This window comes from Algicola sagamiensis DSM 14643 (genome assembly GCF_000374485.1).
In the GTDB taxonomy this organism is placed as follows: Bacteria; Pseudomonadota; Gammaproteobacteria; order Enterobacterales; family Alteromonadaceae; genus Algicola; species Algicola sagamiensis.
Map to the genome: position 1 here is coordinate 1 of NZ_KB894496.1, position 57,671 is coordinate 57,671.

General features: G+C 43.1%; 42 protein-coding genes. 26 read left to right on the forward strand and 16 right to left on the reverse strand.

Features of this window, described 5'->3' with window-relative positions:
* Positions 1-276, forward strand: a 276-nt coding sequence (locus tag C505_RS22030) for a transposase (protein WP_018692541.1), incomplete at its 5' end; no start/stop codon positions are given.
* 348 nt (positions 277-624) lie between these two features.
* Here C505_RS22030 and astB read toward each other — a convergent pair.
* On the reverse strand, positions 625-1,962 hold the full coding sequence (astB, locus tag C505_RS0110335) for an N-succinylarginine dihydrolase (protein ID WP_018692542.1): 1,338 nt from the start codon (positions 1,960-1,962) through the stop codon (positions 625-627).
* A gap of 258 nt (positions 1,963-2,220) precedes the next feature.
* Here astB and topA point away from each other — a divergent pair, with 258 nt between their 5' ends.
* The gene (gene topA, locus C505_RS0110340; RefSeq protein WP_018692543.1) at positions 2,221-4,854 is read left to right on the forward strand and encodes a type I DNA topoisomerase; all 2,634 of its coding nucleotides are present in this window, start codon (positions 2,221-2,223) and stop codon (positions 4,852-4,854) included.
* A gap of 110 nt (positions 4,855-4,964) precedes the next feature.
* On the opposite strand, the gene C505_RS0110345 is transcribed toward topA, so the two are convergent.
* Positions 4,965-5,735, reverse strand: a complete 771-nt coding sequence (locus tag C505_RS0110345) for a hypothetical protein (RefSeq protein ID WP_018692544.1) — start codon at positions 5,733-5,735, stop codon at positions 4,965-4,967.
* Positions 5,736-5,802: 67 nt separating this feature from the next.
* Positions 5,803-6,477, reverse strand: coding sequence for a sensor histidine kinase (locus tag C505_RS0110350; RefSeq protein ID WP_040439769.1), 675 nt, complete (start codon positions 6,475-6,477; stop codon positions 5,803-5,805).
* Positions 6,478-6,709: 232 nt separating this feature from the next.
* Here C505_RS0110350 and cysB point away from each other — a divergent pair, with 232 nt between their 5' ends.
* Complete coding sequence (gene cysB / locus C505_RS0110355; RefSeq protein WP_018692546.1) at positions 6,710-7,687, forward strand: HTH-type transcriptional regulator CysB; 978 nt, start codon at positions 6,710-6,712, stop codon at positions 7,685-7,687.
* A 70-nt stretch (positions 7,688-7,757) separates the two neighbouring features.
* Here cysB and C505_RS0110360 read toward each other — a convergent pair whose 3' ends face one another.
* From C505_RS0110360 to pabB, 3 genes are all read right to left on the reverse strand, one after another.
* Entirely contained in the window at positions 7,758-9,134 is a 1,377-nt protein-coding gene (locus C505_RS0110360) for an L-serine ammonia-lyase (protein ID WP_026317882.1), read from the reverse strand.
* Between the two features lie 94 nt (positions 9,135-9,228).
* On the reverse strand, positions 9,229-9,831 hold the full coding sequence (locus tag C505_RS22035) for a CoA pyrophosphatase (RefSeq protein ID WP_018692548.1): 603 nt from the start codon (positions 9,829-9,831) through the stop codon (positions 9,229-9,231).
* Between the two features lie 28 nt (positions 9,832-9,859).
* Positions 9,860-11,311 (reverse strand): aminodeoxychorismate synthase component I, encoded by a 1,452-nt coding sequence (pabB, locus tag C505_RS0110370; RefSeq protein ID WP_018692549.1) that lies wholly within the window; start codon positions 11,309-11,311, stop codon positions 9,860-9,862.
* 130 nt (positions 11,312-11,441) lie between these two features.
* On the opposite strand from pabB, the gene C505_RS0110375 reads away from it, so the two are divergent.
* Together C505_RS0110375 and C505_RS0110380 are read left to right on the forward strand one after the other, a co-directional pair.
* Positions 11,442-12,968 carry a fumarate hydratase gene (locus tag C505_RS0110375; protein WP_026317884.1) on the forward strand — a complete coding sequence of 509 codons (1,527 nt, stop codon included), beginning with the start codon at positions 11,442-11,444 and terminating at the stop codon, positions 12,966-12,968.
* Positions 12,969-13,037: 69 nt separating this feature from the next.
* Positions 13,038-15,110: a S9 family peptidase gene (locus C505_RS0110380; RefSeq protein ID WP_018692552.1), complete on the forward strand. Its 2,073-nt coding sequence runs from the start codon at positions 13,038-13,040 to the stop codon at positions 15,108-15,110.
* Between the two features lie 71 nt (positions 15,111-15,181).
* On the opposite strand, the gene C505_RS0110385 is transcribed toward C505_RS0110380, so the two are convergent.
* Positions 15,182-17,212, reverse strand: coding sequence for a S8 family peptidase (locus C505_RS0110385; RefSeq protein WP_018692553.1), 2,031 nt, complete (start codon positions 17,210-17,212; stop codon positions 15,182-15,184).
* A gap of 571 nt (positions 17,213-17,783) precedes the next feature.
* On the opposite strand from C505_RS0110385, the gene maoP reads away from it, so the two are divergent.
* Complete coding sequence (gene maoP, locus C505_RS22040) at positions 17,784-18,146, forward strand: DUF413 domain-containing protein (protein ID WP_018692554.1); 363 nt, start codon at positions 17,784-17,786, stop codon at positions 18,144-18,146.
* A 78-nt stretch (positions 18,147-18,224) separates the two neighbouring features.
* Here maoP and C505_RS22045 read toward each other — a convergent pair whose 3' ends face one another.
* A complete protein-coding gene (locus C505_RS22045) occupies positions 18,225-20,474 on the reverse strand; it encodes a putative bifunctional diguanylate cyclase/phosphodiesterase (RefSeq protein WP_018692555.1) in 2,250 nt (749 codons plus the stop codon).
* A gap of 79 nt (positions 20,475-20,553) precedes the next feature.
* Positions 20,554-23,292: an insulinase family protein gene (locus tag C505_RS0110400; protein ID WP_040439777.1), complete on the reverse strand. Its 2,739-nt coding sequence runs from the start codon at positions 23,290-23,292 to the stop codon at positions 20,554-20,556.
* 173 nt (positions 23,293-23,465) lie between these two features.
* Here C505_RS0110400 and sixA point away from each other — a divergent pair, with 173 nt between their 5' ends.
* A complete protein-coding gene (gene sixA / locus C505_RS0110405; RefSeq protein ID WP_018692557.1) occupies positions 23,466-23,945 on the forward strand; it encodes a phosphohistidine phosphatase SixA in 480 nt (159 codons plus the stop codon).
* 115 nt (positions 23,946-24,060) lie between these two features.
* Here the strand turns inward: sixA and C505_RS0110410 are convergent, their stop codons facing one another.
* Positions 24,061-26,286, reverse strand: a complete 2,226-nt coding sequence (locus tag C505_RS0110410) for a hypothetical protein (protein WP_018692558.1) — start codon at positions 26,284-26,286, stop codon at positions 24,061-24,063.
* A 734-nt stretch (positions 26,287-27,020) separates the two neighbouring features.
* On the opposite strand from C505_RS0110410, the gene C505_RS0110415 reads away from it, so the two are divergent.
* Together C505_RS0110415 and C505_RS0110420 are read left to right on the forward strand one after the other, a co-directional pair.
* On the forward strand, positions 27,021-29,255 hold the full coding sequence (locus C505_RS0110415) for a glycosyl transferase family protein (protein ID WP_018692559.1): 2,235 nt from the start codon (positions 27,021-27,023) through the stop codon (positions 29,253-29,255).
* Between the two features lie 17 nt (positions 29,256-29,272).
* Positions 29,273-30,133, forward strand: a complete 861-nt coding sequence (locus tag C505_RS0110420) for a DUF4434 domain-containing protein (RefSeq protein ID WP_018692560.1) — start codon at positions 29,273-29,275, stop codon at positions 30,131-30,133.
* Here the strand turns inward: C505_RS0110420 and C505_RS0110425 are convergent.
* Positions 30,102-30,758 (reverse strand): type 2 periplasmic-binding domain-containing protein, encoded by a 657-nt coding sequence (locus C505_RS0110425; RefSeq protein WP_018692561.1) that lies wholly within the window; start codon positions 30,756-30,758, stop codon positions 30,102-30,104. The two genes, C505_RS0110420 and C505_RS0110425, sit on opposite strands and share 32 nt — an antisense overlap.
* A gap of 91 nt (positions 30,759-30,849) precedes the next feature.
* Here C505_RS0110425 and C505_RS0110430 point away from each other — a divergent pair, with 91 nt between their 5' ends.
* From C505_RS0110430 to C505_RS0110450, 5 genes are all read left to right on the forward strand, one after another.
* Positions 30,850-32,088 carry a hypothetical protein gene (locus C505_RS0110430; protein ID WP_018692562.1) on the forward strand — a complete coding sequence of 413 codons (1,239 nt, stop codon included), beginning with the start codon at positions 30,850-30,852 and terminating at the stop codon, positions 32,086-32,088.
* Positions 32,089-32,390: 302 nt separating this feature from the next.
* Positions 32,391-32,966 (forward strand): DUF2059 domain-containing protein, encoded by a 576-nt coding sequence (locus C505_RS0110435; protein ID WP_211215070.1) that lies wholly within the window; start codon positions 32,391-32,393, stop codon positions 32,964-32,966.
* A 159-nt stretch (positions 32,967-33,125) separates the two neighbouring features.
* Positions 33,126-33,911, forward strand: a complete 786-nt coding sequence (locus tag C505_RS23630) for a M23 family metallopeptidase (protein WP_169337032.1) — start codon at positions 33,126-33,128, stop codon at positions 33,909-33,911.
* 85 nt (positions 33,912-33,996) lie between these two features.
* Positions 33,997-34,623, forward strand: coding sequence for an HvfX family Cu-binding RiPP maturation protein (locus C505_RS0110445; RefSeq protein ID WP_018692565.1), 627 nt, complete (start codon positions 33,997-33,999; stop codon positions 34,621-34,623).
* A 66-nt stretch (positions 34,624-34,689) separates the two neighbouring features.
* Positions 34,690-35,265 carry an NAD(P)H nitroreductase gene (locus tag C505_RS0110450; RefSeq protein ID WP_018692566.1) on the forward strand — a complete coding sequence of 192 codons (576 nt, stop codon included), beginning with the start codon at positions 34,690-34,692 and terminating at the stop codon, positions 35,263-35,265.
* A 16-nt stretch (positions 35,266-35,281) separates the two neighbouring features.
* Here the strand turns inward: C505_RS0110450 and C505_RS0110455 are convergent, their stop codons facing one another.
* A complete protein-coding gene (locus C505_RS0110455; protein ID WP_083938321.1) occupies positions 35,282-36,001 on the reverse strand; it encodes a substrate-binding periplasmic protein in 720 nt (239 codons plus the stop codon).
* 196 nt (positions 36,002-36,197) lie between these two features.
* Between C505_RS0110455 and C505_RS0110460 the strand changes: the two genes are divergently transcribed.
* Positions 36,198-37,127, forward strand: coding sequence for a LysR family transcriptional regulator (locus tag C505_RS0110460; protein WP_018692568.1), 930 nt, complete (start codon positions 36,198-36,200; stop codon positions 37,125-37,127).
* 10 nt (positions 37,128-37,137) lie between these two features.
* Here C505_RS0110460 and C505_RS0110465 read toward each other — a convergent pair whose 3' ends face one another.
* Entirely contained in the window at positions 37,138-38,850 is a 1,713-nt protein-coding gene (locus C505_RS0110465; RefSeq protein WP_018692569.1) for a hypothetical protein, read from the reverse strand.
* A 90-nt stretch (positions 38,851-38,940) separates the two neighbouring features.
* The gene (locus tag C505_RS0110470) at positions 38,941-39,135 is read right to left on the reverse strand and encodes a hypothetical protein (RefSeq protein ID WP_018692570.1); all 195 of its coding nucleotides are present in this window, start codon (positions 39,133-39,135) and stop codon (positions 38,941-38,943) included.
* 338 nt (positions 39,136-39,473) lie between these two features.
* Between C505_RS0110470 and C505_RS0110475 the strand changes: the two genes are divergently transcribed.
* Both C505_RS0110475 and arsJ read left to right on the forward strand, forming a co-directional pair.
* Positions 39,474-40,514, forward strand: a complete 1,041-nt coding sequence (locus tag C505_RS0110475; protein ID WP_018692571.1) for a flagellin — start codon at positions 39,474-39,476, stop codon at positions 40,512-40,514.
* 663 nt (positions 40,515-41,177) lie between these two features.
* Complete coding sequence (arsJ, locus tag C505_RS0110490) at positions 41,178-42,416, forward strand: organoarsenical effux MFS transporter ArsJ (protein WP_018692574.1); 1,239 nt, start codon at positions 41,178-41,180, stop codon at positions 42,414-42,416.
* A gap of 64 nt (positions 42,417-42,480) precedes the next feature.
* Here the strand turns inward: arsJ and C505_RS22055 are convergent, their stop codons facing one another.
* On the reverse strand, positions 42,481-42,993 hold the full coding sequence (locus tag C505_RS22055; RefSeq protein ID WP_040439780.1) for an aminoacyl-tRNA deacylase: 513 nt from the start codon (positions 42,991-42,993) through the stop codon (positions 42,481-42,483).
* 292 nt (positions 42,994-43,285) lie between these two features.
* Here C505_RS22055 and C505_RS22060 point away from each other — a divergent pair, with 292 nt between their 5' ends.
* A complete protein-coding gene (locus C505_RS22060) occupies positions 43,286-45,385 on the forward strand; it encodes a hypothetical protein (protein ID WP_018692576.1) in 2,100 nt (699 codons plus the stop codon).
* 50 nt (positions 45,386-45,435) lie between these two features.
* On the opposite strand, the gene C505_RS0110505 is transcribed toward C505_RS22060, so the two are convergent.
* Positions 45,436-46,236 (reverse strand): substrate-binding periplasmic protein, encoded by an 801-nt coding sequence (locus tag C505_RS0110505; RefSeq protein ID WP_018692577.1) that lies wholly within the window; start codon positions 46,234-46,236, stop codon positions 45,436-45,438.
* Positions 46,237-46,780: 544 nt separating this feature from the next.
* Between C505_RS0110505 and C505_RS22065 the strand changes: the two genes are divergently transcribed.
* From C505_RS22065 to C505_RS0110550, 8 genes are all read left to right on the forward strand, one after another.
* Positions 46,781-48,346: a pyridoxal phosphate-dependent decarboxylase family protein gene (locus tag C505_RS22065; RefSeq protein WP_018692579.1), complete on the forward strand. Its 1,566-nt coding sequence runs from the start codon at positions 46,781-46,783 to the stop codon at positions 48,344-48,346.
* Position 48,347: 1 nt separating this feature from the next.
* Positions 48,348-49,664, forward strand: a complete 1,317-nt coding sequence (locus tag C505_RS0110520; protein WP_018692580.1) for a lysine N(6)-hydroxylase/L-ornithine N(5)-oxygenase family protein — start codon at positions 48,348-48,350, stop codon at positions 49,662-49,664.
* On the forward strand, positions 49,661-50,848 hold the full coding sequence (locus C505_RS0110525; protein WP_018692581.1) for an MFS transporter: 1,188 nt from the start codon (positions 49,661-49,663) through the stop codon (positions 50,846-50,848). Before C505_RS0110520 ends, C505_RS0110525 begins: the two co-directional genes overlap by 4 nt.
* A complete protein-coding gene (locus C505_RS0110530; protein WP_018692582.1) occupies positions 50,841-53,252 on the forward strand; it encodes a GNAT family N-acetyltransferase in 2,412 nt (803 codons plus the stop codon). The genes C505_RS0110525 and C505_RS0110530 overlap by 8 nt, the downstream gene beginning before the upstream one ends.
* 49 nt (positions 53,253-53,301) lie before the next feature.
* A complete protein-coding gene (locus C505_RS0110535; RefSeq protein ID WP_157368964.1) occupies positions 53,302-54,429 on the forward strand; it encodes a heparan-alpha-glucosaminide N-acetyltransferase domain-containing protein in 1,128 nt (375 codons plus the stop codon).
* Positions 54,430-54,554: 125 nt separating this feature from the next.
* Positions 54,555-55,922, forward strand: a complete 1,368-nt coding sequence (locus C505_RS22070; RefSeq protein ID WP_018692584.1) for an MATE family efflux transporter — start codon at positions 54,555-54,557, stop codon at positions 55,920-55,922.
* Between the two features lie 150 nt (positions 55,923-56,072).
* Positions 56,073-56,531, forward strand: coding sequence for a hypothetical protein (locus tag C505_RS0110545; protein WP_040439750.1), 459 nt, complete (start codon positions 56,073-56,075; stop codon positions 56,529-56,531).
* 230 nt (positions 56,532-56,761) lie between these two features.
* On the forward strand, positions 56,762-57,580 hold the full coding sequence (locus C505_RS0110550; RefSeq protein WP_018692586.1) for an endonuclease/exonuclease/phosphatase family protein: 819 nt from the start codon (positions 56,762-56,764) through the stop codon (positions 57,578-57,580).
* Positions 57,581-57,671 lie beyond the last annotated feature (91 nt).

Genomic DNA, 57,671 nt, shown 5'->3' on the forward strand with positions numbered 1-57,671 from the left:
TTGGCCTTTTACGACTTTCCAGCGGAGCACTGGCAACATATTCGAACGACAAATCCAATCGAGTCCGTGTTTGCGACGGTTCGTTTAAGAACCACGAAAAGTAAGCATGGTGGCAGTCGAAAAACGACACTGGCGATGGCTTATAAGCTGCTGGTAACCGCACAAAATAAATGGCGTCGATTGAGAGGCTACCGCCTTCTAGCGGATGTCATTGCAGGGATCGAATTCAAGGATGGAGAAAAAGTAACGTCGGATGATCAACAGGGTGCTGCATGATCATGTCATACACCAGATTTGACTATAGCTCATTGTAAACATCTCACAGGCCAATCAAATTGATTATTCACAAGACCTAGAATATTGTGATTTTACCGAATGGGCATATGTTGATATTGAAATTGACGAAGTGGTTGGAAAACAAAAACGCATCAATATTAGCTTGGCGATCTTCTCGTGTCCCATATTGATACTGTCGTCAAAAATAGTCATCGATACAAGGATAGGAGTGACATTATTGCCAAAGCAGCGCTCAATGAGCTAACGATTTAGGGGCTGTTGATCAGACATAAATCAGATGGAGCCATGGCTCCATCTGGTAGGCCAAAGTTTACTTCTGGCTAAGCTTTACTTCTGGAAAGTATAAACAGAGCCTAGATTCATGATCTGTGTCAACTCATCAAGTGCCTGGCGACTTTCTGTGACAAGCTGTGGATCACGCAAGTCGTCTTCTGTCAGGACATCGCGATAGTGTTTGTCGACCCATTGATTGAGGTCAGCAAACAACGCATCAGACATCAACGCTCTTTGATTCACTGCATTGTACTCAGCTTCGTTCATTGCAACGCGTAAACGGAGACATGCAGGCCCACCACCATTTTGCATGCTTTGTTTGACATCAAAGTAGTGCACTTGCTTGATCGGCGTATCCAAAGTGACAAGACGGTCCAGATAACTGGAAACTGCATCACTTTCTTTACACTCCATTGGTGCGATAATCGCCATTTCACCACTTGGTTTTGTGATGATTTGTGTATTGAACAGGTAAGTTTTTACCGCTTCTTCCACAGAAACATCATCCGTCGACACCTTGATGAAGTGAAGCGGGCTATCACCAAACTTTTGTTGGATCTCAGCCAGAACTGCATCTGTATTCAAGAATGCTTGCTCATGATAGAACAGCGCATTCTGGTTACCGACAGAAATGACGTCATTGTGGAATACACCCTGATCAATCACATCTGGATTTTGTTGGATGTAGACAACTTTATTTGGATTTAGACCATGTAAGCGTGCTACAGCCTCACATGCTTCATAAGTATGGCGTGCCGGATATTTTTGTGGTTCAGGCATTCCTTTTTTAAATGCGTAGCGTCCATAAACGAACAATTCGACCCCTTGCTCACCATAACCTGCACAAAGACGGGTATGATTGGCTGCCCCTTCATCACCAAAATGCTCATTATCAGGGAGGTGTTGGTGATGCGCGAAGTGTTTCTCGTCAGCAAAGATTGCTTTGAGGATATTTCCGGTAATTTCAGGCTCAAGTGAGCGGTGAAACTTATTGGTTAAGTTTGCTGGTGTAAAGTGGATTTTCCCGTCTAGTGTGTCACCACTTGGTGAAACGGTCGCTGCATTAGCTGTCCACATACTGGAAGCAGAGCAACACGCACGTAGAATTTCTGGTGCTTGCTTTGCTGCTTTTTCTAAAACGTCTTTATCCGAACCCGTAAATCCGAGCCGACGAAGTGCATACAAATCTGGTCGTTCTTGCGGTGCAAGGACCCCTTGAACCATGCCCAGATCGTGAAGCGCTTTCATTTTTTGTAGGCCTTGCTTCGCCGCTTGTTTTGGACTTGAGGCGTTGCTTGCGTTCGATTGCGATGCAACATTCCCGGTAGAAAGTCCTGCGTAGTTGTGTGTTGGTCCAACCAGACCATCAAAATTTGCTTCAAATTGCTTCATTAAACTGCCTCTTAAAACAGGTCTTGAAAATTTTCTGTCTTGATCAGGTCGAAATTAAGACAAGCGGCACACATTATACTAATAATTCTTGCGAGGATGAAATTTGTCGTTAGAATTCGTTTGGCGATCTTGTATCACATCGTATTTAAAGATATACCTAGAGAAGGGTCACAGACCTAAATGAGGGGTTGATATTCAAATCAACCTCCCTTATATCACGTGTAGCAGTATTTTAAGATTCAAAAAATTTGAGGAATTATGGGCAAGTCTTTAGTCATTGTTGAATCACCTGCGAAGGCTAAAACAATCAATAAATACTTGGGGAAAGATTTTGTTGTTAAATCGAGTGTCGGACATGTCAGAGACTTGCCAACATCGTCATCTCAGACCAAGACAGGAAAACGTGCGCCATCAGTTCGTGGCCTTTCTGATGAAGAAAAAGCACGTGTTAAAAAAGAACGCGAGTTTAATGCGTTGATTGCACGAATGGGCATCAACCCGGTGGACTCCTGGCAAGCACAATATGAAGTGTTGCCTGGCAAAGAAAAGGTTGTGAAAGAGCTCCAAGCCCTTGCAAAAGATGCTGATGAAATCTTTCTCGCAACCGATTTGGACCGTGAAGGAGAAGCTATTGCCTGGCATTTAAAAGAGCTTATTGGCGGCGACGACGAAAAATATAAACGTGTCGTCTTCAATGAAATTACGAAAAGTGCAATTCAACAAGCATTCTCAATGCCGGGGGATATTAATCAATCCCGTGTGAATGCGCAGCAAGCTCGACGCTTCCTTGACCGTGTTGTCGGCTTTATGGTTTCTCCACTTTTGTGGAAGAAAATCGCGCGAGGTCTGTCAGCAGGTCGTGTTCAATCTGTCGCTGTACGATTGATTGTCGAGCGTGAGCGAGAAATCAAAGCGTTTGTACCAGAAGAATTCTGGGATATTCATGCAGAGCTGACGACGCAGGCTGATGCACAATTGCGTATGGAAGTGACGAAGCATCATGGCAAAACGGTCAAACTGGTGAATGAACAACAGGCGCTTGCTGCGGTTCAACAACTGCAATTCCTGCCATATCAGGTAACGCAGGTTGAAGAAAAACCGACATCTAGCAGACCTTCAGCACCGTTTATCACGTCGACATTGCAGCAAGCTGCAAGTACAAGGCTTGGATTTGGTGTCAAGAAAACCATGATGATGGCGCAGAAGCTGTATGAAGCTGGTTATATCACTTATATGAGAACCGACTCGACCGCTTTGAGTGCCGATGCGATTCAAGGTTGTCGCGACTATGTCACAGATAAGTATGGTGCGAAGTATTTACCAGAGAAGCCAAATTCTTACTCAAGTAAGGGGAATGCGCAGGAAGCACACGAAGCGATTCGTCCTTCTGATGTCACTGTCATGAGTGGTGACCTAAAAGGTCAGGATGCAGATGCGAAGCGTTTATACGAGTTGATTTGGCGACAGTTTGTTGCTTGTCAGATGGTGCCTGCAAAGTACGATGCAACCACAGTGACAGTCACTGCGGGTGAATACGAACTCAAAGCAAAGGGTCGTGTCCTTCGTTTTGATGGTTGGACGAAAGTGCAACCGCCAGCAGGGAAAAAAGGGGAACAAGATTCTGTTCTGCCTCCTCTGGCAGTCAATGATACATTGAATCTGCAAATGTTGGATCCAAAGCAGCATTTTACGAAGCCACCAGCTCGATTTAATGAAGCATCACTCGTAAAAGAGCTGGAAAAACGAGCGATCGGTCGTCCTTCAACATATGCGAGCATTATTTCCACGATCCAGGATCGCGGATATGTCCGTACAGAAGGTCGTCGTTTCTTTGCAGAGAAAATGGGCGAAATTGTCAATGATCGCTTGATTGAAAACTTCTCAGATTTGATGAACTTCGATTTCACCGCAAATATGGAAACCCAGCTGGATGAAATTGCGGAAGGCAAGCTTGATTGGAAAGATGTCCTTGATCATTTCTACGATGATTTTTCTATCAAGTTGGATCAAGCCGCACAAGATCCTGAAGAAGGCGGGATGCGAACGAATAAGTCCATTCCAACAGACATTGACTGTCCAACCTGTAACCGAAAAATGGGGATCCGAACAGCATCGACAGGTGTTTTCCTCGGTTGTGAAGGCTATTCACTCCCACCGAAGGAGCGCTGTACGACAACGATGAATCTCATTCCAGGAGAAGAAGCAGTTGCGGTGGATGATGAGGAAGAAGCGCAGGCATTAATGAGCCGTCGTCGCTGTCAAAAGTGTGGTACGTCCATGGATAACTACCTGATTGACGAGACGCGCAAGCTCCACGTTTGCGGGAATAATCCACTTTGCGATGGTACGGAAATAGAAAAAGGTCAGTTCAAGATCAAAGGCTATGATGGCCCGGTGATTGAGTGTGACCGTTGTCAATCTGAGATGCAGCTGAAGTCTGGCCGTTTTGGGAAATACTTCGATTGTACAAACAGCGAATGTAAGAATACGCGTAAATTGCTCAAAAATGGTGAACCTGCGCCACCGAAAGAAGATCCTGTGTCATTACCAGAGTTGCCGTGTGAAAAATCAGACGCGCATTTTGTATTACGTGATGGTGCGTCTGGGATTTTTCTTGCTGCGCATACATTCCCCAAATCGAGAGAGACACGTGCACCACAGGTTGCAGAACTTTCACGGTTTAGAGATCGTATCTCACCGAAGTTCTATTATCTTGCAGATGCACCAGCAGAAGATCCGTATGGTAACCCTGCAATCGTCCGTTATTCGCGTAAGTCGAAAGAGCAATACGTAATGAGTGAAGTTGAAGGAAAGCCAACAGGATGGACTGCACACTTCAAAGATGGAAAATGGGAAGAGCAGGAAAAAGTGAAACGTAAAAAGTCTGCTTAGTGCGTTTTCATGTTTCGAAATAAAAAAGCCAGGTTGAACCTGGCTTTTTTATTGTAAATCTTGACGGCTATCCGCGTTAATTTGGGAGTTGTTTCAATAGAAACCTATGGTCACCACTTTTTCTTCGGTGCAAATAATTCGTCGAGTTCGTCCTTTTCTGATTCTTCCTTCTTCTCTCTGGCAGCCTTATTCGCATTTTTCAGGTCATCCGCTATTCGGCTAAGAATTTCCTCACACTCTGCTTTACGGGAGGAAATATAATCATCGGAGTAGGTTTGACTTTCTAAGGTGGTCAAAGCTTTTTCCAGATATTGGCGGGCAGAACCAACCATGCCAGAAGATAAAGCGGCCTTCCCACGCTTCATTTGGCTATCGACATTGATTCGAAGTTGGATGCGCTCTAGACGTTTTTCTTCGTTCATAAATACTTGCGTATCCAGCTTTCCTTTGCTGTGTTCTGAGCGGAGGATGGTTCTTAGCTTTTTGATACCTTGTAACATCGCTATGATCTGCTTGTCATTATCAGGCATCGCTATCGCATCAGACTTCGATTCTTGGGCGGCGTTTGGATCTGGATTTTCAAGAACCTGCTTTGCATCTTGGAGACGATTTGCTAACTCTTTGCTTTCAGGGTTGAGCTCGCTCATCGATTTGATGGCATCAAAAATCCGTTTGTGCAGGATCATGACCAAATTACTGGACATTGGGATATTGGCGGTGTTCATGAGGATGTCTTCTGTTTCCTCAATGACTGCTTTGTGCTTCGCAGTTTCCTGCCGTCGCTCAGCATCCACTTTTGATTTATGTTGCTGAGCGGCGTTGACGCCAATTGCGACAATAATCAATGCGATAATTAATACGATGACAATGGTGATGATCATCTGGCTTCCTACAACGTGACTGTGTTAGTTCAAAAAAGATCTAAACATACTACATAATTTCTTATTCTTAGGGTAGTACTACTGTGAAGACACCGCCACCTAAATCGCTGTTATTACTTAATACTATTTTCCCACGATGTTCATGATTTTCATGGGACTCCGCAATCAAGCGAGCAAAGAATATTCCTAGCCCGGTGCGACCCGTGGAAAAATCAAGGGTTTCCATAGGTTTTTCGTAGGATGCCATCATGTCTTCTGGGTAACCACGCCCGTCATCTTCGACTGATATATGAAGCTCGTTCTCAAAGATATGACAGGAGATTTGTATCTTATCTTTGCAATAGCGTAAGGCATTGATGACAGCATCATTGATGAGGTGACTGACAAGATCATAATCAAAATACCAAGAAATATCTGGATCAATATCAAAATTGACATGGATATTATGATGCTCAATATAAAGCTGATTTTTAAAAACGGACTCTTCGATTAAGTCATCAAGAAAATGCTCTTCAATCGTAAATGGCAGTTGATCGATATCTGCCCGATATAAGCCGAGTAATTGAAGAAGATTACTGTTTAAACGGGATGCTTCATAATGGAGTTTTGCGAGTTCCTGGCCTTGGACCGAATCTTTTTCCTCCAACATCTGGCTTAGGTTGTCTACCGATTGGATCAACATAAAGAGTGAGTTTTTCATATCATGAATGGAGGAGGCTAAAACAGCCGGAAAATTAATCATCTTACGATATCCTTGTGAAAGCAGCGCAGCATGATTCGATATACTTTTATTGAGTATAGGCATTTATTATTTAAATCGGGGTGCGTGACTCATACAGGTATTTTCTGTTTCTCAGTTTTGCGCCATAAAATTGAAATAAAATCGACAAATGGAGTTCTCATTAAAAATGAATTGGAATAGACTGGAGGATATGTATATATTTTTAGAATAATCAGAGAAGAGCTAACACCAGATGAAGCTGCAGCAATTGAAATACATTGTCGAGGTCCTGAATCATAACCTAAATGTCTCCGCCACGGCCGATAGCCTTTATACCTCTCAACCCGGGATCAGCAAACAGGTTCGGATGCTTGAGGATGAACTTGGTGTCCAGATATTTGGACGCAGTGGAAAACACCTGACCCATGTGACCCCAGCAGGTAAAGATATTATTGAAATTGCACAGCAAATTCTTTCCAAAGCCGAAAACATCAAAGCTGTCGCGAATGAGCACACTTTGCCAGATCAGGGAAAACTCAATATTGCGACCACGCATACACAAGCAAGATATGCACTCCCTGATGTGATCAAGGGCTTTATGCAGCGCTATCCGAAAGTTTCTCTGCATATGCATCAAGGGACGCCACAGCAAATCAGTGATGCAGCAGTTCGTGGCGATGCAGATTTTGTGATTGCAACAGAAGCACTGCATTTATATAACGACCTTGTGTTATTGCCCTGCTACCACTGGAATCGCAGCATCATTGTGAATAAAAGCCACCCATTGGCGAATATCAAACACAAAATCACGATCGAGGAAGTTGCAAGGCACCCAATTGTGACTTATGTCTTTGGTTTTACTGGACGATCTGAGCTTGACCGCGCATTCAATGAGCATGGACTTGAGCCACAAATCGTATTTACAGCAACAGATGCGGATGTGATTAAAACATATGTTCGACTGGGTGTTGGTATTGGTGTTGTCGCATCGATGGCGGTTAATCCAGAGCTAGACGATGACTTAGTGCTCATTGATGCATCGCATTTATTTGAAGCAAGTACGACCATGATCGGCTTTCGTAAAGGGAACTTTCTTCGTACATATATGTATGACTTTATTGAGCGTTTTGCATCTCACTTAACACGAGATGTCGTTGAAAGAGCGAGTATGATGCGAAGCCAGGAAGAAATTGATAAATTGTTCAGCACGACGACATTACCAGTGCGGTAGATTGAAGATTGAGAAGGCGAGGAAGAGGAATGCTGTTTGTGCATTCCTCAATGTTGTGAGGACAAGTTGTTTAACACTCGATAATATTGACCGCAAGTCCGCCACGTGCAGTTTCTTTGTATTTAGTCTTCATGTCATTTCCAGTATCCCACATCGTCTTAATGACCTTATCCAGGGAAACCTTTTGCTCACCAGTACCACGAAGTGCGAGACGTGAAGCGTTGATTGCCTTGACTGCGCCCATTGCATTTCGTTCGATACAAGGGACCTGAACCAAACCGCCAACCGGATCACAAGTGAGTCCAAGGTTATGTTCCATTCCAATCTCTGCGGCATTTTCCACTTGAATGGGTGTGCCCCCCATGATTTCTGTCAGCGCGCCTGCTGCCATAGAGCATGCGACACCGACTTCACCCTGACAGCCCACTTCGGCGCCAGATATGGAGGCATTTTTCTTGTATAGGATACCGATCGCAGCGGCGGTCAGCATAAAGCGAGTGACAGTATCTTCGTCGACTGGACGAACAAACTTATCGAAATATTTTAAGACAGCAGGAATGATCCCAGCAGCACCATTGGTTGGCGCGGTGACGACACGCCCACCTGCTGCATTTTCTTCATTTACAGCTAAGGCGAATAAATCGACCCAATCCATCGCGTATAATGGGTCTTTACCTTTCTCGCTTTCCAGCTTTCGGTAAAGGCAAGGTGCGCGGCGCATGACTTTCAGGCCACCGGGTAAAATCCCTTCTGTTTTGATCCCCGTTGCAATGCACTGATCCATGACTTTCCAGATATGCATTAACTGCGCGCGAACATCCTTTTCGTCACGGAGACAGCGTTCATTCGCCATCATCACCGCAGGAATACTCAAGCCAGACTCTTTGGTTCTTTGAAGCAGCTCGTTGCCTGTTTCAAAAGGATAGGGTTGTTCAATCTGATTATGTAGCTCTACCGCCGCTTCTTTTTCCTGTTCAAATTGATCTGCGCGAACAATAAAACCACCCCCAATCGAAAAATATGTCTGAGAGAATATCACTTCTTCATCAGCATAGGCTTCGATGGTCATCGCATTACTATGTTGAGGGAGTGTTTTACGACGATGGAACACAATAGCGTTTTGTCTAGGAAATGCGACAGCGTGTTTATCTAAAAGTGAAATTTCTTCTTTTTTGTCAATTGTTGTTAGAACTTCAGGAACGATAGAAGTATCAATAGTTTCTGGTTCATATCCAGCAAGACCGAGGATCACGGCTTTACCTGTCCCATGGCCGATACCAGTCTGGCCAAGAGAGCCAAATAGTTCTACGCGAACACGTGTTGTTTTTGAGAGCAGATCAGCGTCTTCCAGGTCTACGGTGAAAAGTTTGGAAGCGCGCATTGGGCCAACAGTATGGGAGCTCGAAGGTCCAATTCCAACACTGAACATGTCGAATACACTAATCATAAAAAAGTATGTCTCTTATCAAGTGATCTGATTGTCTGGCAGATCATGGACTCAAATTGGTGTCATCAAACGCGACATCATATGCCAAATTTTCTCATAATGTAATTAATTTTGGATGATAACGGTCGTGTTTTGTAACTTGTAGGACCAGTTGGTGGAGTACAGCTGCCGTTGCACCCCAAATAAGATAATGTTTATATGGGTAAAAATGGAGGTCGTATTGATGTGAACCATGCTTATAGTTGTGAGTATAGTGTGATTCGTGCGCTAAAAAGTGCTGAAAAGGAACAACTAGGATTTCAGCAACTTCATCTTCTTGAGGCTCAAACGTGGCTTTAGGGTCGACAAAACCGATAACCGGGAACAACTCAAACCCAGAAATAGTTTGAAAAGAAGGCAGCTCACCACGGAGTTCAATAAAATCAGGAGAAAGCCTTATTTCTTCCCAGGCTTCACGAACGGCAGCTTCCTGGACAGTTTCACCGGAGTCGATTTTTCCACCCGGAAAACTGATTTGGTTTGCATGTGTCCTCAGGTGAGCTGCACGACGTGTCAGGATCACTTCCAATTGGTCATCAGTTTCTCGAAGTGCGACAAGTACCGCAGCTTTCGCAGGATCTGGAAAACGAAAGGGGGTGAGGTGTTCATCTGGATATTGGTGCAAATTGTAATGTGTTAAAAATGTTTGCCTGTCCATAACCCCTCTCTTGATTCGCGCAGATACCTTAAGAAACGTTGCTCATCTTCCCTGTCTGTTTGAGGACAGGCAAGATCTTGCGAACTTTATCGAAGGTTTCCTGATACTCTGATGCTGATTGGCTGTCTGCAACAATGCCACCGCCAGCCCAGCAATGGATCTGTTGCTTGTGGCAGACCAATGTGCGTATTGTAATACTGGTATCCATGTGACCATTAAAGCCCAAATAGCCGATGGAACCACAATATATGGATCGGTGATGGGGTTCAAGGGATTCGATAATTTCCATCGCTCTAATCTTTGGTGCTCCAGTGATACTGCCACCAGGAAACGCAGCGTGAAGTAAATCCGTTGTTTGTTTATCAGAACCGAGTTTGCCAGTTACCGTACTGACCAGATGATGAACGGATGGGAAGCTTTCGATTTCAAATAAAGCAGGGACTTTTACGGTACCGGGCTGACATACACGACCTAAATCATTTCGCAATAAGTCGACAATCATGACATTCTCGGCCTGATCTTTTGCTGAATAGGCGAGTTGCTGTGCTGAGCGTTGATCTGCTTCTTTCTCAGCAAAGCGTGGGCGAGTCCCTTTAATTGGTTTCGTTTCCACATCTTGGCCAAAAACCTGAACAAACCGCTCAGGAGATACACTTAAAATACATCCTTCTTCTAAGCGAATATATGCTGAGAAAGGTGCTTGATTGTGTGCTCGAAGTATTTGATACGCTTGCCACTCACTCCCGCTAAAATCAGTAGAAAAACGTTGTGCCAGATTAATTTGATAACAATCGCCACTGTGTAAATAGTCTTGGACCTGATTGAAGCGTGTTTGGTATTCTGCTTCTGTCATATTGGCTTGCCAGTCACCAATCGAGAAATCTTGATTCTGTAAGTGGGGCTGTGTCAGCTTTTTTAATAATGCAGTTTTTTGCATTTCATTTTGGCAGCAAAGGTAGGTTTGCCCTGTTTGGTTATCACGGATCAAAGACCATTCGTATATGCCAAATGCTAAATCCGGCATGGAGATATCTTGGGCCGTTAGGGAAGGTAACTTTTCTAAACGGCGTCCAAAGTCATAGGCAAGATAACCAAAAGCACCAGTGGTTACCGGTAACTCAATTGAGCTGTTAACTGGAACATTCAAGTGTTGATATTTGTCGATAAGTGCTTGAAGCCTGTCCAATGGTGCCGGGTGCTCTGAAACTTCTTCTTGGCCTTGGTCACAGACGATGGTTTGCTGATTTTTTACAGTGATTGTTGCAACTGGGCTTGCCACAATCATATCAAAACGACTACAGGGATGATCTGCATTGGCAGAGTCGAGAAACATCGACCAGGGTTGTTGTTCAAAATGAGCGAAAAGGTCACACATACGCAAATTTTTCAGCGTTGTGGTGCAATTATAAACAGTTTGCGTCATTCTTTTTTCTGCCTCAGGAAAAATGCCATTCAACGATAGGATAACGACTGACGTCATCCACTTTGAATTCTAATTGCGCTCTGGAAGCGAAGCAGCGCAAAGGGTATCATAAGCAACTTATTTTCACGATAAATATCATGATGCTTTTGCGTGAGCATGCGCGCAATCGCAGTGGAAGGGCAAAAAAATGTCATTGATCCGTCAGCAAGACTTGATTGAAAGCATCGAGGATGCGCTTCAATATATCTCTTATTACCACCCGCTTGATTTTGTTCAAGCACTCGAAAAGGCCTACAACAAAGAACAAAGTCAGGCCGCAAAAGATGCAATCGCACAAATTCTTATTAACAGCCGAATGTCAGCAGAAGGTCGCCGGCCGATTTGCCAAGACACGGGCATTGTTACCTGCTTTGTCAAAGTGGGAATGAATGTGCAATGGGATAAAACGGACATGACTGTCCAGCAGATGGTTGACGAGGGCACGCGTCGTGCCTATAGCAATCCGGATAACCCACTGCGAGCATCAATTGTTGCGGATCCTGCTGGTGCACGTAAAAATACGAAAGACAATGCGCCTGCTGTCGTGCACATTGATCTGGTTGAAGGTAACGAAGTCGAAGTGATGATCGCAGCCAAAGGTGGCGGCTCTGAGAATAAAACGAAAATGGTGATGCTCAATCCATCTGACTCCATTGCGGATTGGGTTGAAAAAACACTACCGACGATGGGTGCTGGTTGGTGTCCACCTGGTATGCTGGGGATTGGCATCGGTGGTACAGCAGAAAAAGCTGCGGTATTGGCAAAAGAATCACTCATGGATCCGGTCGATATTCATGAACTCATGGAAAAAGGAGCAGAAACAACAGAAGAAAAACTCCGCCTTGAAATATTTGAACGTGCCAATAAGCTTGGTATCGGTGCGCAGGGTCTTGGTGGTTTAACAACGGTTGTTGATATAAAAGTGAAAAGCGCACCAACCCATGCGGCATCAAAACCAGTCGTGATGATCCCAAACTGTGCAGCGACAAGACATGTACATTTTACTTTAGATGGTTCTGGCCCTGCGGATTTGAAAGCACCAAAGCTGGAAGATTGGCCAGAAGTCACTTGGGAGGTTGGGGAAAATGTTCGCCGCGTGAATGTCGATACGCTGAACAAAGCTGATATTCAAGAGTGGAAGATGGGTGAAACAGTACTGTTATCTGGAAAAATTCTTACAGGTCGTGATGCAGCGCATAAGAAGATCCAGGAGTTGCTGAAAAACGGTGAACCGCTACCAAACGGTGTCGATTTTCAAGATCGCTTTATTTATTACGTTGGACCAGTGGATGCTGTGCGTGATGAGGTTGTTGGTCCAGCTGGCCCGACGACATCTACACGGATGGATAAGTTTACAGAGATGATGCTTGATCAAGCTGGACTGATGGGCATGATTGGGAAGGCAGAGCGTGGGCCTGCAACAGTTGAGAGCATTCAAAAGCATAAAGGGGTCTATTTGATGGCCGTTGGTGGCGCAGCTTATCTCGTTGCGAAAGCCATTAAAAAAGCACGTGTTGTTGCGTTTGAAGAGCTGGGAATGGAAGCAATTTATGAATTTGAAGTTGAGGATATGCCAGTGACTGTGGCAGTGGACAGTCAAGGGCAAAACGCGCATGATCAAGGCCCAGCAATTTGGAAAGCCAAAATTGCAGAGCTTGACGAGAAATTGCAATAAGTATATACAGCTAAAAGATTTTATCGGTAAGCGCTCCAATCGGGGCGCTTCTTTATTGGGGATAGAATAATGAAAAAAGGTATTGCAGGTTTGACGCTTGTTGCAGCAGCCTTTAGCGCAACAGCACAAGACAGACCACTTCAGGTCGAAGAATTAACGGCTTTCAATGCATTACATGATGCAGTCGTTTCGCCGGATGGAAAACATTTGGTATATGGTGTGACCCACAAAGATGCAAACGGAAAAGCAACTTCAGATGATCTATATCTTCGTAAACTATCGAGTAAGACAGGCACTGCTTCTCCCGCAGAAGATATGCGTTTGACGTCAACAAAAGGAAGTGAGTCAAATGTGATTTGGGCAGAAGACTCGACAGCGATTTATTTTCTTTCCAAACGCAGCGGTACCCAACAGGTTTGGAAACTGTCACTCTATGGTGGTGAAGCGAACCAAATAACGGATCTTCCAGTTGCAATTCATGGTTTTAAGCTGTCGAAAGATGAGTCTACATTTGTCTTCGCGATGGATACTTATCCGGATTGCCCCGATCTTCAATGTACTGTGGACCGAAAAAAGAAAACGAAAGAGACCCGCAAGCATACAGGACAAGTCTACGATAAATTGATGGTACGTCATTGGGATACTTGGGAAGACGAGCTACGTACACATTTATTCGTCTCTCATAAAGAAAAAGGAAAGCTGATCAGCAAAGCGGTTGATGTGATGAGTGGTTGGGACACTGATGCACCCGCAAAACCATTTTCTGGGATGGAAGAAGTTGCATTTTCTCCAGACGGAAAACGCTTGGTGTTTTCTGCGAAGAAGCCAGGGAAAGATCATGCTTGGACAACCAACTTTGATTTATTCAGTGTGAATGTTCAATCCCTTGCAACCACAAATTTAACTGAAAAAAACCTCGCTTGGGATAGTCATCCAACATTCTCTGAAGATGGCCGCTTCCTTGCTTATATGGCAATGAAAAAGCCAGGGTTTGAAGCAGATCGTTTTGGCTTGATGCTCCATGATCTTCGCACTGGTGAAACAAAAGAAGTCGCGCCACTTTGGGACCGTTCTGTGCGTACATTAGCTTTTGGTCCGGATAACCGCTCTATTTATGCTTTGGCTCAGGATATCGGGCAAGTCGGTATTTTTGAAGTTAGCACAAGCTTTGGCGATGTTCGCAAAATTTTTGCAGACGGAAAAGTCAGCCACATTGATGTGCGCGGACAAGATGTTTACATGGTGCGCCAGACGCTTTCCTCACCAAGCGACGTCTATCGTGTCACCAAAGATGGTGAAAACCTAACTCAGCTGACTCAAGTGAATGCCGAAAAACTCAAGGGTATTAAGATGGGCGAATTCCAGCAGTTTAGCTTCCCTGGCTGGAATAACGAAACGGTCTATGGTTTTACTGTTAAGCCTTGGAATTTTGAGGAAGGGAAACAATACCCAATCGCATTTCTTGTTCACGGGGGACCACAGGGGTCATTTAGTAACTCATTCCACCCGAGATGGAATGCACAACTTTGGGCTGCTGCGGGTTATGGCGTTGTGATGATCGACTTTCACGGTTCAGTTGGTTATGGCCAAAAGTTCACCGATTCTATCTCACGTGACTGGGGCGGCAAACCACTTGAAGATTTGCAAAAAGGTCTGGCTTACATCACAGAAAAAGAAAAATGGCTCGATCGGGGCCGTGCTTGCGCGCTCGGTGGCTCATACGGCGGCTATATGATGAACTGGATTGCAGGCAATTGGCCGGATGGTTTCCACTGTCTTGTCAATCATGCGGGCCTATTCGATATGCCAAGTTTCTATCAATCGACAGAGGAACTTTGGTTCCCTGAGCATGATCTTGGTGGTCCATATTGGAACAAAGAAGCGGATTACCAAAAATATAATCCAGCAGCATTTGTGAAAAACTGGAAAACCCCAATGTTGGTCATCCACGGCTTAAAAGATTTCCGTGTACCATACGCACAGGGCCTTGGTGCATATACGGCACTGCAGCGCCAAAATATTCCATCACGCCTTGTGATTTATCCAGATGAAAATCATTGGATCCTAAAACGCGATAACCTGATCCACTGGTACGGTGAAGTCTTCCGCTGGATGGGTGAGTGGACGAAGGAAAAAGAGTAGCAGTCAAAAAAAAGAGGATCTCATCTGAGATCCTCAATGGTGTTTAGCGATTTTATTAGCGTTTAGAAGTCTTACTTGTATTCAACATCCATCGTGACGTTGCCGAAGCTGTTGAAGGCGCGAAGACCGATGTACCATTGTCCTGCTCTCGGGTTGCGGATGATACATGTTTCGCTTGTGTTCTCTCTTTCTGATTTACAGAAGTAAGAGCGAATACCTGCTTTCTGACCGTAGTTCATGAACAAATCTACATCTCCATACCCACCAGACAGTTTCACTTTTAAGGTTTTTGTTCCTTGTGGGATTGTCATGCGGTAGTGGTTCCAGTCACCTTGGTAGCCGCGGATATCCGTGATCTTTTTACTAAACCCAGGTGTGCCCGTGTTATTTCCGGTTTTTTGATATGTTGCCGACAACTTCGCATTGCTGAAGTCAGCCCATGCATACACAAGCACATGGTACGTCCCTGGTTGTGGAGAACGGATTGAGCAAGCTTCATTGTTATCTGGTGTCTCGGACTTACACAGGAAGCTGGACTCAGATGCTTCCGAACCGCGTTGGATAAACATATCTGCATCACCAAAACCGCCGTTTAGCTTGAAGCTGACATTCGTTGCACCTTGTGGCACTTTGAATGTGAATCGAAGCTTTTCGCCTTTTGTACCAGCAACTGCTTTTGCGACACCGTTTGCAAGTTCAGTTGTTGTTTGCGGAGGCTCAGGCTGTGTTGGGTTTCCTGCACCTGAGATAGCTTTCACGGCCGCATCTGCATCAATCAAACCAGAACCACAGTTGTAACAGTTATCTTCACGTGCTGTTTGTTTAATGGTTGACTCAACTTGATCTGGTGTAAGGTTCGGATTCAATTCATACATCATCGCCGCGACACCTGCAACATGTGGTGCAGCTTGTGAAGTCCCTTGAGATGGTGCATACGCATCGCCTTTCGGAGAAGTTGAACCAGCGTCAACAGTTGAAAGGATACCATTGCGGCCATCACCACCAGGTGCTGCGATATCAATTTTTGAACCGTAGTTTGAGTAGCTTGCACGTGAAGAACTTCGGCCAAGTGCAGCAACAGAGATGACGCCTTCACAACTTGCAGGTGTAACTCGAGATACGTCTGAGTTTGAGTTACCTGCTGCAACAACGATAGTTGCCCCTTGTGAACGAGCGAAGTTGATTGCTTGTTGTGTCTGGCGCTGACAATATCCTGGTCCACCAAGACTTAAGTTGATGACCTTTGCTGGGTTCGGGTTATCTGGTACACCAGGAACGGAACCACCTGCCGCCCAGACAATGCCGTCAGCGATATCAGATGTTAAACCACCACAACGCCCAAGAACACGAACCGGCACAATCTTCGCGTTGTAGGCAACACCAGAAATCCCTTGATGGTTATTCGCTTCTGCTGCGATGATCCCGGCAACGTGAGTACCGTGCCAAGAACTGCTGCGGCCACGCTTATTCCGGCCACATTGGCCAGGACGTGTTGCATTACCTGGGTCAAGCGCATCAGCGTCACGACCATTACGGTCGTTCGCCATGAATGTGTCACTGATCATGTCATAACCAGGCAGTAAGTTATTTTTTAAATCCGCGTGTGGACGATACCCGGTATCGAGGACTGCGACGACAACACCTTCACCTGTTGCTTTGTTCCATGCTGCTGGAAGGTTCAAGCCTGCTGTAGATTCAGAAAGGTTCCATTGGCGTGTGTAATATGGGTCGGTTGGCTCACCGAAGTGTTGGAGTACTTGGTCTTCTTCAACAGATTCAATACTCGGGTCTTGTTTCATCTCTTCGATAAGCACGTCTTTCTCGGCTTTCGATAAATTCTTTTTAACACCCATGACGTGGTAATCGGCAAGACCCATAGCTCGGAGATATTCGACAGTGTTCTTATCATCAGAAGCGGTTTCAGCGGCAGTCTCCATCACTACACGTTGAGAGACACGTGACATCACGCCATTTTCAGGCTGTTTGTATTTGACGATAAAACGGCTTTTAAAGACCTCTTGTTCTTCAGCAGAAACAGAGCATGTGACTAGCGCAGCAGGAATTGCAGCTGCGATTAATGTTTTTACGAATAGGTTTTTCATATCACTTCACTTCCTTACAAAAAATGAGCTGACCATAATGGCTATTGAATGAAGCCAATCTGGTGCAGTTCTTTTTCGCTTCCCAGCAGTTTGAGAGATGACTGGGAGACAAACCAAAACGCATCAAATGTGAAGAAAATGTTATTTTAATTTTCTCGTTGATAGCGCATTATTCATGACTTTGCTAAAAAGAGCGCTCATATAGAGCGCTAACAACTGTTGCTTTCTAGCAGTTTACACACAAGATTAAAAAGTTGTTAACCAAATGCGGATTATATGAAAACACATTTGAAACAACTGATCAACAAAAATGTTAAATAAAAATTAATTTTTATTGGTGCTTGAAGTATGAAGTGACTGACAAGGTTCATTAACTAATTGATATTGAATGATTAATTTAAAATACTAAAAATTTTATTCATAAACAGGTCTGATTTTTTGTTTCAAAGTTTGCATTTTTCATACTTTGTTCCATACTGCCAACGAAAATCTCTGGATATTGAATCAGCGCAATTGGGCACGTTGTATTGGCGTGTAAATACCACTTCTTGAGGAAGAAAAGGGGGTTGACATGGCACAAGGTTTTGAAACAAATCGCCGTTTTTTCGACGACGCAAATTACCCGCAAGGATTTAGCCGTTCTGGAGACTTTACAATCCAGGAATCGTCCATATTGGAGAATTTTGGTGCAGCATTTAAGGAACTGGAAGAAGGGAAACGGACACCAGCAACCAAGGATGAAGAGCACTTTCTCAAAGTATGTCACGGTGAAGCAGAAGCAGAGATGGATGAAGAGCGGGTCTGGATGAAATACAAAAAGAGCATCACAACTCAGAAGAAGCTCTATACCGTATTTAGTAAACGGGCTGCAGCGGACAGCGAGACCTACGAGCGAGATCGCAACCGCAGAGATGCACCGACGATAGACCAATAAACGCTATCGTCAGTCAGCTTATACGAAATAAGCTTAGCTCTGTCGCGTCCTCGTCAATTGCGACAGATGAGAAGTAAACTAACAGGCATCTGCGGATGCTTGTGAGGCCATTTCTTTTTGCAAAAAAGACTCAAACATCTGCATGGATAGAGGCTGAGAATAGTAATAACCCTGGATAAATTCACATTTTTCCTGTTTGAGGAATTGGTACTGAGCATCCGTTTCCACACCTTCTGCGACGACTTCCAAGCCGAGATTTCTGGCAATACTCAAAATAGTTTTGACCATGCTGAGGCCATTCTCTGAGGACATGTCATCGACAAATGCTTTATCGATTTTCAATGTATTAATGGGGAAACGCTTGAGGTAGGAGAGGGAAGAGTATCCCGTTCCAAAGTCATCCATTGAAAGGTGGATCCCCATTTTCCGCAAGGCAAACATCGTTGCGATGGCTTTTTCTGGGGATTTCATTACAGCACCTTCGGTGATCTCCAGTTCAACCATCTGGGGGCTGACACCACAGCGGTGCAGGATTTTTGCACATCGCTCAGAAAGATCGGGTAGATTAAATTGCTGGGCAGAAAGGTTGATTGCCACTCGGCCTTGAAAGCCATAATACTCTTGCCATTTACGCAAGTCGCGACAGGCTTTTTCTAAAACAACCTCACCGATTTCGATGATCTGTCCAGTTTCTTCAGCAATCGGGATAAAGGATGCGGGGCTGATGCTGCCGCGTTGTGGGCAGATAAATCTCACCAATGCTTCCATCCCCTTGAGCTCGCCTGTAGTGACAGACATTTTCGGTTGATAATACACTTGGAACAGATGTTCTTTGAGTCCCTGTCGGATCAAGTTTTCCGTTTGTAATCGTTCGACCGCTTGTTGGTTCATGAACTTACTAAAGAACACGTATTTGCTAATCCCCGCTTCCTTTGCACAGTACATCGCCGTGTCGACATTTCGAAGCAGTGTATCTGAAGTGCTGCCATCTTCGGGAAACAGGCCAATACCAACACTTCCTGCAACGACCATTTCCTGCTGGTGGAGCAGAAAAGGCAAATCAACGAGTTTAAGCATTTCCCGTGCAATATGCGTAATACTGACAAAGTCATTTGTCTCTGACATCAGTACGGCAAACTCGTCACCTCCAAGTCGATAAAGGCCATGGGCTTTTGGAAGATTAGATTTGAAGCGTTGGCTCAGTTGAACAATCAGCTGATCACCAACTTCATGGCCCATTGTGTCGTTGATTTTCTTAAAGTCGTTGAGATCCAGCAATAGCAACGCATGGGGTGTTTCATTTTGGGTAAGTGCTTCAATGTCCTTTAAAAACGCACTGCGATTTGGAAGTCCCGTTAAGGCATCGGTGCGGGATACTCGTCTTAGCTGAGCTTCTGCTGCTTTTTGTTCCGTCAGATCTTTAATGATCACGATATAATGATTGTCTTCCAGCTCATCATTCCCAGTGCTGTTGATCGACACATGGCAGGATTTTTTATTGAGTGTATCGAACGGATGACAGACTTCCCCTTGCCATTCACCGGTGATTTTCAGGCTGTGTTTGATTTCGTCTTCATGATCTTTGAGGCAGATACGAAATAGCGGATAACCTTTGAGTTGTAGGATATTGGCGTTGAATAATGTCAGGGTTGAAATATTTAATTCAATGATCCGAAACCCATGATCAAGCACAATGACTGAGTCGGAAATACGACTTAAGCAACCAATGACTAGGCTGAGTTTTGTCTGGGCTTCTTTCAGTTGGGTAATATTTTGAATAGTGCCAAGCATCAGGATGGGGCGTTGTTGCTCATCGCGCTCTACGACTTGGCCTTTATCCAGTACCCAAAGCCATTGGGACTGCTTGCCGCGCATCCGATAAATAAGCTCAAATGTCTCGGTTTGACCGGATAAGTGGAGGTTCAATTCATGGATGACACGCTCCAGATCTTCTGGATGGATCAGAGGCTTACAGGGTGGGTTAATGTGTCCGTCGCAGGCAATATTTGCAAAGAGATTACCTTTATTGGAACGTTGGAACAAGCCCGTTTGACAATGCCATTCCCATGTTTCCTGATTGAGCTGGGTCAAAGAGGATTGATATAAGGTATGGCTATCACGCCATTTTTTGCGATAGTAACAAATAGTCATCAGTGCCGTGGCAAGAAACAGAATACTGAGACCACCACTCCATGTTTGACTGGAGAACGTTGTCGCTGGTTCATGACCCAATGAGTGAAAAGAAACGGAGATCAAGGTGATGTAACATGCAGGAAAAATACGCTTCAAGTATTGAATGAAGCAATGATTATGATGGCGAACCAACATAGACAACCTTTGGCTAGTTATTGTTATTTCATGATGTCAGCGGCAACTGATAAGCATGCTCGAAGGAAACATACATTCATTACCAGAGCTGTAATTTACAACGATTTATGTCTCTAAGTTGCTTATTATGCGCCAATTTTTCATTGGTCACAATCATTCTGGCTGAGTTATTGCAAAACTCATGGTGAAAATAGGAAAGAAGTTGTTGTCGTTCAACACTTTGAATAATGGAGGCAACACGCTGTCTTTGGTCGAAATTGACATCTTTGTCGGTAATCGCTGCCCAATATCGTTGGCTGCGGATCCGCAATGTATTGTCTGGCTCTAAGATTTGCGCAAGCAATCCCTGTTGCATTTTTTGCCAGTCCTCTTCGCTCATATTTTTGACTTCTTCTTCAAATCCATGAATGAATTCGTCAATATGTGCTAAAAGTTCATCGACGGGTGTATTGGGGGATTGAATATAAAAAGCGATGCCAGGGTGTCGACAAAGTGAGATAAATCCAGTGCCTACAAGGTACCCCAATTGTTTCTCAGTTCTGAGAATATGGAAGAATTCAGGAGAAGCAAGGTGGTTGATCAGCATAAACAGCGCACAGTCCTGGTCGCTTTTCGAAGGGGTTTGGTAATAAATGATGATACAGCTATCAGCGTGGTCGGTCGGCTCAACCAAAGTGAGCTGACCTTCGCCTCGAATTGAGCATAACTCCCGCTGCATTTCTTGTGATGGACGACTGTGTTTTGTGAGCCGTTCCTGCATGGTTTGGATGAGTTCACCCGCTTGATCAGGCAGCCAATTACCGTGGATTAATAGCTCAACATGGACAGATTCAAAGAAGCTTTGAATAAATGATTGAAAGTCTGCTAAAGTGACTGTTCCAAGATCGTTCGCCATTTGCACAGCAGATGGATTATTGGGTTGAAGCCGGGATGACAACGCACTAAAGAGCTGTGAAATTGGTTTATTCTTTGAGCTATTAAACCAGTGACGAATGAGCTGAGTTTTGAGTTCCTCAAAGCGGCTTTCAAGAAAACTTGGCTGATACAGCCTCTCAAGCAAGGATAAAACAAGTTCTCCCTGGAAAGTACTTAAGCCTGAGGTATGCATTGTCAGGCCACCTTGATGCACATAGATATGATAGTGCATGCCAGCAAGCTCCGCGGGATAAAATGGTTCTGCTGCGGCGTCTAAGAACAGCTCCGCAAATAAACGTGCCTGGGCCATAGCACAAGGCTTTTTCATGGCTTCTGGCAAATCAAACGCCACGTAAATATGTCCTTTGGGCACGCGATAGGTCTGATCTTGTTTATACCAACCGAGGAATGACTCGGAATCAGTGAGCAGCTCAGGTTGGTTACTTTGCTGCCCGATAGGGTGGAGCTGGATATCCCCGCTTAAGTAGGGGTTTTTATCCGGAATATGTAACTCTTCTGCGCTAGCGACTGGTTGTAGCATTCGGTCGCATTCTTCCTGAGTAATGGCTCGGATAGAATAAGGCGTGTGATACCATTTAGCCGTTTGATAGGCCTCAACATCCGGGTGTAAATGGACGATCCTTAAGTTACTGGGGTGGAAGAGAGGGCGAAGTGAGTCATAATCTTCCATCGACAGTCCATCCATTCGATAATCACCGTAAATATAATCTTCTTCTGGGTAATGCTGCATATTCACGGATAAATGGCTGACGAGTTTGATTGCTTTTTGGGGCTCTTGATAACGAAAGGCGAGATCGAGCAGGCATTTCTTTTCTTGATAAAGTGAATCCTGTAATCCGTTATCCCAAACGATTTGAATATATTGGAAGCACAAAGCAACGATTTCCAGATATCGACTGACACCATGATCCGTGAGATCAATACTGATATTAAAGTCTTTAAAGTTCGACCCGTTGATCCCACCGCCTGCGGAGAGTGCGTTTGCAAGGTGCCGTCCCCGCAAGCAACTAAGTAAAGATCCTTGCGCTTCATGCCCTAAAAGATGTGCTAAAAAGACGATGCTTTTGCGTTGGTAATATTTATCAATGGCTGGCATGGCAAAGCTCAAGATCAGCTTTTGTGCATGCTTGTTGGGTCGAATTCCGATCAAAGCGGATTTCTGATCCGGTAAATAGAGTGGAGTATCGATGACTTTTTTGGATTGTCCGCCATGTTGGACTTCACCAAACCAGGACTCGATCCACTCTGCTTGTTGTTCAAGCGGAACGTTGCTACATACAGCTAAGGTCATGAGCGGTGCTTGATAATGCTTATCAAAAAACTGGACAAGTTCTTCTTGGAGGCAGGATTCAGCCCTATCCGCCAATGTATGGGAATTACCGACGGAGAATTTAGAAAAAGGGTGGGCAGGATTGACGGTCTCTTTATGGACCTGATAAATACGTCGACTGTCTTCCTGCAATTTCATCTTATATTCTGCATCAATGGCTTGGCGTTCTTTTTCGACATAGGTTTTATCGAGCAGAGGACAAGTAAAGAAGCGACTAAAGCGGTAGAGTGCATCCTGAAAGTACTGACTGTCGACATCAAAGTAATAATTGGTATGCTCGGTGCCAGTCCAGGCGTTATCGCTCCCGCCGTGGGCTGCAATAAATTTGTGGTACTCATCCGGCTGTGGGAACTCTTTGGTGCCAAGGAATAGCATATGTTCCAAAAAGTGAGCCATCCCTTGTCGATGCTGCGGATCGTCGAAGTGACCACAATTCACGGTCAGGGAAGCGGCCGATTTATCTGTTTTTGGATCGTGCACCAACAATGCACGGAGGCCATTATCGAGCGTGATTGCGCGATAGGCTTTCGGATCGTTGTCACTTTTTTTCAATGGCCGTACCATCCCTTCGTTCGAAACTAGACTTCAATAAATGATTGGTGTTTAATGCAATCAACCGAAACAATTGACGGTATGGCGTCCTTTGATTTTCGGTTATATTTCGTTCGATGACGCAGTATGTTCATATAACTATAATTGCTTTTTCAAACTTTTGGAGCAAATAGATGGTCCAGCTCTTGATTATGCGCCATGGACAGGCAGAACCACTCCAACGAGATGATGCACAGCGCCAATTGACGCAGCAAGGTATTCACGAAGTTACACAAATGGGTCAATGGCTCTCAAAGCGGGTAGAACATATCGATATGCTCCTACATAGCCCATATGTTCGCGCAGTACAAACAGCCACCCAAGTCATGCTACCTTTCCTGTCACCCAACTTTCAACAGGAGTCGGAAGACTTGATCCCATCTGGCAACCCAGAAACCGTCTGTGACTATGTTGATGCACTCATTGAAATTAAACAACCCAAAACAATCTTGATTGTCTCCCACATGCCACTTGTCAGTTATTTACTAGAGCGTTTTACACGGAACACCAGCACAGACATCTTCGACACGGCAGGAATCGCCCAGATTGACTATGACGCAGAAGAGATGTGTGGAACCCTCAAAGAAATGAGCTCACCGCATAGTTTGTTTTGATCATCTGATGTCAGGTATGGATTGGCTTGAGATGTGGAGAGTGAAAGGTAGAAAGTAAAAAGGCCGCGAATGCGGCCTTTTTTAACTCTATATCTAAATTGGGTTTAGATTAGCCTTATGGTCTTTCTCTGAATAGAGCTACACCGCTGTCATTTGCAAAGTCAACGTAGTAATCAACAGATGTTTCGTTGATACGGATTGTCGCAGCTTTTTGACCAGCAACGTCAACTTGACCGTATTCACCAGCAACAACTTTCTTATCTTCAGCAGAAAGCTCTGGAGACTTAAAGCTTACTGCGTATGCAGCATTGCTTAGAGAGAACTCACCGAAGCTGTAAGTTGTAATAGTTTTCTTCGCATCTTCTTCATCAGCTTTCGTTGCAGTTGAGAAAGTTGCGTGAGAAACCGTAGTTTCAAGAGTCTTAACAGTATCAACGTCAGTATCGATAACACTTGTTTCTAAAGCGTTCTGCTCGAAAGAATTGAACTTAACTTCTTTGGAGATAAACTCGATGTCGCCGTTTGCAAGCTTCTTCGTGATTGTCTCAGCAACATAGCGCTCAGCTGTTTCTTCTGCTGGGATCGTCATTGCTGCAGTCGCGTACTTCTCGCTTGCTTTTGCAACAAGTGTTTTCTCAGAAACTAACTTAACTGTCTCTTTCTCTGCAGGAGCAGCTGCAGGTGTTACAGTAGATACAGTAACTTTTGCTTGGCTCAACATAACCTGAGAAGTTGCTTTTTCTGCTTCAGCTTTTGGCTCAGAAGTATAAACAGCTACAGTTGCGCTTAATTCAGTGCGTTTAGTACCAGCGTTTTCTGTTTTAGAAAGTGCAACAGTTGCAGGTTGAGCTGCTTGTGCTTCTTTCGCAGGAACTGCTTCTTTATCACCTTCAGCTGGCTTTGCATCTTGTGCAGCTACAGCAGCTTTCTTCGCTGTATATACATATGAAACTTCTTCAGCGTCACGACGAGCAGGAGTAACTACAACGATAGAAACGTCTTTTTCAGCTACTTTCTTAGTTGTAAACGCGTAAGTAACAACAAGAGCGCCTTCTTCAGTAAGAGTCACTTGTGCTGGATCTTCGCCTTCAGCAGCAGTGTATTCATAGCCTGCATTTAGAGCTTCGATTTGAGCTTTACGACCAGCTTCGCTAGCACCATCAGTTGTTGTGCTAAATGTGTGTACTAGACGAGCGATTTCTTTAGCGACTTCAACTGTTTCAGCTTCAGCTTCAGTTAGGCCTTTTTTGTTTTCATTTAGGTTTTGACTAAACTTAGCGGCAGCTTCTACAGCTTCAAGCTTGTCTTGGCCTAGAGCGAACACAGCATTTGTTTTGATAAAGGCAGCAGCAGATTTGTTGTCAACTACTTCAGCAGTATATGCTTTAGTCTTAGTTTCCTTGCCATCAGCATCTGTTGCTGTAGTCTCAGTTACTTTAACGGCTAGCTTCGTGAAGTCATCAGCTTGTTCTGCTGTAACGTCAGCAATTGCTTTTGCAATTTTGCTTGCATCGACATCAGAGAAAAGAACTAAGTTACGAGCGATAGAGAATACTTTCTCTGCAGCAGCTTTTGTTGAAGCAGCTTTAGATTTTGCAGTGTTCTTCTCTTTGTGATCTTTTTCAGCTGTTTCAAGCGCAGTTTTTGCATCAGCAACAGCTTTTTCAAGTGCTTTCTTGTCGTCGCCTTCTTTTGCTTCTGCAAGTGCTTTGTCAGCAGCTGCTTTTGCTTCTTTTGCAGCTTCAACTTCTTTTGCAGCAGCTTCTACAGCTTCAGCTGCTTTCTTTGAAGCTTCAGCTTTTTCTTCAAGCTGTTTTGCTGGGTCAACTAGAAGAGAAACTTCAGACTCTTTACCAAGGTAAGTTTCTTTAAGCTTTGTCTCTGCAGCGTCAACAGCGATTTTTTTATCTGTTGCGTAAGCATTGACGAAAGTTGTTAGAGAAGAAACAACAGCGTTGAACTGACCAGAAGAAAGCGTGTAACCGTCAAGAGAAAGCTGACCGTTTACTTTTGACTCACCAGCAACAACGTTAGCTACGATAGCTAGCTTTTGAAGCGCTACTTTTGTTTCTGCTGTTAGGTCTTTACCTTTTGCGTCTTTCTTGAAAGAAGCAACACCGTCTTTGTTTGTTTTTACAGAAACTTCTTTTTCTGCGTCAAACTTGCCGTCTTTGTCTGCATCAAGGAAAACAGTTGCGTTTTCAGTGTTTAATACTGTTACCGCAAAGCTATGATCTTTTGCTGCAGGCTTCGTTGTGGAATTGTTATTGTTGTCGTCGCCACCACATGCAGTTAGTGCTAGTGCAGAGACTACGACAGAAGAAATAATACTTAGGCGCATTTCCTATATACCTCAATAAATTAACTACTCATACTAAAAAGCTGGTGAAGACTAACATTTTATGGTGGGTATCGCAACTATCTGTCATGAAAAAGACGTTTTAATCGGTAAACTTTGTTCGCATTCCTGATTCAAAGCAATTTCTTTCATCTATGGTGTAAATTTTTTAACCTGAAAAACATAGCTTTGTCTAAATTATACTCAATCGGCGAGGGTCTTGATAAAAATATGGTTTTAAAGATATCTAAAGGTTAATAATAAGCATTGTTTTTTGTGTTAAATCTGTACTTTAATGTTACTTTTTTTGCTCAATAGACATTAAAATAACATTAATCGATGTCACATTTTACTCGATGTCACATTGAGGCTGGATTCGAAAGATGTGAATGACCAAACTTGGTCTGGGCTTGCAGCTATGCCACACAGATCAAAGTGGTCCTTTTCTGGTACAACGAAAAAGTCTACTTCTTCTTAACCAACGGTATTTACACCCGCTAGGGCAAACAAGATGATCAAGTCGATATGGGTTATCCAAAATCAATCAAAGAAACTAGCATGGTTTTATTGGGTATCGCTTATTGCAGAAATTATAATTAGAGATGAACATATCTTTTTTAATTTTAAGCACTTTTCGCCTGTTCTTAATCAACACCTGATAATCAATACTTGACATGTAAACAGAATGTGATAAATTTGCTCGGTTTTTAAGCAGTCCGAGTAGAGGTCCTCAAGTTATGCTGTCTGGGGTATTCGAGCAGTATTTGTTTGGTGTCAGTGTTTTTGCAGCGGTGATCGCTGTGTTTATTTTGATTTCCAGTATCGATGATTTATTAATCGATGTGTATTACTGGTACCGTGCAGCGGTGCGCAAGTGGTTTGTGTATCGTACGCATGAACCGCTGGAGCCAGCGCAGTTGTTAGCCGTCGACGAGAAGCCGTTGGCGATCATGGTCCCTGCTTGGCAGGAGGTTGGTGTGGTTGGTCCGATGGCGGAGCTGGCTGCGCGAACGCTCGATTACGAAAACTATCATATCTTTGTCGGGACTTACCCCAATGACCCAGATACGCAGGCTGATGTTGATGCGGTGTGTGCCAAATATCCTCATGTACATAAAGTGATCTGCGCGCGTCCTGGACCGACGTCAAAAGCAGATTGTTTGAATAATATTCTCTCCGCGATGTTTCAGTTTGAATCAGACGCGAACCTCGAGTTTTCTGGTTTTATCTTGCACGATGCAGAAGATGTCTTGAGTGCGATGGAACTGCGCTTGTTTAATTATCTTGTCGATCGAAAAGACTTGATCCAGCTTCCTGTTTATCCATTTGTACGGAAATGGTATGAGTTTACTAGTGGCCACTATATGGATGAATTTGCAGAGCTACATGGGAAGGATGTCCGTGTCCGTGAGTCTTTTGCAGGTCAGGTACCAAGTGCAGGGGTGGGGACTTGTTTTAGTCGTCGCGCCATTTTAGCTTTACTGGAAGATGGTGATGGCATTGCGTTTGATGTCCAGAGTCTGACGGAAGATTATGATATTGGCTTCCGCTTGAAAGAAAAAGGCATGGAGGAGATTTTTGTTCGCTTCCCGGTGATCCCTGAAGATTATTGTGCGAAAGACGTTCCACTGTCTGAGCGAATGCTCCGTCGGAAAAAAGATGCTAATGTGATCTGCATTCGTGAGTATTTTCCATCCACCTTTACGACGGCTGTGCGTCAAAAATCACGCTGGATCTGCGGGATTGTTTATCAAGGGTCGAAAACACTGCGCTGGAGTGACGACTGGAAACTCAATTACTTCTTGGTACGAGACCGAAAAGGTGCGTTTACGAATTTCGTCAGCTTTTTTGCGAATATCGTTGGTTTACACTTGCTGATCCTTTGGGCTTATCACGCGATTGCAAGTGAGCCTGTCGACTTTACCGCATCTTTTTATCAAGCGGATTGGTTTTTCACGATTTTATGGATCAACCTTGGTTTACTTGTGAACCGTGCGCTGCAACGTGCCATTTTTGTATCCCGTTATTATGGCGTGAAGCAAGGCTTCCTATCGACCCCAAGAATGTTATGGGGCAATATCATTAATTTCTGCGCCAACGCTCGCGCAATTAAACAAATCATTGAAATTGGTGACTCTCGCCGTGTCGCTTGGGATAAAACCAGTCATGACTTTCCAGAAGTTGGTGAGACCCAGCGTTCAACGCAGCCGCTTGGACAAATTTTGATTGATATTGGTGCACTGGATACCGAACAGGTCACCGATGCATTGATCCAGCAGCAGATGAAGAAGCGTCCACTTGGCAAAGTGTTGCTGGATTCGCACCTCGTTTCTGCTGAGACTCTAGGACGTGCCATTGCGATCCAGGCGGATGTTGAATTCGCGAATGTGAATACGATGGATACTGATGATGAGACTTTGGCTGCAATCGCGCCAAGTCTAGCCCTGCGTTATGCTGTGATCCCATTGGCTTTAGAGGATAATCATGTGATCTTAGCGTCTGAGCAACCATTAACGCCAGTTGCACTCAATGCGATTGCGCGTAAGACGGGTTATTCGGTTGAATATCGTATTGTTGCTTGTGGTCAGGTCGCTGCGGTTCTGCGTTATCGTTATGCGCATGTAAAGGTCACTTCGCCATACGATACGTTGCAGGATCTCAAAACCCAGCAAGACTTATCGTCGCAAGATGTTTTTGCGATTTGGCAGTTGTTTGTTCAAAAGCAGCGATCGATCACTGATATTTTCCTACAAGCTGGGACGTTTAAGAATGCAGTGCTGGCAAGTGCGCTCATTGGCTATGAGAAGTCGAGTTTACCACTGGGTGAATACTTGGTACAAAAGGGCTTGATTAGCCAAGAGACTTTATCGTCGGCGCTACGTGAGCAGGCTGCAACACAACCACGTTTAGAAGAAGTGGTTGCAGATTACTTCGGTCGTGAATTATTGATGATGCCAGCGGTCTCATCTTAAAACGAATTGGAGCAAATATGGTACGTTGTGTTTGGTTGTTATTCATACTCATGATGAATGTGGCACAGGCCAAGGTGATGATCTGGCAGCCGCTCAATGAGGATAAATCACTTTCGTACCCAGCGATCCAAGCTCGTTTAACTTCGATTAAACAGCAAGGCTTCGATACGTTATTAGTTCAATGGAGTCAGTTTGGCTATGAGCGGTTTCAGATTTATGGGACACCTGAAATTTGGCTCCAGCGTTTAGTGCGTGCAACGGTTGAAGCCGATATGAAGTTGATCTTCGGCTTGTATCACGATCCTGAGTTTTTTGTGCATATCCAAAAAGAAGGAAAGGAAAGACAAGACTTGTTGGCTCTGATCCGAAAACGCTCGTTGGATCTAGCGACGAACGACTATCGTTATATCACCCAGCTTCCAAACTTTGCGGGTTGGTATCTTCCGGAAGAAATTGATGATATGCATTGGAACACGCCACTGGGCAGGCAGACACTCAGCGATCACCTCAAAGAGACTGTCCAGAGTCTAAAAGCGATAACGCCGAATGCGCCTGTATTCACATCTGCATTTTTCTCAGGTCACTTACCCCCAAAAGAATATGCCCTTTGGCTTGCACAGTTAGAAGCGCAAACACAGCTGAGGATTTTGGTGCAAACGGGACATGGTGTTGGTCGTTTAACCCTGCAAGAGATCAAAGCTTACCTGGATGAATTATTCTTACCAAAACCAAAAATACATGGCTTGGTGCTGGAAACATTTCAATTCTCGAAAGGGAATGTGAGCGTGATGTCCAAATCCCCATGGCAACAGCAGCTTAAATTAGTGACACCCTATTCACCAAACCTCAAGGTGACTTTTTCTCAGCGCTACCAATAAGTGAGCGCAATATTTTATCCAACTTTGGTTGAAGCCAGTCATATTTTTTATGTAGATAATGGTATAGCTTTGTTTGTATGAGGGGAGGTTGGTGGATAATGACAGGCGAATTTGCACGCTTGGCATCTCGCAGTGGCAGTATGGCTAAGTCGACCAAACCACGATCCAGCATTGCTAGCGACTGTTGAAAATCACTGACATAACTGATCGTAAATTCCTGGAAATACTTCTCAGCAGCCTTCATCCCACGAATAGAAACCAACGAATAGGGCTTCAGGTCCTGGATTTGAGTAATGTTGTATCGGTCTAACTTGGAGACGGCGACAATGGAGATCACCATCAGCGGTGTTTCAAGTTGGATAAGGTTTGGGTATTCTTTCGTCATATCAGCAATGCGACACAGATCGCCGTCGATCAATTCTAAGTTTGCTGCGTGCAGGCCGCGGCGTCCCGGATAAGATATGACTTGGAGTGGTGTATCCAACTTTTTGTAGGCTTCTTGAATGAGGGTATAGCAGGCTTCAATCGCCTCTGAGTCTTCATGCTGTGCGATCACCATCGGCTTTGCAGTCAACTCGTGGGCAAATAGGAGAAAAAATCCAATAAAGTAACGTAGACGATACACTCTGCAATACCTCCAATATAAGTGTAGTTGATAGGTCCATTGCAATTCGCTTGAGGGGAAAATATATTAGGTTGGACAGGAGGCTAAACCTATGAAATACATTCATAAATTTTTATTATTTGTTGTCCTTATCTCCCTAAAAAATACGACTGTATACGCTGAGGTGTTTGGTATCGAACCCTTCAAGCGTGAAGGGCTAATCAACCCACATTATTTTGTTGCGTATCAATCGAAAGTCTACTTTGTGGCTTCGGATCAAACATACGGATATGAGTGGCGTGTTTTTGATCCCCAAACCCAAACGATTTCATTATTGGCTGATATATATCCGGGTCCGTCAGATGGCTACCCAGGACATCCGATTGTTTTCCAAAATAAGCTCTTTTTCCAAGCAGAGGATGGAAAACATGGCGTAGAACTGTGGTCTTATGATGGTGCGAGTAACCAAGTTGCGATGGTTCAAGATATTTTCCCGGGAGTGGAGTCTTCCTATCCGAATCGAATGGCAGCCTATCAGGAGAAGCTTTATATTCAGGCAAAAGGAGAAAAGGGTGGGTTTGAGACTTGGGTCTGGGATCCAAGGTCACAAAAAGCAACTTTAGCGGTCGATATCTGTTCTGGAAAATGTCATGGGATCCCGGGATATATGACAGTTCATGAAGATCAGCTTTATTTACGAGCCAAAGATGATGAGTTTGGGTTTGAGCTTTGGAAATATGATGGATTTTCTAGACAGGCTGAGCGACTTTCAGATATTAACCCCGCAGATGAAGATGCATTTCCAGCTTATCTCACTTTTTACCGAGGGAAGTTGTACTTTCAAGCGAAAGACAAAAAGTATGGGCATGAACTTTATGTATATGACCCAGTGACCGATGTCACTTCAATGGTTGTTGATTTGTGGCCTGGCGCTTCTGGCTCTTACCCGTCTTATTTAACTGTATTGGATGATCATTTGTACTTCCGTGCAAAAGATCCTGAAGGGGGATATGAGCTTTGGCGATTAGAGTCGAGTAGCTTAAGACCCGAGATTGTGGTCGATAAAAGACCTGGGCCAGATAATTTTCTGGGTGACCAGTTTGTTGCTTATCAAGGCAAGCTCTACATGAGTGGGCTTGATGATAGCGGTGAAAATGAAACCTTATGGGAGTTTGACCCTCAAACAAGAAAATATAAGCCATTGATCCCGAATAGTGACTTAGTCAGTTTATTGGAGATATTCCCATTTGAGAATCAATTGTATATTTCTGGAACCAGTGATAATACGATTTTCCGATTTTGGCGATATGACTTAGATTCACGACAGCTTTATCCAGAACCAACCCAATAAATTTATTGAACAAAATCAAGAAACGTCGGTCAGTAGACAATGCTGGTCGGCGTTTTGATGTTTGCTTCATCAATCATCTTTGATATGGTAGGACAAGCGTGAAGTGAAAGCGCCGAAATTTCGCTCGTTCTTTTTGCGGCTTTTCAATATTCAATCTATGCCATCCGTTTTTATGATGTAAAAAGTGATAGTTACGTATGGTGGTTCCAAAAATTACTGTTAGAATAGTTTGTCCCGCAAGGGCACAAAGGACGCTGTAAAGCATAAGAACATAACTCATGATCTCTTAAAACGGCAGGATGATGTTGGACGTACCGATTAAAAATGCACTTCGCTTTCTTCTTATTTTCATCACAACGGCCATGCCGAGTGTGGTGCTTCTCAATGGCTGTACTTCTACAGATCCAGAACATATCACAACACATGGTAAACAGCTTGAAAAAGCCAGCGAAGAGCTATTATTTCTGCTGGGTTCACCCAAGGTTTTCGAACAAACGCAAAAGCAGCTGAAATACAAACTCAGGCAAAAAGCGATTAAAGATGATTTGTCACAACAGGAGCGGCTGATTTTAAGCAAATACAATCGACGCCTTTTAAAAATGACTCGTCAAGACTTTAACTGGGAGCGGCTAAAAAATCCACTGATTGATATTTTTGTAGAAAACTATACCTATGCTGAGCTAGAGCAAATCTTGTCTGCGCTAGAAAAAGACGAGCGTGAGCAATTTCAGCAAACTCCGCTCGGCAAACGTTTTGTCAAAACCACATCAGATGTCTCTCGTGCAGCCATGCTCATTTCTACGCATCAACTCAATCAATTCAAACCAAAATTCAATAAGCTGGTTGAAGAAATGATGTTTGAATTGGAAGATGTCTAGGATCGTATAAACTTAGGGGATGATATAAGACTTTTGGGTGTATTGAGAACCCATACACCCAAGTAACCCATAATTGATGTCATGAGAAGTAAAACAATAATATTACTGGTGGCACTGTGTTGTTTCTCTTGTTTTGCTGAGGCGAAAAAGGGGAAACCTGTGCGTTGTGGGCCGTCAAATATCGTTTGCATTGAAGCCATAGAAACGAACAAAGGCATTCGTTTGTATGCAACGAGTCGTCGTAAATATCCTCGCTCAGTTCGATTTGAATTCACAAAACTCAAGAATCTTGAAGAAGCCAGGCATACGAAAGAACATTTTGTTGTCCAGCGTTCAAGCCGTGTTCGCATTGCACGTTTAAAGGTGAAAGATCAAAGCCGCTCTTGGGATTATGATTTTAAAATTCGCAGTACCTATGGAGACTTTGCTGTCCGGCATAATCGGCACGCACGTTATGATTTACCTTTTCCGGTGACTGCACCAGTCAAAGTCAGCCAATCTTGTTATGGCCGTTTTTCTCATAACCGCCCGGGGTCAAAACACGCGGTGGACTTTCAGTTAGAACAAGGAACGCCGGTGATTGCTGCGCGAAGTGGTGTGGTGATTGAGTTGAAGGATAATTCTGACAAAGGCGGACCGCATCCAAAGTATCGCCCCCACGCAAACTACATTCTGATCATGCACGATGACGGAACTTACGCAGGCTATTTTCATTTAAAAAAAGGTGGTTCGAAAGTCAAACGCGGTCGATATGTCAATCAAGGGGAGGTGATTGGCTATTCAGGAAATACGGGTTATAGCTCTGGTCCACATTTGCACTTTGTTGTTCGCAAAGCCAGTATTAAGAATTTGACCGAGTCGGTAAAAATTAAATTTGAAACTAAGGATGGTATCGTATCCTGTCCAAAACCAGGCCACTTCGTTAACCGTATGTACGGTGGATAACTTTTCTCTTCTGCATGAAATAAAATTCCAGACTACCCTTTCCTATAACAAATAGCATTTAAAAAATGATAGATCTGGAGTAGTTATGATCCAACGACTTGCATCGATGTACGATGGCGTCTTGAGTAAGGCTGGCTGTCTTGATGGGCTGGCACCTTTGTTATTGCGGCTTTATTTAGCGCCTGTGATGATCCAGGCTGGCTGGAATAAGCTTTCTCATTTTGAAAGCACAGCGGAGTGGTTTGGGAATGCAGAATGGGGCCTGGGGTTACCATTACCAGAAGTAATGGCATCGCTGGCGATTGCTGCGGAATTTGGAGGCGGAATTTTACTTGTCGTTGGTTTAGCAACACGTCTTGTGAGTATTCCTTTGATGATCACGATGTTGGTGGCTGCATTGACAGTACATTGGAAAAATGGCTGGGCAGCGATTGCAGATTCATCGAGCTGGTTATCTGATGGAACGATTTTCCTGAATGAGCGTGTGATGGAAGCTGGAGATAAAGTGGAACGGGCGCGTGCGATCCTGCAAGAGCATGGTAACTACGATTGGTTAACTTCTAGTGGTAGTATCGTTGTTTCTAATAATGGTATTGAGTTTGCGGTTACTTACTTCATTATGTTGCTGGCCTTGTTCTTTATGGGTGGTGGGAAATTTTTTAGTCTCGACTTCTATATTCGCAAGCTTCTCGTTAAACAAAACCACGATTGATCCATGGTTTTTATTTCTTGAGAACTTTGATAGCCTTAGCTTTTTAATAAGAAAAGGCTATCAAATATGGATGCAGTAGCGCTACTGACCACGCGATGTTCTGACACAAAACTAACGACCCCAGCACCTTCTTCAAATGACATGGACATCATTCAAAAATCAGCTGTAAGAGTTCCTGATCATGCAGGATTAGCACCTTGGCAGTTTATCGTATTCGATTCAGAGGAAGCTTTGTCTGAGTTAGGAAATATCTATGCAAAAGCGGCGATGCTTGCTGACCCGGATTGCCCACAAGAAACGCTTGAACGTGCAACTCAGCTTCCATTTCGTGCTCCGCTTGTGATTGCTTGTATTGCGAAATACGTTGAGCATCAGAAAGTCCCACGTGTTGAGCAAGTGATTTCAGCTGGCTGCGCGACAATGGCGATGCAACAAGCTGCATTTGCACTTGGGTATGGTGGCATTTGGCGAACAGGTTCTTACGCACATAACCCACATATGAAGACATTACTTGGGCTAGCAGAAGAAGATGAAATCGTTGGTTATCTTTATTTAGGAACACCACAGGCAAAACGCTTTCCTCGACCAGAGAAAGACCCAGCAAACCATTTTAAAAAGTATGAAGTTTATCAAGATGAATAGACGCTAGGAAGCCTGATTAGTGGGAATACTTTTGAATGATTTTGCTAAATTCTCCATTATCTTTAATGGCTTTTAGAGCGGTATTGAACTGATCTCTGAGTGCTTGATCATGAAAACCAGCTGCAGAGGGGACTTGGGGGAAAATATCATGTGCTTCCACTTCCGAGATGGGCCTGCCAAGTTCACTTAAGTAGCCACTGTAATGAATGAATATATAGAAATCGAGTACAACAACATCAAAGAACTCTGCTTTTTGTAATTTTAAAGGAAACGTGCTCATGTCGTGGTGTTCAGTGTAACACTTTGATTTTTTACTGGCTTTGACAAACTCTTCACCAAAGTAGCCTCTTGCGCCTTGAAAAGTAAGCACGCAGTAGTTACCCAAATCGAATAGTTGATTGAGTTTTATATTGCGCTTTTTGAGTGAAAATGCGGTGGGCCGATAGTAAATCGTAGGCTCAGATAAAAATATGCCAGAGATCTCACCTAAGAAAATAGGTGTCATGATATCAATCCGTTTATTTTGCAGCTCCGTCATTGCACGAGCGAGGGGCATATAGCGAACCTTGATGGTATGATTCAGGTGCTTCATGGCAACAACGACCACATCAATATCTAGTCCGGAATTGGTCGTTTCAATCATATGGGGTGGACCATCCGAAGTTGCTAATATCAGTTCTTTCGAGAAAGAAAATGGGCTTGCAATCAGCAATAAAAGCACCCATATAGTTTTCATATTATACAGTGATTACCTGATTTACCTTTGATCTAGCTTAGTGTGAACTTTAAAATTGGTAAACTGTCAGAACGGCTTGACAGTTTTTTCATATCTCTTCGATATTTTCAGTTAATCGTTTTAGAATCCTATGGTGAATAAGGTTATTCGTTCGGTACACTGTGAATTTAGATGAATCATAGAATAAGAGGCTCGATTGGATAAGCTCAGTAATATTCAGGCATTTGTTTACGTCATAGAAACGGGTGGTTTTGCCACAGCCGCAAAGAAACTTGATGTCACAAACTCTGTGATCACTAAACGGGTGAGTAAACTTGAAGAAAGCTTAAACATACAACTACTCCACAGAACCACCCGGCGTGTTCAACCGACAGAGCATGGCCTCAGGTTTTATCAGCATAGTTTGAAGATACTCCAGTCTGTTCGTGATGCGGAGTCCGAAATGCACGATCTGCATAAGGACTTACAAGGCCTTTTGCGGATCAGCTGTCCGACTTCTTTTGCCAGTAGCTGGTTGAATGACGATATTTGTGAATTCCAACAGGAGCATCCACAGTTGGATATCGAATTAGTCACTTTAGAGCGCTCCGTCGATCCGCTAGAAGAAAACTTTGATCTGTCTTTGCAGGTGATCCCCATTGAAAATGATCATTTGATGAGTACAACCATTGCACCGACGCATGCGGCTTTATTTGCTTCAAGAGCCTATTTAGAAAAGTATGGTACACCCCAGCACCCAAACGAACTGATGAATCACCGTATTTGTCACAATTCATATTTAATCGGGGAGCCTGCACTTTCTTTTTTTGACAAAGACGGTACGCCTATCAACGCAGCAATCAAAGCCCCTTTACTGACAAATAATATTTGGTTGATGAAAAGTAGTGTGTTAGCAGGAAATGCGATGGCGATTATTCCCTATTTCTTTATCGAAAAAGAGATCTTGGAAGGGAAGTTGATCCCTGTTTTGCCTGATCATCCATACCGCTGCCTTGTGATGAAAGCGTACTATCCAAAGACGAATTACTTACCAAATAAAACACGCTACTTTCTGGATAAGCTCAAGAAAAAGTACCAGCCAGAAACCCCTTGGCAAAAGAGTCTGGCTGGATTGGTCAATATGTAGTCGTGTTATATTAGTGTTGTTTTCTTCTCCAAAGTAACGGGATCAACCCAAGTAGGTAGAAGAAAGCACCGCCGCTATCATGTGTTGTTGCTGGTCCAGTTTTATGATCATTGGTTGATTTCGGCTTTGTGTAAGGCTGTGCCAAGATACGGAATGTATGCGTCAGTTCTTTTTCCTTACCCGATTCACTTTTTCCAACAATAACCATTGTATCGGTGAATTCTTTACCATTGCGTTTTGATTCAGGGATTTTGTTGATATGCAATGTGTAATTAAAATCTCCGGTTTTTTCATCAAAGTTGGAGATCTCAACATATTCTGGCTTCTTTTTGACAGAATGCGTGACCTTGTAGTGTAGGGTAGAAGCAAATCCGCTGCGGTGAGCGCTTGCCATGCTTGGCGTCTTACCACCAATGTTTATGGATGGTACTTCAGAATAAGTATCGAATTGAAGGTTATCTCCCGGTTTGATCTCAAATTGATAGTCTTGCAATTTTCCGTTTTCTCCTTTGATTCTAAACTCATATTTTAATTGAATATCTACTTCTTCAGCATTGACTGCATGAAAGATTTCTGGATAGGTAATCGAAGCAGTACCTTTCGCATCAATGATCTCAACAACAACTTCTCCATAAACCTTAGGATCTCCATGGCTATCTAGTTTAGGTTCTTTACCACCTGAAGACCTTGTAGCCCCATAAATCTTTATCTTATCCATGACGCCAACAGGGTATGGATTAGCTTGTTTAGGTAGCTGAAATTTAAATGGCAAACCAGAATATACCTTAAATTTTATTGCCTTTGTTAAACCAAAAGCTTGGGAATAAGACGCAGACTTTGCTGATCGAACAAGCGGTGAAGGTATTGGCTGTTGGATATTTATGCTATTGGTCGTGAAATGTTTTTTGCTTGAGTGACCCGTAAATGTTGGTAATGACACTTGAGTTACGAATTTACCTGACTCCTCTTGTTGTAAAAGAGAAAATATTGCCTGGTCATTGTACTCTGAGCCAGCTTGCTGGATAAAAAGCTGCTCCTGATGACTCTCAAACGAAATTGTATTTGAAGCGACAAGTGAGGCTTGTTTTTCCTGTAAATTAAGCAAATAGAGATTGCCATGATAGTTGAAGAAAAACACATTTTCTTCATTTTGCTTCGGTACAAATTGTACCGGATTTGATAAATCACCAGGGATCAGGTCTGCAAATACGTGCCGTTCATCCATTGTGTTCAGCTCATAGAAAAATAGTTGTTCAACAGAATTTGCCTCTTGATTTGCAAGAATCAACGTTTTCATTTCTGAAGTACTTAGGTTGTGAGCATCAGTATTGAAAATTGCTGAGACATGATGGAATGGTAGGTCGATTGCTGAACCTTCAAGTGTTTCACCTGTGCTTCTATCAATCGGAAGTATTTTTACCTGAGAATGGCCAGTCTTTAAAATGCCCAGATCTGCCTTGAGATCGCCATTTAGGTCACCGATGATATGAAGTGGTTGATGATTTGCATTTGCAACACCTGATAGTGCTGTGATTATGCAAATATTTAATTTGTTGGTAACGAGTTTCTTCAAAACTTCCTCCAGTAATGCTTGGGTTAGTGAATTTCCAATTAAGAAGAAATGTTGTTTATTTTTTTTTTTAATTTCCATAAGGTGAATAATATGATCGAAAAGCTGAACTGAAACTGAATAAATGCCGAGTTCAGTAAATTTTTTATACAAAAGCAGATAAATTTTTACGATTTATTTCTTATATGAAAACAACCTGGCGCATGCGGGTTACATCATGCAAATGGCTGCTTTTTGGATGGTTTAACTGGTTTTTCTTCTCCAAAGCAGTGGAAGCAGCGCGAACACATAGATGAGTGATCCGCTACTTTCACTGTTTACAGGATGAGTTTGTGTTGTTGTCTTATCGTGATTATCTTTTGGTTTTGAAACACCAGGTGTTGTCTCATCATTGCTATCTCCAGGTTCTGTACCACCTTCCAAATTCACGCCAATCAAGAGAATTGACTAACGGGATCTCAATAATTGACGATGAGTCACTTATTGTGACTTCTGGGTTCTATTTTTGTAATTATTTTTTATTCATTTAGTTTAAAATTTTTAATTATTGATAAATAAAGAAATATTCTAAAGTAATAAAACAAATGACCGATACAGTGATCGATTAAAGCAAAGTGATCAAAATATCAAGATTACTGTTCTTTTTTTCAGCAAAACAATTCAATAAACGTATTGTTTTAATAGTCGGATGTAAATCCCTAAGTTAGTTACAGCATTGTCCGAGCGGAAGTTTTTTAGTCGATGGTTTCTCGGACGTAGAATTATGAGGATGTTTTATGGCTTTATACGTCAATACCAATGCTTCTTCCCTAAATGCACAACGTCAGCTTTTAAACTCAGGTAACACACTGGACACGGCATTTAAGCGTTTATCTTCTGGCCTTCGTATCAACAGTGCTGCTGATGATGCCGCAGGTCTACAAATTTCCAGCCGATTGACCTCCCAAATTAAAGGGTTAGAGCAAGGAAACCGAAACGCGAATGACGGCATTTCTATTGCACAAACAGCGGAAGGCGCGATGGATGAAATGACCAATATGCTGCAAAGAATGCGGACTTTGTCCCAACAGGCAGCAAATGGTTCTAACCAAAGTGTTGATAGAAAAGCACTGAACCAAGAAATGACCCAACTCCGTGAAGAAATTGATCGGATCGCGTCAGATACAACCTTTGGTGGTGTGAAGCTGTTAGATGGCAGTTATGAGTCAAATTTCCAAGTTGGTGCGGATGCCAATCAGACAATCAAGTTGTCATTAAAACTGGAAGATGATGCAGGATTTTCATTATCAGAAATGGCGAAGGAGATCGACAAGCAAAATGGTCACAAGATGAGTGACACTGAGTTTACAGATTTTGCATCTAAGAAAGAAGACTTGGCGAATAAAAAAGCAGCATATGAGGCAGATAAAGGCGATGCAACGAAGAAGACGGCTTTTGAAACTGCACAAACTGCATTCGAAGCAGCAGGAAAAGCACTGGATGACAAAGGCGCAATCTCGCATCGTTTTGGTGATGAAGTTTCGATTGGAAGCGAAGAAGATGCACAGGCTATTTTAGGAAGTATTGATAAAATTATTGGGCTAGTTGATAGTAAACGTGCAGAGCTGGGTGCAGTTCAGAACCGTTTTCAGTCTACAATTCGTAACCAATCTAATATCTCAGAAAACCTATCTGCTGCACGTTCACGTATTCAGGATACGGATTTTGCAACGGAAACGGCAAAACTGACCAAAGCTCAGATCTTGAGACAGGCGAGTACATCAATTCTTGCACAAGCGAATCAGAAACCACAAGCTGCGTTATCATTGTTGGGATAAAGTTTAAAGGATTATGTCATCCTGTGCGAATGTGACAATGATTGGTCCATAATCTGACAGCAGAATGAAATTTTTCTGACAGGTCTGATTTGTTCGCAAACTTCATAAAAAAGAGCTACGGTTAATATTGTGGCTCTTTTGAATTAAGTTGAACAGACATTGTGAGTTACTCCAAAAGTTGTCTGTTCAAGAAAAGTAACGCTATAAAATAGCCGACTTGCAATTCTTAAGTTCCATTTTTGTCTTCACATACTTTGATGTCAACACAACTGTATGTGATGCTTTAGGCTTGATTCGGAGAAGAACTGAAGAAATTAAATGTGGCATTATCGCCTTGATCAAAATGTTGCTTGGTACTTTGTGCTTTAAGAGTTTTGATTGGAATTAATTCACCTATCTCCATCCTGGCATTAGCCAATCACCCTTTAAGGGAAGACTGCTGATACAGCACTCGATAAACCTGCGCTAACTAATTCGTCATCAATGGACATAGCTCCAAAGTATGGTGTCGATAATCGTTTAATTTCCACGGTTGTGGATAAAAACGCATTCATTCAGCTTTGATTTTGCTGAATGTAACTCTTTTGCATTTTTGTCGTCAATGGCACCAATCGATTTGGATTTAGGTGCTTGTTTCATCGTGCTGAATAAGGATAAGTATAAATGTTTGATATTAGTTTAAACCCTTCTCAAACAAAGCAGTATTTACTCGTTACAGGAAACTATTGGGCTTTCACCGTCACAGATGGTGCTTTGAGAATGCTAATTGTTCTGTACTTCTTTCAATTGGGTTATAGCCCACTAACCATTGCATCATTGTTTTTATTCTATGAGTTCTTTGGTGTTGTCACCAATTTAGTTGGTGGTTGGCTTGCAGCAAAATTTGGCCTCAATCGAACGATGAACTTTGGATTGTGTTTACAAATTATTGCGCTGTCGATGCTCGCACTCCCGACTGAATATCTCACAGTACCATTTGTCATGTTTGCGCAATCACTTTCAGGTGTTGCAAAAGATCTGAATAAAGTCAGTGCAAAAAGTAGTATTAAATTGTTACTGAACACGAAACAAGAATGTCGTGTATTTAAGATGGTGGCAATCTTAACGGGTTCTAAGAATGCACTCAAAGGAATTGGCTTTTTTATCGGCGGTTTGTTGTTGAGTGCTGTCGGTTTCCAATATTCACTGATGATTTTAAGCGGCTTTATTGCTTGTATATTTATTGGTAGCTCTTTTCTTTTGACCGAAGAGATTGGCACAGCAAAAGAAAAAGTGAAGTTTCGTGAAATGTTTTCCAAAAGTGATAACGTGAATACTTTATCTGCTGCAAGACTCTTTTTATTTGGTGCAAGAGATGTCTGGTTTGTTGTTGCGTTACCCGTATTTCTCGGGAGCCAGTTTGGTTGGGATCATTGGCAAGTCGGTGCATTTTTGGCATGCTGGATCATCAGTTATGGGTTCTTTCAAAGTATCGCACCTCGTCTAACAGGGGCTGAAGATGATGAGCCGATAGGTCGTCGCAGTGCCGTGCATTGGTGTGTTTTACTTACTTTGGTGACGGCAGTTACAGCAACATTACTGCATTTTAATATTGCACCTCAATACTCCATATTAATTGGCTTAATGGTGTACTGTGTCGTCTTCGCTGTAAACTCCTCCATGCATTCTTACCTCATCGTGAGTTATGCAAAAGATGATGGGGTTTCCACAGATATTGGGTTTTATTATATGGCAAATGCGATGGGACGGCTCATTGGAACTGTGTTATCAGGCTGGTTATTCCAGATGCAAGGACTGACCATGTGCTTATTAACGTCAGTGATTTTCCTTGTCTTTACAACAGCGATATCGCTGAATTTACCAGAAGAATACGAACACCTGCCTTCATCTCATACGTCTTAATATGCCTCAAACAACAAAGCCCATTTCATGATGAAATGGGCTCTTTGACTGACAGTTCAATCTTTCAATCAATTGGTGGGTTTTCTCTTGCCCATGAGTCTCCAACATTACCGCCAGAAATATGACCATGGGGGGCATTCATCATCATGGATGAAAACTGTGTACTATTCACTTTGACAAGGTGTTCATGATCACCTGCTTCAATATATACCTGTTCATTTTTGAATAAAGTATCATCAACAAGCGCATTCATCTGATAAGCAGCAGCTGCGGAGGGAATCGCACCCACCTCACAGTCCTGAAAAATATCCTTTAACTCCGCCTCCGCAATCAGATGGAAGTGCTCTCCCATCATTTTGTTGACGCTCTCCAAAAGCAGTCGACGATTTGCAGGCACGATGGCCATTAAGTATTCATTTTTTGAATTTCCGAGTATGACAGCTTTCGATACTTGCTCTGAAGGAACATGGGCTGCTGCTGCGGAATTAAACGCGGTATTTGTGTGACGATGTTTGATCAGTTCATAATCAATTTTATTGTTGGAAAAGTATTCTTCCAACGTGATTGCAATGGCCATTGTTGCCTCCCGCCTCTCGGCACAATTCAGCTTGACCATCGTTAATTTTAGCAAAAAAGTAGGATTTTAAAATCATCAGAAGGATCATCAATTTTATACTAACACTCAATTTTGCACGGACATTGTGAATGTTTTTTCTTACCGCTTTGGTCTCTGATTTTAGAATTGGGTCAATCACTTATTATCTAGCTAATCTTTAATATGTAAATAAAATACAATTTATATCCTTTTGAAGTTACGTAACTTATAAGGACAGACAAAATGAAAAAACTACAGTTGATAGAGGTATCCTATGCAAATTCTCAATACGCCCCAAACTACCCTCAACCCACATACAACTGCGCTTCAAAATTCAGCAAGTGTAGAAAAGTCGAGTGCTGTTGCAAAAGTCAGTGACCCATCGTCAGCTTCTGCAAAGCCAGCAGTGCAAGATGTGGTCTTTATTGGTCGCGGAAGCAGTATTGCTTATGCTTTGACGGAAGTTTGTGATCGCTATGAAGGACAGCACTCAAAAGCAGAATTAGCAAACGAGAAGCCACTTGCGGGTCGTGCTGTCGTGATCGGCTCATCTGAACCATGGTCAAAAGAAGTGCGTGGCTCTGGATTTATCAATCACCAGAATGAACTGATAGATTCATGGGGAGATAAAGCACCAAAATTTAATAAAGAATATGCAGACAGACAACAGTTTTCTGATGCAAATACAGCACAAATTAGCCGTGCCGCAGCGCTTGGTGTTCAAGAAGTCAATAATGAGGTAAAAAGCGTCAAAAAAGGGGATGATGGCCTGTTTAAAATCACAACCAAACAAGGGCAGGAATTTGTCGCGAAGCAAGTTGTGATGGGGATTGGTGCTGGACCGCATATCGATGTTCGATCGGATAGAGTCGAAGGTGAGGCGACCCCTGCAGAAATGAGATTAAATAATATTACGTTGAACGATAAAGAGGCGCTCAAAGGAAAAGTGCTTGACCTCGATGAGTTCATGCGAATGACGGATAACATGGATTCTCTCGCAGGTAAAAGAGTGGTTGTTCATGGGCCGAATGCGGGGATTGATGCGGTAGAAAGAGCTGGCGACCTCGGTGCAGATATCCAATGGATGATCCGCAGCACAGCACCTGTACTCTTGGATGGTAACCAGCTGGAGCATGCGCCTAGAGCTGCCGCTGAGAGCTTAGTCAAAGTGGACAAAGTGACGATTAACCCAACTGAAGATGGCAAGATGTCACTTGATTATACTGGCATTAAAGGTCGTGACGGTGTAAAGAGTCCAGACGGGAAGATTGAGGCAGACTACTATGTCTTTGCACTTGGCCAGGATAGTAAAAAACAAGGTGCAATTGAATCTGTATTGGATAAGTCCATTCAGCAAGACTTCGAGCCAATTTATGATACAGACCAAATCTATTCAGATAAGCCATACGAAACAGTATTGGGCATTCGTTCTAAATCAAGTTCACCGGATCAAGGTGTGGTTGTTATCGGAGCATCTGTTGCCCAACTTTCTGGCAGTGTTCAACATAACTACCTTGCTCAAGTCGAAGAAAGGATTGATGCGCTGACAGAAAGACTCAGTTTACCAAAAGTTGATGTGTCAAAGCTGAAGGGTGGCTCTTCAGAATTACTGCAGACGTTAGATAATTCCGTGAGCGCGAAAACAGCAAACTTGAGCGCCGAGGACAAGGCTGTATTTCAGCGAAATGTTTCTGTGTTGAAGCAAGAACTTGCACATTATCAAGAGGCACAAGCATTCTTAACTGACAAAGATAAAGTTGGAAGAGGTGTGAGCAAGCAGGTTGAAAACGTGGTGAAGACGGAAGTCGCTTCAGTTGTTGTTTCTCCTCAGCTGGCAACGGTGAAGGCATCTGTTGGTGCCCTCACGAATATCATGCCGAGGTATATCGCTGAGGGAGAAACAAACTACTTATCAGATAACCGAACCATGCTTCGCGTGAGTTTGGCAAATGATTTCCCTAATATCTCTGAAGAAGCAGCGGATACTTTCATCAAAGAGACACTCGAATTACGAGTGATGACGAAGAGTGATTTCAACGAACGTGTGTTGACTGACTTACAAAAGCATACACAGCACCTGTTGAGCAAGGGATCGGATGCAGAGGCGATAGCTTCTCTGACAGGATTGAATGTTAAGCCTGACCTTGCACAAAGGCTTGTTGATGCGGCTCAAGGGAGAGAAGATACAGGATTAAAAGCTGCAACTGAGCAAGCGCTGGAAGGCACAATCCCAGCATGGGGAACGCCTGACCATGTTCGTTACGGCTATGCAACGAAGTTATCTGATTTAAACCAAGGTATTGAAAATCAGGTGCCACTCAGCCTGTTCTGGTTAGATGAGCCAATCAGTGCGATGAATGCGATTCGTGTGTAACGAACGTTCCCAGTCAATTTCCCCTGATAAGCAAGACAAGGATGTCTTGTTTATTTTTCTGATAAACCTTCTTTTTTATATTCTCCTCGTAATCCTTCACTTAAATATTGCTGAATGAGACCACGCTCTTTTAGGTTTTTGAGACCTTTGTTAAATAGGGTGACTTTTTCTTGATTCTCATCGTTTTGCTTTGAAAGGATCAGATAATAAAAAACGGTTTGTAGCGGTTTTTTGTGGTGCGTAATTTTATGATAGTCATCAGGAAACTCATTTTGCAGCATATAATATCCCGCATCATGTTCGAAAGGAAAAGCACGGATCCTACGTGTCAGTAAATTAGAGAAGTTCGTTTTATTGTCACGAACACGAACGAATTGGATCTTTCCCGTTTTTGCCGCAGTTTCAAACTCATCTCCATACATGTAGCCAAGCGTGACGCCGATTGGAACGTTATTCAAGTCTTTCATTGTTCGCCACTGAAATGGGTATTTCTTCAAATGGAAAAATACTTTTTTTACATCAAAAACTGGATTTGGAAAATAAAAATCATTTTCTTTATCTGGTGTCTTTTGTGATAACGCAGCACCATCCCATTTTCCTTCCTTTGCATATTGTAAGGACCGCGCCCAAGGAAACCAACCATATTCCACTTTGATTCCGACAGATTGAAAGGCTTCTGTGATGATCCGGTGGGCAGAGCCAAAGTATTGGTATGTTTGAGATTGGTAAGGAGGCCACTCATCAACCGCTATCCGGATTGTTTCCTTGATTGGCGCTGCTTCATCTGCTTGAGAATTTGGGATGAATATAAAGCAGATAACAAAGAGGCTGAATATATATCGAACAATCATTGCATCATTTCAAAAACGTATGAATTTCTTCAATTAAAGCGGCCGTCAGGGGAGTTGGCAAGCAAACAGGGCCATTAGGGGTCATGAAAAATGAATCAATATTTACCACCAAAAAAGCATGAATAGAGATCGTGCGATGAATACCCTCACTTCATCATTTTTACATTTTTAGTATCTATTTCTGAAACAAAAAATTCAATCTCGTTACTCATCATTATCAGCCCTGATTTCTAAAGGTTTCTCTATTGTAAGGATCAAAATCTCATACATTATCACCAAAAAATAAATTGAAATGAGAATAATTATCAGTATCATTAACGCGTCATTTGCTATTCGCATTTGTATTTTAAATGGAGCCGTACCGTCTCTGGTGGTTTTTCAGAGCATTAGGACCTGTGAGCGAGGGGAGTTAGGTTTTCAAGTTCTCACTAGCTATGAAGCGTCAACTTTTCTCGAATAAGTCTTTTGACATGAAAGGGTTAAAGGGATTTTAAATTTAAATCCTAGTAAATCAGTGACTCGCATCAGAACAAAGGGGATCAATATGGGTACGGCCATATCGATGGACAGGTTTGATTATCAACCTGACCAGGGGAGCGTTCGCGCACAAGAAAAAGCGTTCCTGTTTAATCAATTCAACCTTTCGCAGTATCAACATTCGATGACTCAAGCGCTAGCACTTCTTGAAAAGCGTATTGAAACGGTCGAAAAGCCATTTAGTGGTGTACTCCCTCAGGAGTTAGTTGGGCAGTTTCAAGCCATCAATCTGGACGAATCCCTATCACCAGAGGATGCGCTGAAGGAGCTAGAATCTATCTATCTGGAACATGCGATTTATTTTCATCATCCAAGGTACGTTGCACATCTCAATTGCCCAATCGTTTATCCAGCTTTGGTGGCAGAGCTGATCTTATCGACAGTCAATTCATCACTTGATACCTGGGATCAAAGTGCAGGTGGTACGTTTATCGAACAAAAATTGATTGACTGGACTGCGGAAAAAATTGGTTTTTCAGCGCAAGCTGATGGCGTATTTACCAGTGGTGGAACGCAGTCCAACTTGATGGCGATGTTGTTAGCACGTGATAGCTACTGTGAAAAGCACTTAAATGGTTACAGCATCAAGCATCAAGGGTTACCGCCAGAAGCAAGAAAGTTCCGAATTTTTACTTCTGAACTTTCACATTTTAGCATTCAAAAGTCAGCTGCAATGTTGGGTCTTGGTTACGATGCTGTGATACCGGTTCCTTGTGATGAAACATTTAAATTGGATGTGGGTCAGCTTCAGGTTTTAATCGAGCAGACGTTGCTAGAAGGGAATTTACCGATCGCCGTTGTTGCAACCACAGGAACGACAGATTTTGGCAGTATCGATCCTGTTGCTGAGCTTGCGCCGATTTGTCAAGCACACGGGATGTGGCTTCATGCAGATGCTGCTTATGGTTGTGGATTGCTGACTTCCAATAAGTATCGTCATTTGCTTAGTGGAATTGAGCAAGCCGATTCCGTGACGGTGGATTATCATAAGTCGTTCTTCCAGCCTGTCAGTTGTGGCGCATTTTTCGTGAAGGATAAAATAAACCTATCCTATGTGACACACCATGCAGAATACCTGAATCCGCTGAGTGCAACGGAAGAGGGTACCCCAAATCTGGTGAACAAGAGCATTCAAACAACCCGTCGATTTGATGCATTAAAACTATGGTTGACGCTGCGTTATATGGGCGTTGAAACACTTGGGGTGATGTTCGACAGCGTCATCAATCTGGCGCAAAAAACTTATGCATACCTCCAAACAACAGATCGTATTGAAGCGCTGAATCGTCCATCCATCAGTACGGTGATCTTCCGTTATGTGCCCGACTCAGAAGTCCCGGCGGACCTTGTTGATCAAGCCAATGAATATATCCGCAAAGCGATTTTCCGTTCTGGTGAAGCTACGATCGCAAGTACCAAGTTTGAGAATACACGCTACTTAAAGTTCACCTTATTGAATCCAGAAACATCAAGTGAAGATATTCAATTTATCGTGGACCGTATTGTGCATTATGGCGATGAGTTCATCGCAAAACATTTCAACGAATTTTCTATGATTTCTGAGGCGTCTTAAGATGAGTGCAGCACATTTTGATTTTATTGGTATTGGTATTGGACCTTTTAATCTAGGCCTCGCAAGCTTGAGTGAGCCAATCGACGGGCTCAACGGAATTTTTCTGGATAAAAATGAAGGATTCGATTGGCATCCGGGGATGATGCTTCAAGATGCAACGTTGCAAACACCGTTTATGTCTGACTTGGTCACGCTTGCGGATCCAACAAACCCGCTTAGCTTCTTAAATTACATCAAGCAGCAAGGCCGGATGTATTCTTTCTATATTCGTGAAAGTTTTTTCTTAATGCGAAAAGAGTACAATCAATATTGCCAGTGGGCGACTCAGCAATTGGGCAACCTGAGATTTAACACGCTTGTTGAGCATGTTGCTTATGATGAGCAAGCAAAACGTTACATGATTGCTGCTATATGTACCAAGACCAACGAATCGATTGAATATACGGCAGATAAACTGGTTCTCGGTACCGGACCGATCCCATATTTGCCAGAATGTACACAAGGCGTGGTTGAGAAGACCGTTCATTCTTCCCATTACTTGGATCAGAAAGCGCAGCTTCAAAAGCAAAAGTCCATCACCGTTCTTGGCAGTGGTCAGAGTGCAGCTGAGATTTTCTATGACCTGCTTCAGGACATCGACACATACGATTATACGTTGAATTGGGTGACGCGTTCCCCGCGATTTTTCCCATTGGAATACACCAAACTCACACTGGAAATGACCTCGCCTGAATATGTCGATTATTTTTATGACTTGAAGTCAGAAAAACGTGAAAGCTTACTGCGTAATCAAAAGCATTTGTATAAAGGAATCAATAGCACACTGATCAATGATATTTTCGATTTGCTATACACGAAACGACTTTCTTGTGAGCCTAAGGTTAATCTTCTTACGAATACGGAGCTGACAGATATGTCCCGTGATGGTGAGACGGTGACATTATCGTTTTATCATCATGAACAGGAAAAAGCGTTCTCGATGAAGACGGAAGGTTTGGTTCTCGCTTCTGGTTACCATTATGTGCTGCCAGACTTCCTGTCTGGCATTAGCCAACGCATCCGTTGGGACGATCATGGTCGCTTTGATACGCATCGTAACTACAGTATCGATAAAGAAGGAAAAGAAATTTATATCCAGAATGCTGAGTTACATACGCATGGTTTTGTGACGCCTGATCTTGGAATGGCATGCTATCGAAACTCTTGGCTGATCCGTGAGATCACCGGTGCTGAGCATTATCCAATCGAAACTCAAATTGCTTTCCAGCATTTTGGCGCACTTGATGAAGAAGTCTCTGAAGAGAAGGCGACCGTATGAATCTCAAATTCAGTTTGATTTTCCTAACGGTCATCAGCGTGGTGTGTGACACCATGCTGCTTCCTTTCTATCCGCAGTTTTTCCAAGAAGCATTTGGTGTCACTGCGCCGGAACATGTTGGATATTACATTGCCGCATGCTGTTTTACGGTTATGGTGACCTTTCCACTATGGGCGCAAATTGCAAAGCGCATTCATGAAGTTCACATTTGGGTGTATACCCAAATCATAGCGGGCTGTCTTGGCCTTGCGTGTTACTTCAGTACTTCATTGATTGAGTTTTGGATAGTGTCGCAAACAATGCTGGTTTTTAAGGCCAGTTACTTGCTGATCTATCCATTTGTATTGAGATTGGAGGAGAAAGATAAACACCTTGGCGTGGTTGGTTTATTTTCAGTCCTGATGCACTTTGGTGCAATCGGTGGTGCATTGCTTGGTGGTTTTACCCTCCAGGTACTCGATCCAAGAGATATCTATTTGATCATGGCTGGTGGAGATGCAGTACAGGTGATATTGAGCCTATACCTCATCAGGCGATTTCAATTCCCGTTTAAAGTTGAACAAAAAAGTGCACAGGAAACGACAGATGACAATCAAGCGGGTCATTTCCTGCTCAAGCTTGGGGTTGTAACTCTGATGTTTTACTTTAGCTTCTTCCTGATCCGTCCGTTTTTTTCAAGTTATTGGGAAGCCTCAACGGGGTCTCAAAGTGAGGTACTCACTGGGATTGTCTATTCCATCGTTGGTTGGATGGCACTGGGTTGTTTACTTTGGGGACATTTCAAGAAGAAAGAAGTACCACACAGACAGCGGATATTACTGGCATTTGTCCTGTGTATTTCAGGATTGATGCTTCAGTCAGTGGATAACTGGACAGTGGTCATTTTGGGTCGTGTTTTCTTTGGCTGGGCGTTGTATGAGATCACAGTCCGACTCGAACTGTTGCTCTTTGAAGTTAGTCAACCTGAAAACTATGCAAGCGACTTTAGTAAGTTGCATTTATTCCAGAATGTGGGGGTGTTGCTCTCATCCTTTACAGTTGGCATCCTTGTTCGACAATTTGATTATCAAATGACCTTTTACACGGCAGCAATTGGATGTGCTGTGACTGCGCTGATGTTCTACATCCTTTTTGTCAAACCAGCACCACAATCTTTACCGATGAAGGAAGCGACCGATGGCTGATGTCTCTTTTTCAAAAATAATCGAGGGACTTGGAGAAGTTCAACTTCGTCCGCTGTATGTTCCTGACGATATTCAAACGATCCAGCAATGGCTGAATCAATCTTATGCTCATTATTGGGGGATGCTTGAAAGCTCATTTGACGAGATTGCTGATTTTTATCAGAACTTAAATCAAAGCGGTCATTCATTGGCTTATCTTGGTTTTTATCAAGGTGAACCTGCATTTCTGGTTGAATGTTATGACCCGAAGCATGATCAGGTGGGTGAGCACTATGATGTGCAACCAGGTGACCAGGGGATGCATATCCTTCTTGCACCACCGAAGCAGAAAATTCCAAATTTCAGTTATCACATTTTTTGTTCTGTCATGGACTTTGTGTTTTCACTTCCGAATGTGAAGCGGGTGGTTGTAGAGCCCGATCACCGAAACCATAAGATCCATACCTTAAATAAGCGCGCAGGTTTCCATCATGAACGTGTGATCCAGATGGGTGAAAAAACTGCATATTTAGCATTTTGTACGAAACAACAGTATGCCCTTGCATTGTTACAGGAGCAGTCTTCTATGTCATTCCAATCAGCGTCATTCCAATCAACGTCATCTCAATCACAGCTGACGCCGCAACAAGCAGTTGAAGTTATCAAGCCGGACGTATGGGCGAAAGTGAATCGATACCATGTTCGCAAGGCAATTTCCGAATTAGCGCATGAACGCGTGATCACACCGGAAAAAATTGGTGAAGTCGACCAATGGCAAAGTTTCCGTTTAGAGACAGACAACCCAGATGTGCATTACTTGTTTAATGCTCAGATCATGGCGTTAAACCACTGGTATATTGACGCACAAAGCATCATGAAATATGAGCAAGGTGAACAGGTGAATTTGGACTCTGTTCGCTTTGTACTGGACTTCGCACCGACGCTGAAAATAGCACAGGATAAATTGCCAATTTACTTGGAAGAAATCTCGAGCACACTTTATAGTGCAGCGTTTAAAGAAGAAAAAGACTTTTTAACCGCAGAAGCGCTGACGAAGGCAACGTTTCAGGAAGTCGAAACATCCATGAGCGAAGGTCATCCATCCTTTATCGCGAATAATGGACGGATTGGTTTTGATGCCCAGGATTATGTGCAGTATGCCCCAGAAGCAGCATCCCCAATGCAGCTGATCTGGGTCGCTGCACATCAACGTCGCGCACATTTCTCAGTTGCAGAAGATATCAGCTACGATGCTCTTTTTGAGCAGGAACTTGATATCACTTTGCGTGAACATTTTAATCAGCAGATCCGTGATGCAGGTGCGGATCCAATAGATTATGTGTTGATCCCGGTACATCCTTGGCAGTGGTTTAACAAGCTCGTACATATCTTTGCATCTGATATTGCCGCAAAAGATCTGATTTGTGTTGGTTATGGTGAGGACCAATATTTTGCCCAGCAGTCGATCCGTACCTTCTTCAATATCAGCAACCCAAGCAAGTTCTATGTAAAGACAGCCCTGTCGATTCTGAATATGGGCTTTATGCGTGGTTTGTCTGCTTATTATATGAGTGCAACACCAGCGATTAATGACTGGGTGTATGAACTGATTCAAAGTGATGCATACTTTGAAGAGGTTGGCTTCTCAGTGATCCGCGAGCTTGCCGCAGTTGGGTATCGCCAGCCTTATTATGAGCATAAAGCCATTGGCAACAGCCCATATAATAAGATGCTCTCTGCATTGTGGCGAGAAAACCCGATGAATCGCTTAAAAGAAGGTGAGCGATTAATGACCATGGCGTCATTACTTCATGTTGATCCAAATGGTGATGGCGTCTTACCAGCGATGATTACTTCCTCTGGTTTAACGACGGATGCATGGTTGAAGCAGTACTTCTCAGTGTATATGAAGCCATTACTCCATTGTTTCTATCAGTATCAGTTGGTATTTATGCCTCATGGCGAAAACCTGATCCTGCAATTTGAAAACAATGTCCCAGTCAGGGCGATCATGAAAGATATTGGAGAAGAAGTTTGCTTAATGGATACGAGCGAATCGCTACCGGAACTTGTCCAGCGGATCGCATGTGAAGTACCTGATGATATCCGTCTGTTGTCTATTTTTACGGACGTCTTTGATGGTATTTTCCGTTATCTATCGCAGATTCTGTATGCTGAGATGGAATATCCACAAGAGAAATTCTGGGCATGTGTGGCAGAAGTGATCCGAGAATATCAGAAAACTCATCCACACCTTCAAGAGCAGTTCGACAAATTTGACTTGTTTGCACCGGAGTTTGCATTGTCTTGTCTCAACCGCCTGCAACTGGGGAATAACCTACAAATGGTCGACTTGACGGATCCTGCGAACAGCCTAAAGTTTGCCGGAAATCTGGATAACCCGGTTGCACCTTTTCAATCTTAATACTTATAAAAGACAAGGTGCCTTGTGAGATGGCAGACAAGGCGCCGTTATGAAAAATAATAAAGGTACCTACAAGATGAACACACCAAACAACCGACTGTTGGCAATGGATATTGGCCGTGGTCTTGCCGTCGTAATTATGATTTTGATCCACACCCTTTGGATGTATGGTGATAAATTTACTCAAACTGAATCCATGATTGGACAAGTCATCCATGTCATGGGTAAAAATACCGCAGCTTTTTTAGTGTTGATGGGCGTCTCCCTCATGTTGTCACGAAAAGTGACAATGCAAGCTATTATTTTCCGTGGCTGCGTGTTGCTAGGCTTAGGCTATATGATGAATGCATTGAAGTTTCTGGTGCCCATTCTTGTTTTTAAAACGATGCCAGAAAACTTTATTGGGGCCTATGGCTGGAATTCTCCTTTATCTTTCGAGCAATTGCGGTATTTATTACTCACAGGGGATGTTTTACAACTTGCTGGTTTTTCTCTTCTATTGCTCGCTTTTGTCCGTCACTTTGTAAAGAACAAATATTTTTTATTAGTGATTGCTGTGATCATTGCTTTTTCGGCAAAAGAGCTGAGTGGTTTTCGACTTGGGATCTCAGGTGTGGATTATGTTTTCGATCTGCTTTGGGGCAATCAATACAACGTTTATTTCCCTGTCTTCCCTTGGATCTCTTGTATTCTCGTGGGAATGTTTTTTGGTCAGCTTTACGTTGAAAGTGGTAAAAACGAAACGCTTATGTATCGCAGAATGTTGCAATATTCCCTCGTGATGATCCCACTTGGTGTTGCTTTGTGTGTCTATGACTTCAAATACCATTTTGGTGATTTTTTCCATACAGGCGCAGGCGGTATTATCTACCTCGCTGGATTTAACCTTCCGATACTATGGTTGATGAATAAACTGGTCCATCAATATGACTGTCCTCGATTCTACGCTTTTATGCGCTACAGTAGCCAACGTGTGACATCTTTATATATCACGCAATGGGTTCTTGTATGCTGGGGAATGGGTATTGTGGGGTATAGCACGTTAACTGGTGTACAGGTGTTGGCACTCGCCCCTGTGATGATGGTTCTGACCTACAGTGTTCAATGGGGTCGTGAAAAACTCGTTGAAGTTATCAAGACACAATGGAATAAGAATGATGTTGTGACTGATTCTTAGACGATGCCGTTGACCTGATTTATAAACAATCGGGCGTGTCAGACTTGAATTCAATCAATGAATTCGTTTTAATGCCTCAGATTTAGCGGAGAATTTTCTCCGCTTTTGTTTTTTAGAGGGTGGCCATGTCATCAGAGCGTACTGAACAAGATCAGGCGTTAAGAGAAGGGAGTATCTTCAGGCTCTTTTTGCGCTACACCATTCCGACGATCGCCGCGATGGTCGTGACTGGCATTTACAGTGCAATCGATGGGATGTTTATCGGTCATGTCCTTGGTGAAGATGGACTCGCGGCGATCATTCTTGGTTATCCAATTGGTGCTGTGCTTTATGCGGTTGGCTCCATGATTGGTATGGGTGGTGCAACACTGGTCTCGATATATTTAGGAGAAGAGAAAATAGCCAAAGCACGAAAGGTCATCGGCGTTTCGTTTAGTTTGTGTCTCGTTTTTTCTGTTTTATTGGCTGTTGTCGGAATCGGTGGTGGTGGGTGGTTGCTGAAATGGATTGGCGCAGAAGGAAAGGTGCTGACCATGGGGGTGGATTACCTGTTTTGGTATTTTGCGATGGGGGGATTTGCTGTCATTTCTATGGCTTTTACATCCATCCTTCGCAATGATGGTCAAGTAGCCATGGTGACTTGGATCTTGATTATCGGCGGGGTGATGAATGTGATCCTCGACTGGTTATTTATTGTTGTCTTTCCTTACGAACTCTCCGGCGCTGCTGTCGCGACGATGCTTTCCCAGGCGATCACCGCCGTCCTTGCTTTGTCTCATTTCTTCTGGGGGAAAACCCGCTTAAGGCTCAGCTTGAAGACGCTATCTTTATGCTGGTCAACCAGCAAGGATATTTTAAGGTTGGGTTTTTCGAGCCTTCTGATGACTTTGTATATCTCCCTCGTTTTATTGTTTCACAGTAAAGCTTTTCTTTGGGTAGGGCAGTCGATCCATCTGGCTGCTTATAGTGTTGTTGGCTATATCGAGGCACTGTTTTATTTTGTTTTTCAAGGAATTGCACTTGGGATCCAGCCAATCACCAGTTTTAATACTGGGGCAGGGCTTCATCATCGTGTGAAACAAGTTCGAAATCTAGCATTTGCTGTCACGATATTCGTCTCTGGTCTGTCTATTTTTGTGCTTTATGCGTTTCCAGAATACGCCGTGCGGTTATTCACTGGAGATAACCAAGCGCTTATCCCGCCGACACTTCATGGGATGACATTATATTTCTGGGGGATACCATTTGAAGGACTTGTCTTAGTTGGCGCAGCGTATTTTCAGTCAGTCAATCAAGTCAAAGATGCAAATATTTTGACGATGGGTAAAATTCTTCTTTTCCCAGTGGTTCTGGTTGGCATGGCTTCACAATATGCAGTAGATGGTGTTTGGCTGGCATTACCAATCTCCAGCGCTGTACTCGCATTGTGGATGCTATATGCCTTAAACCGTCAGGAAACAACCACCTTACCACAAGCGCCACAGCAAGCGTGATGAATGGTTCATGTCCGCTGATATCTGAATGATATAGGCGATCATTTCGTTTGATTTGTTCATTTTTTGTATTTGGTTTTCATTCAGTTTTGTCCTTTAGTATGTACCTCAGGTTTTTTACGTAGGTCATGAAAAAGAACAAACTTGCATGTGTACTCCTTAGTTCTTCCATTTTCGTTGCTTGTGGCGGTGGTACTTTACTATGCATTCGACAAGCTTGATACACCACAGGTGCTTTCGAATCCGGTGGGTATGACTGCACCAAAGCTTTTTGGACAGGCAATGGCGGTGAGTGGGGACGGGAACACACTCATGATTGCAGACTCGCCGAGTGTGGTGGTTTATTCAAGAACTCTTACGAATGAGTGGCAACAAACAGCGCGTTTACCTGTTGATAAACGAGGTGCAATCAGCACACATCGGCTCAACGAAAAAGGAAACTTCCTCTTGGCTTCTTCTCTTCTTCTCAAGGCAGGATTCGTACACACAGTGCGGATTTCCGGAAGATGGCAACCTTTAGTTTGGCAATTAAATATTAGGAAGTTAGATAAAATAGAACTTTTTCATTATTTCTGGTTACTAATAAAAGGATTGTGGGAGAAGTATTAGCCGTAATGACTCAAATTACTTATTACTTAAGTGGTTTCTTGGATGTAATTTTTTCTTCATGCTTTTCCGGAAGATATTAATGGATTTGGCATATGAAGAAATTATATCAAGGCGGGGTCGTTATATATGAAAACTTTTGGAGCAGTATTCTGGGAGATCGTATTGGATTCTATATATCGAAATAATGTCCCCACTACTGGCCTCAATGTTTAAAATTCTGAGAGGTAAATATGTTTCCTATCCAAGGCTCGAATGTTGTCAGAGCTTCAACTGAAAACCAACTTGATAGTATCAACAGAGTAACGGATGAGATTAGTAAAAAGCTAAGTGATCACCTTTCGTTTCAAAAAGAAGGTAGAACAACTTGGAATGCTTGGGCTCCGGGAACAATGAATGGCTTTATGAAAGGCAGAGAATCGTCATCAGAGCAGTCACAAAGATTTTCTCTACAGTTGGAGCATATCGAGAAACTTTTAGATGCACCAGGTAATGATGGCATTGTTGGTATACAAGAAGCAAGCATGAAAGAAATTGATAGAATTAAAGATATCAAGCCTGCTTATCATCAAGCTATTGCTGCGAAAGCTGGACGAGAGAGTTTTGCGAACGTTATTTTTCTTGATACTAGTAAATACAGCCATCCCTCTGAGCCGTTACAGTTAAAGTCAATTGATAACTTAGTGAGCAGGCATAAAGATCGACAAGGAAATGAGATAAGAAACGAGGGACGATATTTAGCGATTGAAGCAGATAGAAATATTGACGGTAAAAAAGAGCTTATTGTGAATGTTCACCTAACAAGTGGATTGAATTATAATCATATTAATCAAGCTTTTAAGGACATTATTGCTGAATTCCCAAACCATGACATTACCATATTAGGTGATGCAAATGCTGACTTGAGTAAAGCTCAGGTTGGTTTTCAAGAGCTAAACACCCATGAAAAAAGTGTCAGTCTGAGTACGAGTACGGATGGGTGTCAGCTGTTTACAAATAATGGACCTACTAGGAAAACTACAGATTTTATTTTAGTAAGTAAAAACATTTAGCCTTCTTCCATAAATCATTGAGCAATTAAAAAGAGGTGGCTTTTCGCTACCTCTTGCAAAGCTTTTAATACTCTTTAGAAGTCTGTGAATA

Bases quoted from the DNA above. Each gene is read 5' to 3' on its own strand.
- C505_RS22070 (WP_018692584.1), top strand. From the start codon at position 54,555: ATGTCATCAGAGCGTACTGAACAAGATCAGGCGTTAAGAGAAGGGAGT.
- topA (WP_018692543.1), top strand. From the start codon at position 2,221: ATGGGCAAGTCTTTAGTCATTGTTGAATCACCTGCGAAGGCTAAAACA.
- maoP (WP_018692554.1), top strand. From the start codon at position 17,784: ATGGCACAAGGTTTTGAAACAAATCGCCGTTTTTTCGACGACGCAAAT.
- C505_RS0110435 (WP_211215070.1), top strand. From the start codon at position 32,391: ATGTTGGACGTACCGATTAAAAATGCACTTCGCTTTCTTCTTATTTTC.
- C505_RS0110360 (WP_026317882.1), bottom strand. From the start codon at position 9,134: ATGATTAGTGTATTCGACATGTTCAGTGTTGGAATTGGACCTTCGAGC.
- C505_RS0110525 (WP_018692581.1), top strand. From the start codon at position 49,661: ATGAATCTCAAATTCAGTTTGATTTTCCTAACGGTCATCAGCGTGGTG.
- C505_RS22060 (WP_018692576.1), top strand. From the start codon at position 43,286: ATGCAAATTCTCAATACGCCCCAAACTACCCTCAACCCACATACAACT.
- C505_RS22045 (WP_018692555.1), bottom strand. From the start codon at position 20,474: ATGTTGGTTCGCCATCATAATCATTGCTTCATTCAATACTTGAAGCGT.
- C505_RS0110520 (WP_018692580.1), top strand. From the start codon at position 48,348: ATGAGTGCAGCACATTTTGATTTTATTGGTATTGGTATTGGACCTTTT.
- sixA (WP_018692557.1), top strand. From the start codon at position 23,466: ATGGTCCAGCTCTTGATTATGCGCCATGGACAGGCAGAACCACTCCAA.
- C505_RS22035 (WP_018692548.1), bottom strand. From the start codon at position 9,831: ATGGACAGGCAAACATTTTTAACACATTACAATTTGCACCAATATCCA.
- C505_RS0110375 (WP_026317884.1), top strand. From the start codon at position 11,442: ATGTCATTGATCCGTCAGCAAGACTTGATTGAAAGCATCGAGGATGCG.
- C505_RS22055 (WP_040439780.1), bottom strand. From the start codon at position 42,993: ATGGCCATTGCAATCACGTTGGAAGAATACTTTTCCAACAATAAAATT.
- C505_RS0110345 (WP_018692544.1), bottom strand. From the start codon at position 5,735: ATGATCATCACCATTGTCATCGTATTAATTATCGCATTGATTATTGTC.
- C505_RS0110505 (WP_018692577.1), bottom strand. From the start codon at position 46,236: ATGATTGTTCGATATATATTCAGCCTCTTTGTTATCTGCTTTATATTC.
- C505_RS0110415 (WP_018692559.1), top strand. From the start codon at position 27,021: ATGCTGTCTGGGGTATTCGAGCAGTATTTGTTTGGTGTCAGTGTTTTT.
- C505_RS0110475 (WP_018692571.1), top strand. From the start codon at position 39,474: ATGGCTTTATACGTCAATACCAATGCTTCTTCCCTAAATGCACAACGT.
- C505_RS0110385 (WP_018692553.1), bottom strand. From the start codon at position 17,212: ATGAAAAACCTATTCGTAAAAACATTAATCGCAGCTGCAATTCCTGCT.
- pabB (WP_018692549.1), bottom strand. From the start codon at position 11,311: ATGACGTCAGTCGTTATCCTATCGTTGAATGGCATTTTTCCTGAGGCA.
- C505_RS0110420 (WP_018692560.1), top strand. From the start codon at position 29,273: ATGGTACGTTGTGTTTGGTTGTTATTCATACTCATGATGAATGTGGCA.
- C505_RS0110430 (WP_018692562.1), top strand. From the start codon at position 30,850: ATGAAATACATTCATAAATTTTTATTATTTGTTGTCCTTATCTCCCTA.
- C505_RS0110535 (WP_157368964.1), top strand. From the start codon at position 53,302: ATGAAAAATAATAAAGGTACCTACAAGATGAACACACCAAACAACCGA.
- C505_RS0110445 (WP_018692565.1), top strand. From the start codon at position 33,997: ATGATCCAACGACTTGCATCGATGTACGATGGCGTCTTGAGTAAGGCT.
- cysB (WP_018692546.1), top strand. From the start codon at position 6,710: ATGAAGCTGCAGCAATTGAAATACATTGTCGAGGTCCTGAATCATAAC.
- C505_RS0110530 (WP_018692582.1), top strand. From the start codon at position 50,841: ATGGCTGATGTCTCTTTTTCAAAAATAATCGAGGGACTTGGAGAAGTT.
- C505_RS0110350 (WP_040439769.1), bottom strand. From the start codon at position 6,477: ATGATTAATTTTCCGGCTGTTTTAGCCTCCTCCATTCATGATATGAAA.
- C505_RS0110455 (WP_083938321.1), bottom strand. From the start codon at position 36,001: ATGAAAACTATATGGGTGCTTTTATTGCTGATTGCAAGCCCATTTTCT.
- arsJ (WP_018692574.1), top strand. From the start codon at position 41,178: ATGTTTGATATTAGTTTAAACCCTTCTCAAACAAAGCAGTATTTACTC.
- C505_RS22065 (WP_018692579.1), top strand. From the start codon at position 46,781: ATGGGTACGGCCATATCGATGGACAGGTTTGATTATCAACCTGACCAG.
- C505_RS0110450 (WP_018692566.1), top strand. From the start codon at position 34,690: ATGGATGCAGTAGCGCTACTGACCACGCGATGTTCTGACACAAAACTA.
- astB (WP_018692542.1), bottom strand. From the start codon at position 1,962: ATGAAGCAATTTGAAGCAAATTTTGATGGTCTGGTTGGACCAACACAC.
- C505_RS0110550 (WP_018692586.1), top strand. From the start codon at position 56,762: ATGTTTCCTATCCAAGGCTCGAATGTTGTCAGAGCTTCAACTGAAAAC.
- C505_RS0110410 (WP_018692558.1), bottom strand. From the start codon at position 26,286: ATGCGCCTAAGTATTATTTCTTCTGTCGTAGTCTCTGCACTAGCACTA.
- C505_RS0110380 (WP_018692552.1), top strand. From the start codon at position 13,038: ATGAAAAAAGGTATTGCAGGTTTGACGCTTGTTGCAGCAGCCTTTAGC.